Source organism: Bacteroides sp. AR20, assembly GCF_964250605.1.
GTDB classification, from domain to species: domain Bacteria; phylum Bacteroidota; class Bacteroidia; order Bacteroidales; family Bacteroidaceae; genus Bacteroides; species Bacteroides uniformis.
This window is the reverse complement of the sequence record NZ_CAXUGK010000033.1, coordinates 1-55,427: the sequence shown is the minus strand read 5'-3', so window position 1 is coordinate 55,427 and position 55,427 is coordinate 1. Positions and strand designations below refer to the sequence as shown.

At 47.1% G+C, this 55,427-nt stretch carries 42 protein-coding genes and 1 tRNA gene; 18 read left to right on the top strand and 25 right to left on the bottom strand.

The window, feature by feature from the left end; genetic code table 11:
* Nucleotides 1–75: 75 nt before the first annotated feature.
* Nucleotides 76–810: a class I SAM-dependent methyltransferase gene (locus tag ACESTD_RS15445; RefSeq protein ID WP_373158987.1), complete on the bottom strand. Its 735-nt coding sequence runs from the start codon at nucleotides 808–810 to the stop codon at nucleotides 76–78.
* A gap of 233 nt (nucleotides 811–1,043) precedes the next feature.
* Complete coding sequence (locus ACESTD_RS15440) at nucleotides 1,044–1,376, bottom strand: DUF3795 domain-containing protein (RefSeq protein ID WP_061412529.1); 333 nt, start codon at nucleotides 1,374–1,376, stop codon at nucleotides 1,044–1,046.
* 1,557 nt (nucleotides 1,377–2,933) lie between these two features.
* Between ACESTD_RS15440 and ACESTD_RS15435 the strand changes: the two genes are divergently transcribed.
* From ACESTD_RS15435 to ACESTD_RS15405, 7 genes are all read left to right on the top strand, one after another.
* Nucleotides 2,934–3,149: a hypothetical protein gene (locus tag ACESTD_RS15435; protein WP_016274224.1), complete on the top strand. Its 216-nt coding sequence runs from the start codon at nucleotides 2,934–2,936 to the stop codon at nucleotides 3,147–3,149.
* 13 nt (nucleotides 3,150–3,162) lie between these two features.
* A complete protein-coding gene (locus ACESTD_RS15430; protein WP_022402244.1) occupies nucleotides 3,163–6,741 on the top strand; it encodes a fimbrillin family protein in 3,579 nt (1,192 codons plus the stop codon).
* A 246-nt stretch (nucleotides 6,742–6,987) separates the two neighbouring features.
* On the top strand, nucleotides 6,988–7,914 hold the full coding sequence (locus ACESTD_RS15425) for a hypothetical protein (protein ID WP_022402243.1): 927 nt from the start codon (nucleotides 6,988–6,990) through the stop codon (nucleotides 7,912–7,914).
* Nucleotides 7,915–7,940: 26 nt separating this feature from the next.
* Nucleotides 7,941–8,381 carry a S24/S26 family peptidase gene (locus tag ACESTD_RS15420; protein ID WP_005834927.1) on the top strand — a complete coding sequence of 147 codons (441 nt, stop codon included), beginning with the start codon at nucleotides 7,941–7,943 and terminating at the stop codon, nucleotides 8,379–8,381.
* 12 nt (nucleotides 8,382–8,393) lie between these two features.
* Nucleotides 8,394–8,660: a PqqD family protein gene (locus tag ACESTD_RS15415; protein WP_005834925.1), complete on the top strand. Its 267-nt coding sequence runs from the start codon at nucleotides 8,394–8,396 to the stop codon at nucleotides 8,658–8,660.
* Nucleotides 8,661–8,668: 8 nt separating this feature from the next.
* Nucleotides 8,669–9,832, top strand: a complete 1,164-nt coding sequence (locus ACESTD_RS15410) for a nucleotidyltransferase family protein (protein WP_373158988.1) — start codon at nucleotides 8,669–8,671, stop codon at nucleotides 9,830–9,832.
* Between the two features lie 22 nt (nucleotides 9,833–9,854).
* Entirely contained in the window at nucleotides 9,855–11,525 is a 1,671-nt protein-coding gene (locus ACESTD_RS15405; RefSeq protein WP_005834921.1) for an ABC transporter ATP-binding protein, read from the top strand.
* A 44-nt stretch (nucleotides 11,526–11,569) separates the two neighbouring features.
* Here the strand turns inward: ACESTD_RS15405 and ACESTD_RS15400 are convergent, their stop codons facing one another.
* The 7 genes from ACESTD_RS15400 to ACESTD_RS15370 all read right to left on the bottom strand — a co-directional run bounded on the left by ACESTD_RS15400 (nucleotide 11,570) and on the right by ACESTD_RS15370 (nucleotide 25,376).
* Nucleotides 11,570–12,481 carry a nucleotidyltransferase gene (locus tag ACESTD_RS15400; protein ID WP_005834919.1) on the bottom strand — a complete coding sequence of 304 codons (912 nt, stop codon included), beginning with the start codon at nucleotides 12,479–12,481 and terminating at the stop codon, nucleotides 11,570–11,572.
* 126 nt (nucleotides 12,482–12,607) lie between these two features.
* A complete protein-coding gene (locus tag ACESTD_RS15395; protein ID WP_009037264.1) occupies nucleotides 12,608–14,962 on the bottom strand; it encodes a BamA/TamA family outer membrane protein in 2,355 nt (784 codons plus the stop codon).
* Between the two features lie 9 nt (nucleotides 14,963–14,971).
* On the bottom strand, nucleotides 14,972–19,522 hold the full coding sequence (locus tag ACESTD_RS15390; RefSeq protein WP_117588695.1) for a translocation/assembly module TamB domain-containing protein: 4,551 nt from the start codon (nucleotides 19,520–19,522) through the stop codon (nucleotides 14,972–14,974).
* Between the two features lie 107 nt (nucleotides 19,523–19,629).
* Nucleotides 19,630–21,924, bottom strand: coding sequence for a hybrid sensor histidine kinase/response regulator (locus ACESTD_RS15385; RefSeq protein ID WP_118264520.1), 2,295 nt, complete (start codon nucleotides 21,922–21,924; stop codon nucleotides 19,630–19,632).
* A 4-nt stretch (nucleotides 21,925–21,928) separates the two neighbouring features.
* Nucleotides 21,929–23,272 carry an MATE family efflux transporter gene (locus ACESTD_RS15380; RefSeq protein WP_373158989.1) on the bottom strand — a complete coding sequence of 448 codons (1,344 nt, stop codon included), beginning with the start codon at nucleotides 23,270–23,272 and terminating at the stop codon, nucleotides 21,929–21,931.
* Nucleotide 23,273: 1 nt separating this feature from the next.
* The gene (locus tag ACESTD_RS15375) at nucleotides 23,274–24,512 is read right to left on the bottom strand and encodes a pitrilysin family protein (protein ID WP_005834912.1); all 1,239 of its coding nucleotides are present in this window, start codon (nucleotides 24,510–24,512) and stop codon (nucleotides 23,274–23,276) included.
* 24 nt (nucleotides 24,513–24,536) lie between these two features.
* Complete coding sequence (locus ACESTD_RS15370) at nucleotides 24,537–25,376, bottom strand: peptidylprolyl isomerase (RefSeq protein WP_008665944.1); 840 nt, start codon at nucleotides 25,374–25,376, stop codon at nucleotides 24,537–24,539.
* A 93-nt stretch (nucleotides 25,377–25,469) separates the two neighbouring features.
* On the opposite strand from ACESTD_RS15370, the gene ACESTD_RS15365 reads away from it, so the two are divergent.
* The 9 genes from ACESTD_RS15365 to ACESTD_RS15325 all read left to right on the top strand — a co-directional run bounded on the left by ACESTD_RS15365 (nucleotide 25,470) and on the right by ACESTD_RS15325 (nucleotide 37,824).
* Entirely contained in the window at nucleotides 25,470–26,900 is a 1,431-nt protein-coding gene (locus ACESTD_RS15365) for a sigma-54 dependent transcriptional regulator (RefSeq protein WP_120139278.1), read from the top strand.
* A 30-nt stretch (nucleotides 26,901–26,930) separates the two neighbouring features.
* A complete protein-coding gene (locus ACESTD_RS15360) occupies nucleotides 26,931–27,479 on the top strand; it encodes an RNA polymerase sigma factor (RefSeq protein WP_009037270.1) in 549 nt (182 codons plus the stop codon).
* 9 nt (nucleotides 27,480–27,488) lie between these two features.
* On the top strand, nucleotides 27,489–28,583 hold the full coding sequence (locus ACESTD_RS15355) for a FecR family protein (RefSeq protein ID WP_009037271.1): 1,095 nt from the start codon (nucleotides 27,489–27,491) through the stop codon (nucleotides 28,581–28,583).
* A gap of 146 nt (nucleotides 28,584–28,729) precedes the next feature.
* Complete coding sequence (locus ACESTD_RS15350) at nucleotides 28,730–32,314, top strand: SusC/RagA family TonB-linked outer membrane protein (RefSeq protein WP_120139279.1); 3,585 nt, start codon at nucleotides 28,730–28,732, stop codon at nucleotides 32,312–32,314.
* A 33-nt stretch (nucleotides 32,315–32,347) separates the two neighbouring features.
* Entirely contained in the window at nucleotides 32,348–33,955 is a 1,608-nt protein-coding gene (locus tag ACESTD_RS15345; protein ID WP_373158990.1) for a RagB/SusD family nutrient uptake outer membrane protein, read from the top strand.
* A gap of 28 nt (nucleotides 33,956–33,983) precedes the next feature.
* Entirely contained in the window at nucleotides 33,984–34,880 is an 897-nt protein-coding gene (locus ACESTD_RS15340; protein WP_034528903.1) for a putative zinc-binding metallopeptidase, read from the top strand.
* A gap of 24 nt (nucleotides 34,881–34,904) precedes the next feature.
* Entirely contained in the window at nucleotides 34,905–36,200 is a 1,296-nt protein-coding gene (locus ACESTD_RS15335) for a DUF4302 domain-containing protein (RefSeq protein ID WP_229077950.1), read from the top strand.
* Between the two features lie 29 nt (nucleotides 36,201–36,229).
* Nucleotides 36,230–37,333: a BACON domain-containing protein gene (locus ACESTD_RS15330; RefSeq protein WP_373158991.1), complete on the top strand. Its 1,104-nt coding sequence runs from the start codon at nucleotides 36,230–36,232 to the stop codon at nucleotides 37,331–37,333.
* A gap of 308 nt (nucleotides 37,334–37,641) precedes the next feature.
* Entirely contained in the window at nucleotides 37,642–37,824 is a 183-nt protein-coding gene (locus ACESTD_RS15325; protein ID WP_005828596.1) for a hypothetical protein, read from the top strand.
* A gap of 88 nt (nucleotides 37,825–37,912) precedes the next feature.
* Here ACESTD_RS15325 and ACESTD_RS15320 read toward each other — a convergent pair whose 3' ends face one another.
* The 4 genes from ACESTD_RS15320 to ACESTD_RS15305 all read right to left on the bottom strand — a co-directional run bounded on the left by ACESTD_RS15320 (nucleotide 37,913) and on the right by ACESTD_RS15305 (nucleotide 42,593).
* Complete coding sequence (locus tag ACESTD_RS15320) at nucleotides 37,913–40,456, bottom strand: prolyl oligopeptidase family serine peptidase (RefSeq protein ID WP_373158992.1); 2,544 nt, start codon at nucleotides 40,454–40,456, stop codon at nucleotides 37,913–37,915.
* A gap of 10 nt (nucleotides 40,457–40,466) precedes the next feature.
* Nucleotides 40,467–41,138 (bottom strand): RluA family pseudouridine synthase, encoded by a 672-nt coding sequence (locus ACESTD_RS15315; protein WP_005828600.1) that lies wholly within the window; start codon nucleotides 41,136–41,138, stop codon nucleotides 40,467–40,469.
* 92 nt (nucleotides 41,139–41,230) lie between these two features.
* The gene (gene fabG / locus ACESTD_RS15310) at nucleotides 41,231–41,977 is read right to left on the bottom strand and encodes a 3-oxoacyl-[acyl-carrier-protein] reductase (protein WP_005828602.1); all 747 of its coding nucleotides are present in this window, start codon (nucleotides 41,975–41,977) and stop codon (nucleotides 41,231–41,233) included.
* Nucleotides 41,978–42,008: 31 nt separating this feature from the next.
* Entirely contained in the window at nucleotides 42,009–42,593 is a 585-nt protein-coding gene (locus ACESTD_RS15305; protein WP_272195864.1) for a TetR/AcrR family transcriptional regulator, read from the bottom strand.
* A gap of 238 nt (nucleotides 42,594–42,831) precedes the next feature.
* Here ACESTD_RS15305 and ACESTD_RS15300 point away from each other — a divergent pair.
* Nucleotides 42,832–42,904 (top strand) — tRNA-Met (locus ACESTD_RS15300).
* 552 nt (nucleotides 42,905–43,456) lie between these two features.
* Here the strand turns inward: ACESTD_RS15300 and ACESTD_RS15295 are convergent.
* From ACESTD_RS15295 to ACESTD_RS15275, 5 genes are read right to left on the bottom strand one after another with little or no spacing between them, the layout of a single operon-like run.
* Nucleotides 43,457–44,767, bottom strand: a complete 1,311-nt coding sequence (locus ACESTD_RS15295) for an anaerobic C4-dicarboxylate transporter family protein (protein ID WP_005828611.1) — start codon at nucleotides 44,765–44,767, stop codon at nucleotides 43,457–43,459.
* A gap of 52 nt (nucleotides 44,768–44,819) precedes the next feature.
* On the bottom strand, nucleotides 44,820–45,653 hold the full coding sequence (locus ACESTD_RS15290) for a hypothetical protein (protein WP_373158993.1): 834 nt from the start codon (nucleotides 45,651–45,653) through the stop codon (nucleotides 44,820–44,822).
* Nucleotides 45,654–45,665: 12 nt separating this feature from the next.
* Entirely contained in the window at nucleotides 45,666–46,034 is a 369-nt protein-coding gene (locus ACESTD_RS15285; RefSeq protein ID WP_005828614.1) for a GntR family transcriptional regulator, read from the bottom strand.
* A 2-nt stretch (nucleotides 46,035–46,036) separates the two neighbouring features.
* On the bottom strand, nucleotides 46,037–46,867 hold the full coding sequence (locus ACESTD_RS15280) for a hypothetical protein (RefSeq protein WP_061411361.1): 831 nt from the start codon (nucleotides 46,865–46,867) through the stop codon (nucleotides 46,037–46,039).
* Complete coding sequence (locus ACESTD_RS15275) at nucleotides 46,867–47,718, bottom strand: ATP-binding cassette domain-containing protein (protein ID WP_005828621.1); 852 nt, start codon at nucleotides 47,716–47,718, stop codon at nucleotides 46,867–46,869. The genes ACESTD_RS15280 and ACESTD_RS15275 overlap by 1 nt, the downstream gene beginning before the upstream one ends.
* A gap of 246 nt (nucleotides 47,719–47,964) precedes the next feature.
* On the opposite strand from ACESTD_RS15275, the gene ACESTD_RS15270 reads away from it, so the two are divergent.
* Nucleotides 47,965–48,888: an AraC family transcriptional regulator gene (locus ACESTD_RS15270; RefSeq protein WP_061411363.1), complete on the top strand. Its 924-nt coding sequence runs from the start codon at nucleotides 47,965–47,967 to the stop codon at nucleotides 48,886–48,888.
* 47 nt (nucleotides 48,889–48,935) lie between these two features.
* On the opposite strand, the gene ACESTD_RS15265 is transcribed toward ACESTD_RS15270, so the two are convergent.
* The 7 genes from ACESTD_RS15265 to ACESTD_RS15235 form a co-directional block, all read right to left on the bottom strand.
* Entirely contained in the window at nucleotides 48,936–50,381 is a 1,446-nt protein-coding gene (locus ACESTD_RS15265; RefSeq protein WP_009037282.1) for a lipopolysaccharide assembly protein LapB, read from the bottom strand.
* Nucleotides 50,382–50,386: 5 nt separating this feature from the next.
* Complete coding sequence (locus tag ACESTD_RS15260; RefSeq protein WP_005828635.1) at nucleotides 50,387–51,337, bottom strand: PstS family phosphate ABC transporter substrate-binding protein; 951 nt, start codon at nucleotides 51,335–51,337, stop codon at nucleotides 50,387–50,389.
* 11 nt (nucleotides 51,338–51,348) lie between these two features.
* On the bottom strand, nucleotides 51,349–52,164 hold the full coding sequence (locus ACESTD_RS15255) for an energy transducer TonB (RefSeq protein WP_005828639.1): 816 nt from the start codon (nucleotides 52,162–52,164) through the stop codon (nucleotides 51,349–51,351).
* Between the two features lie 28 nt (nucleotides 52,165–52,192).
* Nucleotides 52,193–52,843: a biopolymer transporter ExbD gene (locus tag ACESTD_RS15250; RefSeq protein WP_005828642.1), complete on the bottom strand. Its 651-nt coding sequence runs from the start codon at nucleotides 52,841–52,843 to the stop codon at nucleotides 52,193–52,195.
* Nucleotides 52,844–52,882: 39 nt separating this feature from the next.
* A complete protein-coding gene (locus ACESTD_RS15245) occupies nucleotides 52,883–53,488 on the bottom strand; it encodes a biopolymer transporter ExbD (RefSeq protein WP_005828648.1) in 606 nt (201 codons plus the stop codon).
* A gap of 93 nt (nucleotides 53,489–53,581) precedes the next feature.
* Nucleotides 53,582–54,394: a MotA/TolQ/ExbB proton channel family protein gene (locus ACESTD_RS15240; RefSeq protein ID WP_005828650.1), complete on the bottom strand. Its 813-nt coding sequence runs from the start codon at nucleotides 54,392–54,394 to the stop codon at nucleotides 53,582–53,584.
* A 199-nt stretch (nucleotides 54,395–54,593) separates the two neighbouring features.
* Entirely contained in the window at nucleotides 54,594–55,040 is a 447-nt protein-coding gene (locus ACESTD_RS15235; RefSeq protein ID WP_005828652.1) for a hypothetical protein, read from the bottom strand.
* Between the last annotated feature and the right edge of the window lie 387 nt (nucleotides 55,041–55,427).

The following is a 55,427-nucleotide window of genomic DNA, read 5'->3' as shown; positions in this document are numbered from 1 at the left end:
CTATGACCTCGTTTTTACCACAAAGATAGTCGCGGTCTTGACTTTCTTATTTACCGGGCGTAAAAAATCTGTTTTTTATATACCTTTGCCGTATAGTTCATCCTCAATCATTTGGAGTGAGCTGAACTCTTCGGCAATTTTATTACCGGCATATTTCTTACGGAAAATCTCCTGGGCCGCAACCTTTGAAGCAAAGTAATGCTCTGTCCAGCAATTCTCCGGCAGAATGAATGTAGCAACGGGGAGATAACCCGCCTTGTACAACTTGGCTACCAGATTGGGAAGTGTATCCATTTCAGAATAGGCGTCCATCCAGAAGTCATTGATTTCCGCAGGACGTTCGTCCGTAAACCATGAACTCTCGGATACGGCAATATACCCTCCCGGTTTCAGATATTTACGCCACTCCTTCAAGCCACGTTCAAAGCCGATGTTATAGATAGCACCTTCACACCAAATCATATCCAGCTCCTCCTCACCGAAAGGGAGGGCATCCATTGAACCGGCAATTCCTTTTACTCTGTCCTGCAAGCCCAACTGCCTTGCATTACGGTTGAAGATGTCAATAAAGCCGGGGAAAAGGTCAATTCCGGTAATCTGTCCCGGAACATGGCCAGCCAATACCATTGTCTGACCACCCGTTCCACAACCGATATCGGCAATAAGGGATTCATCGGTAAGACCGTCTACAAAGCTCAATGCCTTCAACGTCACTTCAGGACTGCCAGGGCCTTGCCGTTCCATATTGGAGAAAAAGTCACAGATTAAATTAAATTCGAAATCGTGGATAGTTTTATTTTCGTTACTCATTTTCTTACTATATTTTGCATATACGGAAAGTATCACAACACCTTCAGCATAATATGCGGATTAAACTTGAATTATAACAATAGAAAAACACTCTCGAAAGAAGTTATCCGAAAGTAAACGAAAGGGACAATCTGTGCATGGAACACAGATTGTTTACAAAACCAAATCCGATTTAAATGTCTTTGTCATACTGCAAAGATAAGCAATATTTTATTTAATCAAAGATTTTACGGTTAATAAAGATTTCCCCTTGCACCGGGCGCATGCTGAAGAACCGCACCTACCACCTGGCAAGTATCCAGTTCCTTACAGTCGCCACAAGTATTGAAACCTTTTTCGTACACACATTTGCGGATAGCACAATAATCGCTGCAATAGGCAAACTTCACCCCGTCTGCACGGCACCCCATACAATGGATGGTTTCCGGCGTAATTTCCGGCGTATTGTTCAGCACACTCCACTCTTTGGCGGTTTTCTCTCTCAGCTCATCGTCATTATTGACAGTGGCTATACGGGCGGCGCAATTTTCGCAATCCAACCCGCAACATGCAATTAATTGTTTCATCACTTGGTTATAACCATTTATGTGTTTCTCATAGCAAGCATTTGTCTACCTCCTCTTTATCTGAATTTAAGAGGAGGCAGACAGCCATGCTACAAATATACGGTTATTATTGTGTGAATGCCAAATTAATTTTCCATCACTTTGCTTCCACACTTCCACCCACCTCCTGCATCCCCCTGTCCATCGGCATTTGCCCTGCGGTGGAAGCAACCTGAAAAGGTGGAAGCAAAATTTGCTTCCACCTGCCTGAAACGCCTGAGTTTTGCAGTAAGCTGCTATCCCCTACCATAATACTGCATGCAGATTACATGAATCGGCAGGTTCGGTTTTCCTGCATTTTCGGGCTTGTCCTTACTGTGAAGTCAACGGATATGGAGTTGGACTGTAGGAGCATAGTAGGAGTTATCGGGAATCAAAGGCCGACTATGAATAATGCACTCTAATGTCTTTTACACCGTTGTATAATACATTTGCGCCTTGTGCGCAATAGGTTCGGGCTACGTACTTCATCTGTAATAGCTCTGGAGTTAGTGACGCCTAACGGCCATGAACAACTCTGCTTACGGTCGTCAAACGATTGCTTTATGGTCGAAAGCAGGGTTGTTCATGGCCGTTAGGCGTCATAAATTCCCTATGCCACAGCAGACAAACAAAGGGAGAAGAGTAAAGGAATACCTATGTTTTAGATAAAAATCCACAAGCTTTCACTCGTGCTCTCCATAGGTTATGAGAGCAGGCTTCGCGCTCTGTGCGATAAATTCCCATTTATCAGCAGGCATACTCACTTACGAAACTTCAATTACTTATATAAATTGTTTCAGCCAAAGGCAGTACGGACATTTGCTAAAATATGGAAAGTCTTATTATGAAAAATTGCTATGGCATCGACTTCCGTTCGTGGCGTAAGGAGCTACGTACACGCGAGAAAACCAAGCAGCCACCCTGCAAACTGCCGGACAGAGCAAGCCGGAGTTTGCAGGGTGTTCTGTTTAAAGTATATCAAATCTCTGTTTTAATTTTGCTTAAAAAGATTTTATTCAGCTTCTTTTCGGTCTGTCTTCCCCTCTTTATTCGCCACATAGCCGCTATGCTCCTCAGAAAAACATCCTCAAAGACAATGCAGACAGTTACTAAATATTTGAAGGAGTTATCGGGAGTTAGAAGTGATAACTCTCCTAACTCCTATAAATGAAAGAGACGTGAGCCTTTCCCAAAAAAAATAGAGAAACATAGATACACTTAAACAAAAAACAATTATCTTTGTCACAAATCCGCTATAGCGTAGTGGGTTTATTTACATATTAGTAAGAGCATTATTGAAATTATCTTCTTTATTCAAACTTCGCAACTTTGAAAATTTCCCTGAAGATAACAACAAGGATGCTCACGTCTATGTTTATATGGTTTTCTCCCATCAGGGGGGATGGTATATACACAAACGACGTGAGTGACTGTTGTATATCCAGGGAAAGGGCAATGCGAAGGCCTGAATAAAGGATATACAAACATAGTTACTCACGTTTTTTTTATTGTTTAACCTTTAAATAATTTGTGTATATGAAACAGAACACACCAGACGGTAGAGAAGCATACATCACTCCGTCTATCGAAGTTATCAAAATGGAGAATGAAGGAGTCATTGCAACAAGCGGCGAACCTTACCATCCCATTACGCGCTCCTATTCGGGCAGCACCTCTACCCATAGCTACAATTCGGCATCCAGCAGCGACTTGGAAGACCTAATCAATGACATCTTAACCGTAGAAAACTAAGGGGGACTTCATTATGATGAAATTAAGAAACCTTATGCAAGTTGCCTGCATGGCAACTGCTGCCTTGACCGCATTCAGTTGCAGCCAAGAGGAATTTGAAAACAGCGGGCGGAAAGGAAACATCACCGTTAACGCAACGTTTGAAGGCGCAGGTACCGACACCCGTACTACCGTAAACGATGAATACAAGATTCTATGGCAAGATACCGATGCCCTAGGGTTGTTCTGTAGTAATGCAGAAAGTAATTATAGCAATACAAAATTAGAATATGCAAGCGGTGCTGGTCAAACTTCCGCCACTTTCAACGGCAGCAAGCCAAGCGGAGAAACGGCTGTATTCTCCATCTATCCTTACCAACAAAACATGAGCGTAAGCGGCAATACATTGACCATGACTCTACCTGCCACGCTTACAAATTATAACGGCAGCAGCAATGGCCCGATGTATGCCAAGGTGACAAATCCCGACAATCTGAGCGCTCTGTCCTTCAAGCACATGGCAGCCATGATAAAACTGACCGTCAACAAGATTCCGGCAGAGGCCACTACTTTCAAGATTATTGCCTCCAATAACATTGCAGGTACTTGTACGGTAGACTTAACCGCAGCAGACCCGATACTGGCAGTAACGAGCGATGAAAGCAAGGAAATCACCGCCTCCTTCACAGCCTCAGCTGATATAAAGTCTCGCAACTTCTACATTCCTTTGCCCACAGGTACTTATAGTTCCATCACTGCCCAACTGACGAATGGAAGCGACAAGGTATATTTTACCAAGACGCTTAATGACAAAATCCTAGGCAGAAGAGACATATTGGTAGTACCTCCTTTGGATTGCGTTGTGGTAGAGGCTACAACCCCCAGTGCGCTTAGTACAGCTTTAGCTGATTCAAAAAATCTCCCACAAGAAGCACCGACAGCAGCAACCGTAACCGACATTGCAGTCAGCGGCAGCTTCAATACCACTTCTGGCAGCAACGACGGCATCGCCATCCCGGTTTTACAGAACTCGGACATCAACCTGGCGTTCAATACAGCCCCGACAACCAGCACTTCTGCCCCGTTAAAGCTGACCGACAAGACCAATACCAGCGTAAGTACTCCCGCCGCCACTGCCACCAACAGTGTATCCTTGGCTGTGCCGGAAACCACAGCAGAGCAAGAAGCTCCTTCTGTAGCCATCACCATGCCAAGCACCACCGTTACATTGGCAGCAGTAGGCAATAAAGCCACTTACAATGAAGTGACTGCCACTACCGCCCAGCAGACATTGATTATCAATGCAGGCGTCACCGTAAAGAAGCTGACCGTAAAAGGCGGTAACTTGAAGATATATGGAAAGGTAGAACAATTGGTACACGATGCCGGCAATACCACAATCTATATAATAAAAGGAACTGAAGCATCACTTCCGGCAACAATCGACAGCAAATTTGTAGTTCAATCCGACGTGGCAGTCCTAAAGACCGCTTTCGCCAACGGCGAAGATTTTAAATTGTCCGCCGATGCCGACATCACAGGGCAAAGCGTCAGTGTACCCGCCGGAAAGTCCGTGGTTCTTGACTTGAACGGATATACACTGACTGCCGACAACAGCGCAACAGGCAAAATCATCGTCTTGGGCAAGATGACACTGAAGGACAGCTCTACCGAGAAGAAAGGCAAGATAGTTGCCAGCCAGGATTATACAGCGGCTTCTTATAATGGCAGTCTGATTGAAATAGCCGGTGAAGATGCCTCCATGACCATGGAAAGCGGCAACATCAGTGCAGTCAGAAAGACTCCGAACAGTAACGGCCAATATGGCGTCGGAGTGACGGACGGTGGAGACTTCACCATGACAGGCGGCAAGATAGAAGCCGGATGGTTTGCAGTGGCAGGCAACGGCAATTACAAGACGCAGAACTCCATCATCAACATCACAGACGGAGAACTCATTTCTACTGCTGACTATGCAGTCTATCTGCCCCAATCCGGCACAACGACCATCAGTGGCGGCAAGGTTTATGGTGCCGCAGGAGGTGTATGCATCCAACGAGGCACTCTGAACGTGGAAGGCACAGCCTTGATTACCAGTAAAGGCACAGGCAGCACCGGCAACTGGGGCGACGGTACCGGAGGACTGGACTGCGCCGCCATCAACGTAAGTGGAGCATATGGCATTGCCACAGTAAACATCAAAGGCGGTACACTGATTGCCGAAGCAAAGTCACTCATCACAGAAGGCACCACTTATACACCGGTCATCAACGTTACCGGCGGTACATTCTCCGACCCAAGCGCGCTGAAGTACATGAAGACAAATGCAAATGTGAACATAAAGTTGACCGCCGACAAGACCTGCCCGGGATTCAAGACCACAAGCGGACAAACCTTGACGATGGACTTAGGCGGCAAGATCCTTACACTTGCTGACCCGACCGTAGGTTCCACCGGCACCGAAACGAACAGCTGTCAATTACTCGAAGGTTCAAACGTTACTTTCAAGAACGGAACGCTGAAGAGTGACAACAACAAAATCATGATTCAGAACTACTGCAACCTGACATTAGATAATATGACAGTAGAAGACACAAATGCCCAATACGTAGTAAGCAACAATTGTGGCAATATAAGCATCAACAATACCACTATCAACGCAGGAAGCAATGCGAATCAATTTGCATTCGACGTATGCGGCTATGCAAAGTACACTGCTGGAGTCACGGTTACGGTAAGCGGTACGAGCGTCATCAATGGAAAAGTGGAAATTTCCAAGAGTGCAGGAAATACCGAACCTATGAAGCTGAATATCACAGGCGGTACTTTCAACGGTGACTTAAAGGTAGATGCATCCGTGGGAACCGAAAATGCCAAAAGTATCATCTCTGTTTCCGGAGGTACATTCTCCGACCCAAGCGTACTGAAGTACATGGCAACCAACGCAACTGTGGATATAAAACTTCTCTCAAATATCAACATCGCCAAGACGGAGCTTGCCACAGGCTACATATTGAATGCTGCAAACGCAACGGCAAACTTAAACCTGAATGGCCACGACATCATCAATTCCTCAGAAACAGCTGATGCCACTCCTTTCACACAAATCTTTACTGTACAGAACGGAACACTAAACATTTCAGGCAACGGCAATGTGAAGTGCGATGCATCTGCTACAGCGAAAGACGATGGTTATCGCATGGTAATTGAAGCCCGAGGACACGGGACAGTAAATATTCATGGCGGTTCTTACTATAACACCCAGAAACTGAACACCCAGATAGACCTGATTTATGCAAGAGAGAATGGGAAAATCAATATCTATGGAGGAACATTTGAATCCGGCAAATATGGTACACCCAACAACGACACGGATGGCAGATACTGGGTACTGAACTTAAAGAATACAGACAAGAACACTGCCAGCATCCAGGTGTCCGGTGGAACGTTCATCAATTTCAACCCGGCAAATCCGAATATGGACGACAATGAATCCTATTTGGTAACAGGTTACGAGGTTACCCGTGACGGCAGTGTATATACAGCAGCCCACAAAGTCAACGATGGGAGGAAAGAATATATTGTTGGCCCAACAAGTCAGGAGAACCGATAAGCCAAATTCTAAGAAAGGAAGCAATATATCCTCGCAGACCAAACGAAGAGGTATCGGAATCGCCTTATTACTATCTTTTAGATGCGGCGGACAGCGGATTTTCTTTTATAAATCTGCGTCCTCCGCGTCTAAAAAATGACAACAAGACAGTTGAAAAATCTCTCAAATCTTCCTCATTCACACAAACATTCATTATTTTTCTGAGTAGCCCAAAGTATCATGAATAACAACTAACAATCAAAACATATGAGAATACAGATATTGGATTATCAAGTAGGACCGCACACCTTCCGCATGGTGAAACCTTCCGACTTCAATATATTCAAGGCGTTGCCTTCACTGATTCCGTTCATCACGACAATAGACACGACGCAAAAAGTAATCTTTGAAACAGAGATAGACGATGACGAAACAGCGACAAAACGAACCATAGCGAAAACTCCCGATGATATATGTTTCAACTGGGAAGATGCCGATTGCATCATTCGCCCTTTGCCCCACAGCTCACACCTTGTATCCATCACCCCACGGAAAAGCGGGAAAAACTATTGGATGGAGTGCAACGATAACTTCAGGCAATGCTTCATCCACCTACCGGCCTGCAGGACAGAAACACCGGCTCCGGAAAACGAAACGAACTTCGTACTGAACAACTTCTTGATGATGCTCTATGCCTTCAATGCCGCCCGCCACCATACACTGCTGATGCATGCCTCGGTTGTCGCTACTGAAACAGGCAAAGGCTACCTCTTCTTAGGGAAAAGCGGCACGGGCAAAAGTACGCACACCGGGCTCTGGCTGCAACAGTTCTCGGACTGCCATCTACTGAACGATGACAATCCGATAGTACATGTGGACAGCCTCGGCAAGCAAGCCACTGTTTTCGGTTCTCCGTGGAGCGGAAAGACACCATGCTATCGGAAAGAATCCATGACCGTAGGCGCCTTCGTCCGCTTGGAACAAGCACCGCAGAATGAAATAGAGCAAGAGAGAGCAGCACATGCTTTCGCCACCCTCCTCCCCTCCTGCTCTTGCCTGAAGCAGAACAAGGAAATCTATAACGCCATTGTCACCACTGTGACGGAACTTGCCACGCTGGCACCCGTCTATCATCTGAAATGCCTGCCCGACCGTGAAGCGACGGAGCTTTGCAGAAAGACGGTAGAAGGATAAGTTATGAATGATGAACTGAACAGCCGATGAAGAAAAGCATTCCCAACGAGATATTGCTTCCCGAAGTGGCGCGTCTCATCAAAGAGGGGCATACAGTAACCATCACCGTGCGGGGCAACAGCATGAATCCTTTCTTAGTGGACCGCCGTGACCGGGTGACACTGGGCGATTTCACCACAGAACAGCTGCAACCGGGCGTCGCCGTACTGGCACGCGACCTGACGGAACGCATCGTCTTTCACCGCATCATCCGTCGGAACGGAAATATACTCATCCTGCAAGGCGACGGCAACCTCGCCCAGACCGAAGAAACCGACATCGGACGGGTAATGGGCGTCATGACCGAAGCCATGCGAAAAGACAAACGGTACACCGCCGACGGCAAAGTCTGGAAGCTCTACTCCTACTGGTGGATGAAGCTAAACCCTGCTCGCCGCTGGCTGCTCGCCCTGTTCAGAAGAATATAAAACAAAATAACCATGAAAATCAAACAAGGATTTATCCTGCACCGGATAGGCGATGACTACATCATCATGCAAGACGGCTCGTCGAACGTGGACTTCAGCAAAGTCATCAGCCTGAACCAAACTTCCGCCATGCTTTGGCAAGAGATAGAAAACAAAGAGTTCGATACAGACAGCGTGACAGAAGCCCTGACCAGCCGCTATGATGTAGATAACGAATCGGCCCGTCGCGATGCGCAGAAGTTTATCGACTCCCTTGACCGCGAAGGAATCATAGAATAAGGACGGATATGCAACACGCTTTCTTTTCATTGGTACGCTCCGGCCTGTGGGGCACTCCGGCAGACCGACAACTCTTCCGGTCGGTCTCGCCGGACGACTGGGAAACCGTGTACCGCATGGCAAACTCACAAGCCCTGCTTGCACTGACTTTTGACGGCATAAGCAGTCTACCGGCCGAACTGCGCCCTCCACGCGCCCTCTATCTGAAATGGGCTGCCCGGACTGCACAGATAGAACAAGCCAACAAACGCCGCAACCAGCTTCTGCCCGAACTCAATACCCTTTACCGGGAAGCCGGGCTGCATCCCGTACTGCTGAAAGGGCAAGGCATCGGCACCAACTACCGCACTCCCTTGCACCGGCAATGCGGAGACATCGACATCTATTTAGGAAAACAAGGACAACCCATAGCCAACCGCCTCCTGCTGCAACAAGGCGCCATAGTCGAGGGAGAAGCGTCCGACAAGCATGCCAGCTACAGTTTGAAAGGAGTACACATCGAGAACCACCGCATCATCCTCCGGCTGAACAGTCCGCTTGCCAACCGGCACTTTCAGCAGATTATCAGAAAATGGTATCCGCAGGAAACAGACTATGCCCTATTCTCCGAAACCGGGAAAGAGGACTCGAAGGCCGTCAGTATCGCCATACCTCCGGCCACCTTCAATGCACTTTATATCTTCCTACATGCCTTTGTACATTTCCTGAACAGCGGAATCGGCCTGCGCCAGCTATGCGACTGGACTTGTCTGCTTGCCAATCGCCACAAAGAAATAGATGCCACCACCCTGCTTCGCCAGTTGCAGGACCTCGGACTATTGCATGCCGCACAAGCATTCGGCTACATTGCCGTCACCCGACTGGGATTGCCCGCCAACCGGCTTCCTTTCCCCTTGGAAGGCACCAAGCAGATAGGAGAACAATTATTGGAAGACATCCTGTCTACCGGTAACTTCGGGCAACATGATAACCGCATCAAGCCACGCCCCAAAGGATATTGGGCAGGAAAGTGGTACACCTTCTGCCGCGCCACCCGACGCTGCAACGAACTGCGTCAATTTGCACCGTACGAAGCACTCTGGTATCCCGTGACTCTGATAGGGGGAACGATAGCTATACAAATAAACCGATTAAAAGGAGTAAAAGACAAGAAAGCAAGGACAAAGAAATAAAAGAACCCGGAAAATAAAAGGAATGAAAAAGCAACAGAAGGACAAAAAAGTGAAAAAGGACAGACGTGAAAAACTTAGGTATATTCGAGAGGTATCTGCCGAACAACGCGGACGTATCCTGCTAAGTTGCCTCACCGGCATTCTGGGCGTGGCCTTTGCCCTAGCCTTTATCTATGCAACCAAACGGGTGATAGACACCGCTACCGGAATAACAGACGACAACCTGACGCATGTCGCCGTTCTCACCGTTGTCCTGCTGACTGCCCAATTACTGTGCGGAGCTGCTGACACTTGGATAAGTACCCGTATGCAGATAGAGACGGGCAACGCCCTTCGCCACCGCCTCTTCTCGCGCTTACTGCAAAGCCGCTGGAACGAATTGGAGCGTTTCCATACCGGAGACGTAGTGAACCGGGTAGAACAAGACACCGCCGCCATCGTCACATTGCTCACCTCTTCTGTCCCGGCATTCATCGTCACGAGTATACAACTGCTGGCAGCCTTTCTATTCTTCTACTTTTTAGACCCTTCACTGCCATGGCTGATTGTTGCCATCCTGCCCGTCTTTCTATTAGGCAGCCGTTTCTATATGCGACGAATGAAACGCTATACACATGATATTCGGAACAGTGACGGTCGCATCCAGTCCGTCATACAAGAGAGCCTGCAACATCGCATAGTGATTAAAACATTGGAACAAGGCGAACGGCATCTGGACAAACTCGATGACTTGCAAGACATGCTCCACAGCCAAGTCATGGGACGTACCCGTTTCTCGCTTTCCGCCCACATGTTAGTGGCCCTTGCCTTTTCCGGCGGATACCTCACGGCTTTTCTTTGGGGAGCCGTTCACCTCAGCGCAGGCTGTATCACCTTCGGAACGATGACCGCCTTTTTGCAATTGGTAGGAAAAGTCCAGCGTCCCGTGCTCGACCTCTCACGCCTGATACCTTCCGTAGTCAATGCCCTTACCGCCATAGACCGGCTATTGGAATTGGAAAGACTGCCGGCAGAAGCGGACGGTGACAGCATATTCCTCGCCTCTACCCCGGAACTGGAACTGAAAGACGTGACTTTTGGCTACACTCCCGATGACCGTCCGGTATTCAGCCGCTTCTCCTGCCGTTTCCCCGCCGGTAGCTGCATAGCTGTAGTCGGAGAAACAGGAAAAGGAAAGACAACGCTCATCCGGCTATTGTTGGCACTGGCAACGCCACAAGAGGGACAGATACTCTTGATACCCGCCAAACATCCACTTGAAACCAGTCATACCGTCTCTCCGCAAACCCGCAAGAACTTCGTATATGTCCCGCAAGGCAATACCCTTTTCAGCGGAACTATCCGTGACAACCTGCTGATGGGAAACCCACAAGCTTCTGAAGAAGCCATATATCAAGCCCTGCAAACCGCCACCGCCGACTTCGTCTTCCACCTTCCCGACGGCGTAGACTCCCCACTCAGCGAACGAGGTGGCGGACTCAGTGAAGGACAAGCCCAACGCATCGCCATTGCCCGCGCTCTGCTACGCCCCGGAAACATTCTTCTTTTAGATGAAGCCACTTCTGCCCTCGACCCCGACACGGAACGGCTGTTAATAAAAAACCTGCGCAGAGACTGCGCAGGCAAAACATGTATCTTCGTCACCCACCATCCGGCAGTAGCGGAGGCATGCGAATCTATTGTCCGATTATAATCAGAGAATGAGCCCCAACGGGTATCTGCCTTTGGTTAACAAACTCAGAACAGCTTTGCAGGATACTCGCCTGCATCCACCAAAGCCTGAATCTTGTCGACTACACTCTGACGGTCTTCGGGATAAGTCACACCGAACCACTTGCTGGTTGTGTCGAGCACTTCGCAGGTAGCAGTGCCATCGTTAATCAGCTTATCCACCATCAGCGGGATGAAGAATTCGCTCTTCAGGTTCTCCATGTTCTTCGGGTCGCTCAAGAAACTCTTGAAAAACTCTGCACTGTAAGCAAAGTAATCGGGAGTGAAACCCCAGAAGTTCATGCTGACCGGAGTCGTCTCGGGAGTGGCAGTCCATTCACCGTTATCATCGATGTATTTCACCTCACCGTCCATGCGCTGAATCTTGGTGCGTTCCACTACGGAAGTCAGCAGGTTGTTCGCATCCGTTCCGCACAATCCACGGGATACGGTACCGCTTTCGCTCAACGTGTTGCCGATGCGGAAGCCTACCATGGAATATACGTTTTTGGAGCCTTCGGGAAGGGCTGCAAGAAATTTACCCATTACCTGGAAGGAATCACGACCGTAGAAATCGTCGCAGTTGATAACAGCAAACGGTTCCTTTATTACATCGGCACCCATCATTACAGCATGGTTGGTTCCCCAAGGTTTGGTACGGCCTTCGGGGCAAGTGAAGCCTTCGGGAAGGTCATCAATGGACTGGAATACCAGTTCGCACGGAATATGGCCTTCGTATTTGGAAATAATCTTGTCGCGGAAATCCTGCTCAAAATCTTTACGGATAACAAACACAAGCTTGCCAAAGCCTGCATTGATGGCATCGTAAATAGAATAATCCATGATAGTTTCGCCATTCGGGCCCAGTCCGTCCAATTGTTTCAAGCCACCATAACGGCTGCCCATGCCGGCTGCCAATAAGAATAAAGTTGGTTTCATATTTAGTTATTATTTAAAAAGGTTAGTATATCACAGTTGATAACGGCTGCAAATGTACAAAAATTTATGGCTGACAGAAGGGAGTTTTAGTTCATTCTTTACCACTATCCGTTCAAAAAGGTACATTTAGAACGGATAACCGATGGCAAAATGCAACGCCATGCTGTCCTTGAACTTGGGAATATTATAATACCCCGACTTCCCGGTATCATACGGATCATGCAGCCCGATACCCAAGTCCAGACGAAAAACAAGAAAGTCCAAATCGTAACGCAAGCCAAATCCCGTGCCCAAAGCAATCTGTTTCGGGAAATTCTTCAACGTAAATTCACCATTCGGGCGGTTTTCATCTTTACGCATCAGCCATACATTGCCGGCATCCAGAAACACCGCTCCATGCAAGTCGGCAATCATACGGAAGCGATACTCGATATTGGCTTCTATGCGAATATCACCCACGTGGTTGATATAGGTATATTTCCTATCCGTCTCGGGAGGATAGCCGCCCGGACCTATACTGCGTGCAGAAAAGGCGCGCACACTGTTGGCACCGCCGATATAGAACTGTTCCGTATAAGGTGCGGTCGTAGCGTTGCCATACGACCATATCACCCCTCCGGCAATACGCGAGGCTATCATCTGGTTCTTGTCTATCCGGTAATGGTACCTGAATTCCGAGTTCAGCTTCAAGAACTGTGCAAAAGGTACCCCGAAAAGCTTCTTTCCTTCCTCACTGAACGGCTTGCCGAAAATACGGTAGACGGCAGAAGTCAGGTTACCGGCCGACGCAACGGTGGTCTGCCACCAGATGGGGTTACGCTTGCCGCGCACGGAAGCGTTGTCATAAGTATAGGTGTACTCCATGGCAGGAATGAACTGGTCGCGCAAACTAACGTAGAGTGCCGGATTCTCGGCACGCAACGTATCGAAAGCGGCAGTAGGATTGCGCAGTACATTGAATGTCAACCGGAAAGGAGTTATACTGTGCCTGGAAGTCGATTTGGGCTGGAAGTCATAAGTGACATTACCGCCAAAAGCCAACAGCTTATAATACTTGGCACGGTTCATCTGGTCGGCATATAAACGGAAAGTCGTTGTAGCCGGGAAGTCATACTCACGGTCGCCCATCCTAGGAAACACCACGCGCGGAAAGATAAGCGAAGTGGAGATACCCAGTTCATAACTGTTCATCAAGGAAGAACTTGCCTTGCCCGTCTGCCATTCGTACGAACCGTTCAACTTCACATTCCAGCTTTCACCGCCACCGAAGACATTGTTCTTCGTCACCGTAAAAGCGGCACCCGGTCCCGTCTGGTTATTGCTCTTCATGGTGACATTAAAATCCAACTCCGCATCGTAGGGTTTATCGAGCGCGGCAATGACCCTCACATCCAATGTATCAGACACAAACGCCGTATCACGCGGTATATACTGCATCTCCGCATAACGGAAAATACCGACGCTTGCCAGACGCTCCTGAATACGGGTCTGACGGTACAAACTATACAAACTCTGCATAGAACGCTGGCGGGCAATACCTGCGCTGTCCTGTATCTGACGTTTCCGCCGATAACCTTGATAGTTCAACCAACGGTAAAGCATGTTGGGACGTACCGGAGGTTTGTTGTAGTAATGTATGGTCAAGCCTTTGTAATCCATGCTGTCATTGGGTTCCTGCCCCTGCTTTCCAAGAAGATAGACGGATTTACGCCCCACACGGAACTGCTTCTCGGCTACCTTTGGCATACCGGGAACGGGAATCAAGCGCATCTGGACATGCCCATTGGGAACCATCATGGTATCGGCCTGATAGGTTAGGTAGTCGGGACGGAAATAATAACAGCCCACATTACGCAGCAGGGTACTGATACGGGTACGCTCCCCATCCAAATCAGCCACATTGAATTGTTCTCCCGAACTGATAAGGGAACGTCGGCGTCCCAGCTCCATAATGCGAGTGGTACGCTCGCTGAAACCACGATAATATACCGTATCTATAAAGTAGGGGTTACGCATGTTCACCGTATATTGCAACTTTGCCTTCAGCGAGTCCTTCGGGTCGATAAATGTCTTGTAGCTGACGCTTCCGTTGAAATAGCCATAATCGCGCAGCAAGTTAACCGCCGCCTTCTGGCGTATATCGGGATTCACCGTAGACATAAGCACCGGAGTGGCGGCAAATTTATTGAATATCCACTTTCCGAATCCCTTCTCATACTTCTGGAAACCATTGTAAATCCACAGTCCGAAAGGAAAGGGATAGCGGATAGTAGAGCTTCCCAGCAACGAATTGTTCGGTGCCGTAGCAAGGGCGGCTTCCACCTCTTCCATAGCAATCTCACCAACAGACGTTTCACTGCGGTTCAATACAATCATCGGCTTTTGGCCGGTATAGAGTATCTCCCCCTCGGGCAAGTGCTTCGTGGTGGAGCAACCTGCCAGAAATATCAATCCTGCAATATATAATATCAGTCGTTTCATATCACATTCCTACTTTTTCATATCGCTATTTTCAGCCTCCGGTTTTATCTTTTTCTTCCTGAAGATGAAGAGTTCACTCAATCGGTCCATCTTCCGGCGCAGCACAAGGCCGACACCCGTTTCGGTTATCTCACCGTCGAGTATGCTTTCGTAGTTTTTATTATGGAATACACGGACATATCGAGTACCCGACGCATCAAGACGGTATTCCAGCGATATATTGTCAATGAATGATTCCGCATCGTTCGTGGCATTGGCCCCGGTGGACACTTTTCCACCGATGACTATCTGTACGCGGTCGTTGAAGAAACGCTGGGAATAACGAAAACTGAAGTCTTTCTGCGTGTCACCCGTTTCAGCAGAGGTACGGTCTTCCACACCTACACTGATATTGGCCCCTTTTATACCTCCCGCCAAGGAGTTTATCTGGCTCTGAAGCACTGAGTTCAAGGCGGCTCCCATTGACAAACCTCCTCCTTTGGCACCACTGTTCAGGTAAATACCCGTGGCAAGCATGGCAATGGCCTGCTTGCTACGCTCTTCTGCACCCATTGCCTGCAGCTCATTCTCTACTGCGGCATCTTCGGGCGCCGAAATATCGAATATCAAATCGGGAGCGTCAAGCCTGTTCTTGATGGAAATGGAAACATCGAAGTTCACCATGCGCGAACCGTCCCCGTCACCGTCGGCCACAGAAGCACGCATACGTTCCGTAGCCTTTAGGCTTAGCGTAGGATTCATAATATTCCCTCGCCAATCCACATAACTGCCGGGATTGAACTGAAACTCCTTCAAGGGGATGATAGGCAGCGAATATTTCATGACGCCACCCGAAAGGGTATAGCGTCCGGTAAGGCTCATATCCCCTTGGGGAGTATACTGCATATTCAAATCACCGCCACCTTCCAGTTCGATGTATTTGCTGCGGTCGGGACTCAAGTCGGCACGAAGACGGACAGCATCGTCAATATGGACGGACATATACATTTCCAATCCTCCCAACGACATGGCAGGAACTTCATCCGCCTTTACCGACGTCGTATCGGTGAATGAGGTAAAGGTAACCAGCCCACTGAGACGGTCTTCCACCGTTAAAGGGGAATCGGTCAACACGTAGGTTACGTTGGTATTGCCCAGCAGATTCATGTTTCCACGCATCGTGAGCCCGTCAAGCGGTCCCTTCACCGTGGCATGCAAATCAACGAACACCTTTCCATATACCAGACTTTCGCGGGTACGCGGTGCATCCAGCAACGTATAGTTCTCTGCCAGCAGATTGAGGTTGGCAGTAGGACGCTCCATATTCCGGAAATCAACCTTACCGTCAATCGTAAACGGATTCTTGCTGGTGGTATAAATGGCAAACTTATCGAATATCAACTGATTGTCCTTTATCTGTACCGGACGGTTGTCGAACCAGTAACGTGCTCCCGCCTGGCGTGCATAGACAGACACACTGTCCAAAACAATATCACCATGCATTTGAGGCTTGTCCAGCGAACCATAAATATAAAGCCCTCCATCAATATCTCCGGTAAAGGCCACCATTTGGTCAGGGATGAATGCATTGGCCATCTTCAATGGGAAATGCTCGAAACGAGTGGACACTTCCAGAGTATCCTTTCCGTTTTTCTGCGTCAAGATACCGTCGGCGATCATCACTTCTTCGTTATCATGTGTAAAATAGGTATTCAAATAGTGCGTATTCTTGTCGCCCGGCAACCAGGTAGCCCCCAGACCTATATCTCCAACCGGTTGGCGTTCGTAGGTCAGTTTCTCTACATTGGCTTCGGCGGACACCTGCAGGGAAGTGGCAGTCTGTATATAATTTGCTTCGGCGGAGAACAATCCCGTAAGCCGAGGCATATAAGGAAGTACCTCCGTAAGTTCATCCAGGCGCAATCGGCTCAATTCTACGTTTATATTCTGCAAGGAAAGGGTATCATTCTTGTCGGATTGCATACGGAAACACAGACCATCGTCGCTGTCCATATCAATATTGGCATAGACGCGCATATTCTTATGCAGATAAATCCAGTTACTATTGTCCGCAAAGTGGAATTTACGGAAAGCGATAATCGGCTCGGCAGGAATAAGGTTCAGCAGCACACCATCACCGCGACCATGTCCTTCGGTCAACGGACGGGCGTTAATACCGAACAGCACACCAGTCTGCCCTTTTCCATCCACATAATCCACAGTCAGCTCCGCATCTTCATTACGGACTTCCCCCGTCAATGTGCTGCGAAACACAAACTGCGGGTTCTTGGGACCGTTTATGACACCACCTTGCAACTTCATCCGAGCAGTATCCTGCTTCACTGTAAAAAATATCGTATCGAGCTGCAAGGAGTCCATGCGCAATCCGTGAACAGCTGTACGCCCATTGATGCCGACTTGCGGAGTAAATCCGAAGCTCAGTTTGAAATCATTATAGGAAATACCCTTTGCAGCCAGGAAATAGCTGACGGGATTCTGGTTACCGGCTTCCAGATGCATGCCTGCTGAAGGAAGGACTTGGCGCAAAGCGGCATGGTCCAAACGCCGTTCATCAATCTGCTTTGTCAGGATAGAGACAAATTTATCCGACTGTTCCATCAACTTCTTCAACGTGCTGTGGGCGCGGAAACGCAGATTCAAGTCACCGGCGTCAAGCCTCAACTTGAGAGAATCATGACGTGCCTCCGCTCCCATTGTAAAGGCAAACGGGTGTTTCAACGGTCGGGGCACCAAACCCAGCTTATGCAGATTCACCTCTTCCACATTCAAATCCAAAGCGCCATCCAAATAGCTGCGGTCAAGACGCATATCCGCATTTCCCTGCATCTTGAGAAGAACATTATCGCTGGCAAGACGGACGGTAGCAACGGATGACTTGAGTCCGGCATGCGCCTCCACACCGGAAATGTCCCAATGCCCATACTGTAGTTTTTCCAAAGAGGCATTCAAAGCAGCCACAGTCTTTCGTGATGCCACATCCACCCCTTGTCCTTTAGCGGACATCTTTGCCGTAAGAGTATAGATAGAGTCCTTGGGCAGGAAGTGATGCACCTGCAAGTTGTTGATGGCAAGGTCGGCATGGTAGGCTTCCGTAGCAAGGTTATAGGCAGCGTCCAGATTCAAGACGCCTTCCTTCTCCAGCAGTTTCAAGGCGGCAGTGCACTGCGTCCCCTCCATACCGACACGTGCCGCAAGGTGCATACTGTCCGGCACGATGATGGAGCCATCGGGAGCAATGTCAGCTAGTCCGGTCAAGAAGTTCAAGTTCTGCGTATGCATCTCGAAGTCCATGTTTCCATTGCGTTTCACACTGTCGGTCAGGTTCCAGAATTCTCCTCCCCCATTCAACGAAAAGGCTCCGGGCAGCTCAGCCGTAAAACGGGAAATCTGCATCTGCTTCAGGTTTCCTTCCGTACCGGCATGAATCACCAACGGACGGAACGGATAGGCTTCCTTGAAAGTTTCCGGCAGGCCACCGGCAAAAAGCAGTACATCCTGTTTGCCGATACGGGCATTGAAACGGGCTGTCAGACGACCGGTGGTAGGTATATTTATCAGTTCCCAGTAAGTCTGTGCCGTAAAGTTCATCTCACTATGAGGTGTCAGCAACTTCAAAGAAGGGATACGGATAACGGTAGAGTCGGCAAATAACCGCCCGGTCAGGGAAGTCACACTTAAACCGGAACGCTCATACATGGAAAATTCCCGGATAACGGCATTCATATCTCTACCGTAGTACATCACAGAATCAATGCCCATACGAATGTCGCGAAGAGCAATGTGCGAGGGGTCGAAGCCTATCGCACTCCCCGGGCCGCCGGTATCATAATTGACAGAAGTTCCAGTCAGCAGGAATTTTCTCCAGCCATAGAACTGGTGTTTCAGGTCGGCAGCAGCGTCCGCAATCTCAGCATCTCCTATATGGGCTTTCAGCCCCATGGAGTCCAATGGCATCTGTAAATCGACCGAGACGTTCTTCAACTTCAGAGTATGGAGTGTGACTTTCCAGTTTAACGCAGTGTCAGTAGTGTCCTTGGGAGTCTCAGTGGTATCTGCAAGCATCACCTGCACATGGGTATCGCTCAATTCTATATTATTGAGGATGGCATCTTCTTTTGTAAGGTCTATGCCATGGCTTTCGAAAAAGAAATGCCCCAGTACTCCTTTGATGCACATACCTTCCATTAAATTGGAGGAGTTGACAGCAACTTGTTTCAAGGTAATGTCATCCACCTCCACTTTCCCTTTGAGTAAAGGCCATGCCTGTACCCGTACGTTCAAACTTCCAAGATTCAGCAAGGTATCGGGATGCTGCACATCAACAGCACTGTCGGCAGGCTGTACCACCAATACACCGCGGACCAACAAATTCAAAGGAAAGCGAAGGTCAATCCGCTCCACGGATATGTCCATACCCGTAGCATCTGATGCAATTGCTGTAGCCTGCTTCCGTATCAAATTCTGTACGGGAGGCACATAGAGCAGTATCATCAATATTATAAACAGTATAATAGGAGTAAGCAGCACCCACAGTGCTATTCTCAACCATTTTCTTCTCATCGGAACGTCAATCTTTCATCGTATTTAAAAGTCCTACAAAGTAAACAATTTCTTTCGACATTTGGTTCCCGATAGAGAAAAATCATGTATTCTTCTCTGTTCCCCCATTACGGAAAAGCTGTTGCCTGAGTAATGACATCCTCTATCAAAACGAGGGCGGCAAGGGCGTGTTCTTTCAACTCTCCGGTAAAAGGCACTCCATGAGAAGTTTCCAACAGTTTCAGCAATGCAACCAGTTCCGTAGCTCCAATCAACGTAAAGAGGGGAATCATTTTGTGGGAGACAGCAGCCATCTCGTCCACATCCTCATTCTCCACAGCCTTCTGCAAACGCTCCGCATTGAGACGGGTTTCAGCCACAAAACTTTCCAGAATGGACTTTGCAGCCTCGGGGTCATCGACCGAAAAAACGGTGAGCGAAGAGAATTTATACCCCGGGCAAGCCGAAGCTTCCGAAACTTCCGTAACCTCCTTCCCTTTGTCCTCCACATTCAATTCATGCAGCAATTCACTGACGGTAAACGGCTTATGCAGGCATCCGGCAAAGCCATGCGCCGTAAATTCCTCACGCTGCATGTCACTGCGAGCAGTGACAGCAATCACCGGAACAGACTGTGCCTGCGGTATGTTCGAAGCACGCAGCAGTTTCAGTAAATCAAAACCATTAATAGCAGGCATCTGCACATCAGTAAGCAGAACATCAAAGGTTGCAGTGCGCAAGGCATCCAGCAGTTCATCCAGTTGTAAACAAGAGACAGAATTTATACCACTCTGCTGAAGCATGGCGGCAGTAAGGGTAAGCTGAATACGGTCATCATCAATAAGGAGGACATTCTTCAGTGAAGAATGAGGAACGGGGAATGAAGAATTGCCATTCGGCGTGGTAACACATCCCGATTCTTCATCCTTCATTCTCCGTCCTTCACTCCTTACGGGATAGATAGGAATATATATGGTGAAAGTGCTTCCCTTGCCTGGCACACTGTCTACATCAATCGTGCCTTCAAGCAACTGTACCAGCATACGGACGATGGAAAGTCCGAGTCCGAACCCCTCTTTACCCTGAGCACCCGGTAAGCGGGTAAACTCCTGGAAGATACGCTCACGGTCGGCAGGTTCCATACCTCTACCCGTATCAGCAATGGCAACTACCAGTCGACGGTCCTCGTAACGGGCAGTCATGGTAATACTGCCTTGGTCCGTAAACTTCACGGCATTGGACAGCAAATTGTTGATAATCTGGCGCAGACGCAAAGGGTCGCAAATATAGGTACCGTCCAGCTCCGGGGCAGTGTCGCAATGAAGCGCCAGCCCTTTGGCAGCCGTAAGCGGTTCAAAACTGACGTGTATCTCTTCAAGCAGGCGGGAAGGATGAAAGGTGACCCGGTTGACTTCGGCCTTGTTCAAATCAAGACGATGGAAGTCGAGCAAATCAACGACCAACTTCAGCAGATGCTCCGATGAGGTTTTCATATTGTCCAGATAGAACCGCTGGCGCTCATCCACCGTCAGACGGGAAAGCAAGTCGGCATAGCCCATGATAGAACCGAGCGGAGCTTTGAAATCATGGGTAATGGCAAGCATCAGTTTTTCACGGACAGCAAGTAAATCTTCGGCACGACGGCGGGCCTCTTCCAACTCACGGCGGTACCGGTTGCTTCGGGTTATGTCGCGGCCGATGATAATAAGAAAAAAAGCGGAAAGCAACACCGCACCTACGGCAATACCACTGATAATCTTGGCCGAACGGCGTCGGACCGCCTGTTGATACTCGGCTTCCGTCCGTGCACGCAGCAGAGTTTCCGTCTCGTAATCTTTCAGCAAGCTGTCAATACGAGCGGTCAGCATATGGTCCAAGCGTTGCAGATAGCGTTTACGTCGTTGTATAACAGTGTTTACAGCTTTTTTCTGCTGGGCCACAGCACGCAGTTTCTCATGCAAAGAATCGGCCGGATTATAAGGTTCAATCACCGTATCCGTCGCAAATTCGAGGGAGGTCTTTACCTGGATAGCCGTATCTTTCTTTGGGGGGACAAACACTTCACCCAAACGACGGAAAAAACCCTTCTTTCGAGGGCGTGTCACGACGGTATCCCGATGTGTAATGATACGGTGCTGCACACGTTGCTGGGTCACTACCGAGTCCTGCTGGGCAATTATCTGCTCAATGTCACTGGTAGATACCATGCTGTCATTCGCCTCACTCAGCGTACGCAGCATTCTTATCGTATTGGTATCCTTCTCGCGTATCAAAGCTAGTACGCTGTCTGTCCATTGTACATCGCGGTCATCGGTAAGAATAAGGTTCTCCATCTCCCGGTGTACGAAGAACAAGGAAAAAAACAATACCGCCAGCAACAAAGTGTAGCCTACGGCAATCTTTACTTTGGAGACACTGTTCATATTATCAAATCCTTTCCCTGGTCTGTCTACGGAATCTCAGCCATAGCATCACCCCTGCACTGGTCAGTCCAAACGGGAAAGCCATCCAGACCCCCGTCAGTCCCCAGCCGAAGATGAAACCGCAGAGGTACCCTACGGGCAAAGATATAACAAAATAGGATATAAATGCAATAATCATCATCGGTTTCACATCCGAGATACCACGCAGGGCATTGGCAAAATTAATCTGCAATCCGTCACCGAACTGGTAAATCAGGAACGGAAAGAAGAGAGCGGCTACCATACCGGACACTTCCATATTATCTGTAAACCATCCTCCGACCTGACCGCGAAGTGCAAAGACAATACTCAACAGCACCACTTCCATGCATAAGATGACGTGAAGGCCAGCATACGCCGAACGGCGCACATTTTGCCCGTCGCCCTGCCCCTTAAAGTTACTGACACGCACAGCAACTGCAGCACCCATGCCATAATACATCATGAAGGTGAACTGAGAGATAGTGAGCATTATCTGATGTGATGCCAGAGCAAGTGTCCCCAGCCACCCCACCATGACAACACTGAGGCTGAAGGAAGCGGTCTCCATTCCCATCTGCATACCGACAGGCCAGCCCAAAGCATTGAGTTTCCTGAACATCGGTGTCGACCATCCCAGCCTCATAAATCCGAGTCTATAACGGATAAAACGGCGACTACTAAGCACAATCACCGCAAAGACCACGACCATCACAATGCGAGAGAACAAGGTACTTACACCCGCACCAAGCAATCCCATCTCCGGGAAACCCAATTTTCCATTGATCAGAATATAGTTTCCTACGATGTTAAGCGCATTCCCTCCAAGCAGAATCCACATGGCCGTCTTGGTGTCGGTGATGCCATCCGTAAACTGTTTAAAGCCGTTGAACAACATGACAAAGACCAGTGAAGCAAGCAACACCAGATAGTAAGGCTTGATTAGAGGCAACAATTCTCCGGGCTGTCCCAGCCGCTCCACATTGAAATAGAGAACAGCCATGACAAGAGTCAGCAACAAAGCCACCAGCACATTGGCAACCAGGCTACACCGCAACGCCTGCCCTGCCTCGGCAAAGCGGCGGTTACCGTAGAAGCCCCCTACAACCGGTGTCAGCCCGTAGCTGAAGCCCGTACTGAAAATAATGCAAAGAGTAAACAGATTGTTTACGAAAGAAGCGGCACCCAGTTCCTCCGTGCTGTGATGCCCAATCATCAGCGTATCGGCAAAACCAAGCACAATGACTCCCAACTGCCCCACCACAATGGGTAGCCCCAGGAGAAGCAATGCTTTATAGTGCTGCTTATACGTATCAAATAATTTTTTCATACTAAAGGTTTTCTTTTTGGTAATAAAGCACAATCCCGTTTTCATCGCGGAAGGTCTGTTGGGCGACCCTATGAAGCTGTTCTGCCGTCACAGAGCGGTAATTGTCCACTTCACGGTCTATGTCTTCCGCCTGCCCGGTCAGTTCAAACCAGGCAAGATTCGTGGCAACATTCAGATAATTGATGTTGCCGAATATCTGTGTAGACTCAAACTTGTTCTTTACTTTCTCCAATTCTTGTTCTCCAACAAACCCGGATTTCAACTCTTCCAACTCTTTCCGGACAGCAGCCTCGGCTTGCTCCAAAGATACGCCTGCAGATGGTTTTCCACTGATATGCAGCAGGCCGGCATCCCGTGTACCGGAGATATAGGCATCGAGACTGGAAAAGAACTTCTGCTCCTGCACCAGCCTGCGGGTCAAGCGACTGGAACGTCCATTGCTCAGAATATCCGACAGAATATCGAAGGCATAATAATCGGCATCCTCACGGCTGCACATGTGATAAGCCATGAACAAAGCATCCAGAGGAACATTCCGTTCCACCGTCTGCCGGCGTTCTGCCGTCTGTACAACTTCTTGCGGTAATTGCCTTACGGGCACATTCCTACGGGGAATGGGAGCAAACCATTTTTCTGTCAGCCTAACCGTTTCTTCCCACGAAATATTTCCGGTAACGGCCAGCACTGCATTATTAGGTGCATAAAAACGAAAAAAGAATTCCTTTACCTCGTCCAGCGTGGCATTGGCAATGTGAGAGAGGTCTTTCCCGATAGTAGGCCAGCGATAAGGATGCGTTTGATAAGCCAAAGGACGAAGCAGATGTCCCACATCACCATACGGCTGGTTCAAGCAACGTTGTTTAAATTCCTCCATCACTACCGCACGCTGCACTTCAAGACTTTGCTCACTGAATGCCAGTTCCAGCATGCGGTCGGACTCCAGCCAGAAGCCGATTTCCACATTCGATTTTGGAACCGTCAGGTAGTAATTGGTTATATCATTATTGGTCCATGCATTATTCTCTCCGCCTGCCAATTGCAAAGGAGCGTCATAATCAGGAATATGCACCGAACCTCCGAACATCAGATGCTCGAACAGATGGGCAAAGCCCGTATGCTCGGGATGTTCGTCACGGGCACCCACGTCATAAACAATATTCAAGGCAACCATCTGCGTGCTGGTGTCCTCATTGTGCACCAACCGCAGACCGTTGTCAAATATCTTTTTGTTTATTTTCATAAAATGGAATGACAGAATCTATCATCAATCTATCACTGTCACTTTTTTAATAACCACATCCTCTTCGGGACGGTCGTTACGGTCAGTCTTGACCTTCTGTATTTTATCAACAATATCCATACCTTCCAGCACTTCACCGAACACGGTATATGCACCGTCCAAATGTGGAGTACCGCCCACGGTAGTATAAGCCTTCACCTGCTTGGGGGTAAACTTGAACTCCGGTTCCTTGGCAACCTGAGCCTCTGCCTGCGCAATCAAGGAATCTTGCAAATCCATCAGACCGTCCTGGTCATTATTCTTGCGCATCTTGTAGATTTCCTTCATGTGTTTCTGCGCCAACGCGTTGAAAGCATTGTTCAAGCGCATCTGATTCATCTGCTGTTCCATCCCCAGCAAGGTAGAGTCATTATACACTTTTCCGGTCACAATGTAGAACTGGCAGCCGGATGATGCCTTGTCAGGGTTCACCTCATCACCCTGGCGTGCAGCCGACAAAGCACCTTTTTTGTGAAAATACTTCGGATAAACAAATTCGGCAGGAACGGTATAACCCACGTCGCCTGCCCCCAGCATCTTGCCTTTCGGAGCCTTCTTCGATTCCGGGTCACCTGCTTGTATCATAAAGTCCTTGATGACACGGTGGAACAGCGTACCTTCATACGTGCCGTCTTCCACCAGCTTGATAAAGTTATCACGATGTTTCGGGGTTTCATTATACAGTTTCACGGTGATGTCACCCGCACTTGTTTCAATCTTCAGCTTCGTTTCTTTTTCCATATCTTCCTCTTTCTTTTGTCCCGGCTTGCAAGCAGTCAGACTGCAAACCAGTATAGTTAATAATACAATAAGATTTCTTTTCATTTTGTTTTTTATTTAATTTAAGTTTGCAAATATACTAAAATCAGACAAAAGCACTTACCTTTGCCTACATAAAAGAGATAAAAGGCTAAAGCAATGACATCCATATTAATTGTAGAAGATGATATTACTTACGGCATGATGCTAAAAACATGGCTCGGCAAAAAAGGTTTCCAAGTAACCTCTGCCAGCAACATTGCCCGTGCTCAAAAACATATTGAGTCGGAAACCGTAGACTTGATATTGTCTGACCTGCGCCTGCCCGACAAGGATGGCATTGACTTATTGAAATGGCTGGGCGAACACGGCCTGCAAATACCGCTTATCATCATGACAGGATACGCTGACATACAGTCGGCCGTCCAAACCATGAAACTGGGAGCCTGCGATTACATTGCCAAGCCTGTGAACCCGGACGAATTACTGAAAAAAATAGGCGAAGCCTTGAATGCATCATCCTCCGCTTTGAAACAGATGATGCATTCGTCCCGAACAGATGATGCGTTTACCCCAAACAGACCATCCGTTTCACCCAAACAGACGATGCATTCCGACAAGATGAAAAATCAGCCTCTGAAGGGTGCAGAAGGCTCATTGTCCTCCTCCGACTTCCTTGAGGGAGAGAGCGACGCAGCCAAACAACTCTACAATTATGTGAAACTGGTTTCACCTACCAATATGTCTGTACTCATCAATGGTGCCAGCGGAACGGGCAAAGAATACGTAGCTCACCGCATCCACCAGCTCAGCAAGCGTGCCGACCAGCCGTTTGTAGCCATCGATTGCGGTTCTATTCCCAAAGAATTGGCCGCTTCGGAGTTCTTCGGGCACATAAAGGGCGCCTTTACCGGCGCACTGACCGACAAAACGGGCGCTTTCGTCGAAGCCAACGGCGGTACCATCTTCCTGGATGAGATAGGTAATCTGAGCTATGAAGTGCAAATACAGTTGCTGCGTGCTTTGCAAGAGCGCAAGATACGTCCGGTAGGTTCAAACAAAGAGATAAGCGTGGACATACGTCTGGTATCCGCCACCAACGAAAATTTGGAGCAAGCCATCGAAAAAGGGGCGTTCCGTGAAGATTTATATCACCGTATCAATGAATTCACCCTACGCATGCCGCAACTCAAAGACCGCCGTGAAGACATCCTGCTCTTTGCCAATTTCTTTCTGGACCAGGCCAACCGCGAAATGGACAAGCAACTGACCGGCTTTGATGACAAGGCATCCCGCGCCCTATTGGAATATCCCTGGCCCGGCAATCTACGCCAAATGAAGAATATGGTACGCCGTGCAACCTTGCTGGCACAAGGCAAATTCATTACTATCAACGAACTGAATGAACTGAAAGAACCCGCACCGGCCATCATCGGTATCCCTCTCCGCAATGAGGAGGCAGAGAAGCATCAAATCATCGAAGCCTTGCGGCAGACGGGAAACAACAAGAGCCGCGCTGCACAACTGTTGGGCATTGACCGCAAAACGCTGTACAACAAGTTGAAGCTTTATAACATATCCGACAGTTAATCTTTTTATTTCAATACAGAAAGCACAAGTATGCTAAAAAAACTACTATACGAAAACACCTTCAACCAGATTTTCACACAACACTATACACGCTTATATTTATACGCCTATCATCTGACCAACGATGCGGAAGCAAGCCGTGACATTGTAAGTGACGTATTTGCCAAATTGTGGGAAGACATCAAGCATATCAAGCAGGAAAATGTATCTGGTTATCTCACCACAACGGTACGTAACCGGTGCATAGACCATTTCCGTCATCAACAAGTAGAGATACAATACACCAAGGAATATTTTGCAGAAGTCGATACATTCTATACAGACTATACAGAAGCTATGAGGCAAGACATCCTGATAAGTAAAATGCTGGATAAACTACCTGCTATGACACGACATATTCTGGAGGAATGCTATTTAGCCAGAAAGACTTACCAGCAAGTGGCAGACGAGATGAATATCAGCCCCAACACGGTGAAGAAACACATCTCCAAGTCTTTAAAAATGCTAAAAGAGTTATTCGGCAGTGAAAAAGACTTGCCGAACGGACCGGATTTCACTACTGAAACGTATATAATATAAATATTCATCATGGAAGAGCATTCACTACATACCAACAATCAACCACTTCCGACGGAAAGTGAAAAGATGACAACAAAAGAGGAAGTTGCCCTACGACATCATTTCCTCTTGACGAACACGAAGCAACCGGATGTGGAGGCAGAATTGAAGCGTTTCAAACAAAAGCAGCAACGCCTATCAACCAGACAACTGATAATAGTCAGCAATGCAATAACAGCTGCCGTATTACTTGGATGCATATGGTTATTCCAAGTTCTTTCTGGCCCGAATAATTCAAAAGAGAAGGAATTACCAGAAACAATCTTTCTGGCCGATAACAGCTTGACAGAAATTACATTGCAGAACCAAGAAGGAAACCACATAGAACTCAATCAGCAGACATCTGCAGATGAATTGTCCGGCATATTCGGTGCACAAAATGACGAACAAGGCAGGCTGGACTACCGAAACAACATCCGGCAAGAGGTTTCTATGCAAACAGTCAGTACTCCACGCAAGAAGGAATTCAAACTGACCTTATCAGACGGGACTGAGGTCTGGCTCAATGCTGAAAGCCAGCTATCTTATCCTTCCCGTTTCAAAGGAAACGAAAGAATAGTCCATCTGCAAGGAGAAGCCTATTTCAAGGTAGCACACGACAAGCAACACCCTTTCATTGTCTACACAGAGAATCTGCACACACAGGTACTCGGTACAGAATTCAACATCCGCAATTATCCCTCAAGCGAGGCTCTAGTCACGCTCATCAATGGCCAAGTAAAGGTTAAAAATCGCCAGAATAACCTAAGTAAGCTACTTGCTCCGGGAGAGCAAGCTTGTCTGAACAAAGAAGGAGACTTCTCCATCAGCCATATTGATGCGGATGAATATGTGGAATGGAAAGATGGCTACTTCTATTTCGACAACAAGCCCTTGGTAGAAATTATGCGTGACCTAGGAAGATGGTACAATGTAGACATCATCTTTATCCACCCTTCAGACAAGAACATCCGCCTGCACTTCCTTGCCAAACGCCATGAAACATTAGAGCAAGCCATTACTTTGTTGAACAGCTTGAATAAGGTAAAAGCAAGTGTGAAAGAAAATAAAGTTATCATTGAATAATCGGCTCTGACACCCATTATTCCTTTTATTTTTTACTTTTTCTTAAAAAAGCATACCCGTTTTTTGATTTCAATCGTACTTTATATATAGCCGGGTCCCAAACAGCTAAATGAATCATAAAGTATAATTTTAAAATCAAAAGTGCAATGAGAAAAAGATTTTTGTTTCTATTTGTCTTGTTATTGTCGCTGGCAATTTCACAAGCGACCGCACAAGAGAGACAAAAAGAAACCATTCAGCTCACTTTCGACAACGAAGAATGGTCGGACGCATTGAAAAAGGTAGGCAAAGCCTTTGGGTACAAAATCCTATTTACCTACGACGATGTCAAAAACCGCAAGGCAACTTGCTCCATCAAGACTACCTCAGTAGGAGAAGCTATCAAAGCAATCATTGGCAATGAACCGTTCACGTATACACAAAACGGGAATTTTATCAGCATCATTTCCACTGATAACAAAAAAGACAAGCAAACGCGTACGGTCACGGGGCGGGTCACAGATGAGAACAGCCAACCATTACCCGGTGTGGCCGTAAGTACCCCCGACAACACAACAGGAGTCATCACAAACATAGACGGCTACTTCAAACTTCAGTTGCCAGCCGGAGCAACCTCTATCAACCTTACCTATGTAGGTATGCAGCCATTAATGGTTAAGGCCTCCGAGCAGTTCATGAATCTGGTGATGCACGAAGATGCCCAAGAACTGCAAGAAGTGGTTGTTACTGGCATGCAGAAAATGGACAAACGTCTATTTACCGGCGCTTCCACCCGTTTGAAAAGCGAAGAGATGAAATTAAGCGGCTTGCCTGACATCAGCCGTTCGCTTGAGGGCAGGGCAGCCGGTGTATCTGTACAGAATGTATCCGGCACATTCGGTACAGCTCCTAAAATCCGCGTACGCGGTGCCACCTCCATATATGGTAACAGCAAGCCACTCTGGGTAGTGGACGGTGTGATTATGGAAGATGTGACAGAAGTCAGCGCCGACGATCTCTCATCAGGAGATGCAGAAACACTAATCAGCTCAGCCATTGCAGGATTGAATTCCGATGATATTGAAAGCTTTCAGATTCTGAAAGACGGTTCAGCAACCTCCATTTACGGAGCACGAGCCATGGCCGGTGTGATTGTTGTCACTACCAAGAAAGGTATGGCCGGAAAGAGCAGAATCAGTTATACCGGTGAATTCTCCCTCCGCTTGATTCCAAGTTATTCCGAGTTCAACATCATGAATTCACAAGAACAGATGGGTGTCTACAAGGAAATGAGGCAAAAAGGCTGGCTGAATTTCGCCGAAACCTACCGTGCCTCCCAAAGCGGCGTCTATGGTAAAATGTACCAGCTCCAGAATAGCTACGACCCGATAACCGGTACCTTTGCATTGGCCAATACTCCCGCCGCAGAAAATGAATACCTACGCTCCGCAGAATACCGGAATACAAACTGGTTCGACGAGCTCTTTAACAGCAACATCACACAAAATCATTCGGTCAGCGTTTCAACCGGTACAGACAAGGTCTCGTTCTATGCTTCATTGAGCGTCATGAACGACCCGGGATGGTACCAACAAAGCAAAGTAAACCGTTATACCGCTAATGTAAACACAACTTACACTATTTCCCAACAACTGAGTTTGAATCTGATATCCTCAGCTTCCTACCGTAAGCAGAAAGCCCCTGGCACATTAAGTCAGAGTATAGACCCTGTGTCCGGTGAAGTAAGACGCGATTTTGACATCAACCCTTACTCCTATTCCATGAATACATCGCGTACACTGGATGCACACACCTTCTATACCCGTAACTATGCAGATTTCAACATCCGGCACGAATTGGATAATAATTACATGAACCTGGATGTGGTAGACCTTAAATTCCAAGGCGAACTGAAATGGAAACCCATAAAGGGACTGGAACTCGGAGTGTTAGGAGCCGCCAAATTTTCAGAAACCGGCAATGAACATATCATAAAGGATGACGCCAATCAAGCTATGGCTTACCGGGCTATGGACGATGCTACCATTCGTGACAACAATCCGTTCCTATACGACGACCCGGATTATGATTATGACTTACCTATCTCTGTTTTGCCACAAGGAGGTATATACCAAAAAACCACCTACAAAATGCTAAGTTATGACTTCCGGGCTACAGCGAACTACAATACCAACTTCGGTGAAGATCATATCATTAATTTATTTGCCGGTACTGAGGCCAATTCCATTGACCGCAACAAGACCTACTTTAATGGATGGGGTATGCAATATTCCATGGGAGAAATTCCTTTCTACGTCTACCAGTTCTTCAAAAAAAGCATTGAAGATGGTGCAGACTATTATTCACTTGCCAATACAGCCAGCCGTTCAACTGCTTTCTTCGGGAATGCCACTTACTCCTATAAAGGGAAATATACTGTAAATGGAACCATCCGATACGAGGGGACCAACCGTCTGGGAAAAAGCCGGACTGCCCGTTGGTTACCTACCTGGAATATATCCGGTGCCTATAATGTACACGAAGAGACCTTTTGGGAATCACTGCGCAACTCCATCTCCCACCTTTCCCTCAAAGCTTCCTATTCGTTGACCGGTGACCCGGGCCCATCATCAGTCAGCAATTCTCTGATTGAAATTAACAGTTACAAACCTTACCGACCAGGAACAAATATCCAGGAAAGCGGACTCCAGATACTGAACCTGGCCAACGACGAACTGACCTACGAAAAGAAGCATGAACTGAATATCGGTATGGAAGTCGGTTTTTTAGATAACCGAATCAACTTGGCTGCAGACTGGTATAAACGTAACAACTATGACTTAATAGGAATTATCCAAACAGAAGGTGTGGGTGGACAAATCAGCAAATTTGCCAATGTGGCCAGCATGAAATCACATGGTGTAGAATTCACCCTTTCTACCCGCAACATCAAGACGCGTGATTTCTCCTGGAACACAAATTTCATCTTCTCGCATGCCAAAAACGAAGTCACCAAACTCGATTCCGAAACAGAGGTCATGTCCGTAGTATCCGGCAGCGGATTTGCCTTGAAAGGATATCCGGTAAGAAGTCTGTTTTCCTACAATTTCCAAGGACTGAACCAAGATGGTCTACCTACATTTATCGACCAAGACGGTAATTTGACTTGTAACGGAGAAGATATTAATTTTCAAAGTCAAAATCTGGAACATCTGGTATACGAAGGACCTACAGACCCTACCATAACCGGAAGTTTCGGCAATATATTCAGCTACAAAGGTTTCAAGTTGAATGTCTTCATGACCTACTCCATGGGAAATGTTATCCGTCTTGATCCGGTATTCAGCAGCTCCTATTCCGACTTGGATGCCATGCCAAAAGAGTTCAAAAACCGCTGGATTGCCGCCGGAAACGAAACCGTGACCCAAGTTCCGGTTATTGTATCCAATGGCCAGAACACCAATGATCGCTATTTGAAAGTACTCTATAACGCCTACAACTATTCCACAGCGCGTGTAGCCAAAGGAGACTTTATCCGCATGAAAGAAATATCGTTCTCCTATGACTTTCCCAAAAGATGGACCAGTAAAATAGGAATAAGCGACCTTTCCATGAAATTGCAAGGAACCAACCTTTTCCTGATTTATGCAGATGACAAACTGAATGGACAAGACCCGGAATTCTTCCGCACTGGTGGTGTATCCGCTCCCGTACCCAAACAGTTTACACTGACACTGAAATTCGGTATTTAATTTTTAATGAAAAACTTTATCAGAATACTAGGCATGAAAAAGAAACATATCATACTTTATACAGCAGTAGCCATCTGTACCGCCCTATGTACTTCCTGCAGCGACTATCTGGACAAAATGCCGGACAACCGGGCAACCGTTGACACCGAAGAGAAAATTACCAGCCTATTGGTATCGGCATATCCCAACAGCCATTATGCACTGATAGCCGAAATGTCTTCGGACAACACAGATAAAAACGGACTTTCCTCCTATACCGCCATCAACAAATTACAAGAACAGGCAGCTCTATGGGAAGACATCACCGAAAAGGAGATGGATAGTCCATATGACCTATGGAATGACTGCTACAAGGCTATAGCGTCTGCCAACCTTGCACTGCAAGCCATTGAAGAAATGGGAACTCCCTCATCCTTACTCCCACAAAAAGGAGAAGCACTAATGTGCCGTGCCTATGCTCATTGGGTACTTACCAATATTTTTTGCCTGAATTATAACTCTCAAAGCAGCACTACCGATCTTGGCATTCCTTACATGACGGAATCAGAAAGTGCTGTATCTCCCCACTACAGCCGCGGCACAGTAGCGGAAGACTATCAAAGAATGGCAGATGATATAGAAGAGGCACTGCCCCTAATGAATGATGAACATCTCTCCGTTCCCAAATACCACTTCAACCGCAAAGCTGCTTATGCCTTTGCTGCACGCTTCTATTTGTTCTACGTTCAAAAAGACAAATCAAACTATGACAAAGTAATTCAATATACCGGTGAAGTTTTAGGCAATACCCCTGCAGAAGTATTGCGTGACTGGGCTACCATAGGCGCTAAAGAAAGTAACAACTCCGTACGTGCCAAAGCCTATGCAGACGTCAAGGATAGGGCCAACCTCCTGCTTTATTCCACCTTTTCGGTATGGGCGCGTACCTATGGGCCCTATAAAACCGGTTCACGCTACACGCACAATGTAACCATTGCCTCTTCTGAATCGTGCGCCGACACCCCCTGGGGAAACCGCGAAGAATTCTATTTCCGAATCCCGTCTTATCCGGCTATACCCAAAGTGATTATGGCTAAAATGGCCGAATACATGGAACTTACGGACATGACTAACGGAATCGGTTATCTTCATGTCATGTATCCGGCACTTACCACTGATGAAATCTTGCTGACACGTGCCGAAGCCTATGCCATGAAGGGAGAATATGACAAGGCACTGGCAGATCTCAACATTTGGGGAAAGGCTTTCTACGAATCCACCTCTGACGTTACAGTAGAAGACATCAATACCTTTTACGGTACTCCGGTATACGACTCCAAAGGTAAACTTATTTCGGGTATGGAATACTATACTTCGAAAGTTGCCACTCCCAAAAAACGACTTCATCCCGACTTTACTGTGGCAGCGGGTACGCAAGAGAATTTCATCCATGCCATTCTGCATGCACGCCGTATCCTACTGCTGCACGAAGGCAAACGTTGGTTTGACATCAAGCGCTACGGCATTGAAATCTACCGCCGTACCGTATTGGGCAGTCAAATCACTATTACCGATGAGCTGAAAACCGACGACCCACGCAGGGCCATCCAACTGCCGCAAAGTGTTATCAACGCTGGCATGGAACCCAATCCTCGCAATTAATAACCTTTACAACTAGATATTGAACATTATGAGAATCTACTTTTATATCATTGCCATGGCGTTCGCATTACTACAATTCACTTCCTGCCAGGAAGAAGAACTGGACCGTAACAGTATTTTCACCGACGAACCGACCACGGAAAAGAACAGCTTCGACCAATGGCTGAAAAAGAACTATACAGATACCTATAATATCAAGCTGATATATCGGCTGGAAGATATGGAAACCGACTTCAACTATACACTTGCACCTGCCGATTTCATTATGGCACAGAAATTGGCCAAAGTGGTGAAGTACACTTGGCTAGAAGCGTATGACGAAGTAGCAGGACTGGACTTCACTTGTACTTATGTTCCTAAAATCATTCATATGGTAGGCTCTCCTGCCTATGAAGAGACAGGGTCTGTCGTACTGGGTCAAGCAGAAGGAGGGTTGAAGATTACACTCTACATGGTGAACTACTTTACTCTCGATGCCGCTACCCTGAACTCACTCTATTTTGAGACCATGCACCACGAATTTGTCCACATCCTTCATCAGACAAAGAACTATGATACAGAGTTCCAGCGTATCTCCGAAGGCAATTACGTAGACAATGACTGGTACCTATCCGATGATGAAGAAGCACAAGCAAAAGGTTTTGTCAATGCATACGCCAGCAGCCAGCCTGACGAAGATTTTGCAGAAACAATTGCCATATACGTTTCCATAAAACCCACGGAGTGGAAAGAACTGTTATCCAAAGCAGGCGAAAACGGAGCAAGCCTCATCGTCCGCAAGCTTAACATGGCAAGACAGTATATGAGCGAAACATGGAATATCAACCTTGACGAGCTTCGCAACGTCACCCAGCGACGTCTGAGTGACGTTACCGATGGGACATTAGACCTAAGCCCCGTCGCTACACTTGATGAAACTGATTAATTACTATCAATCGTTATGAAGAATATGAAGAAGTTTATATATACATTCTATTTACTATGCAACTTGGCCTGCATCTGCTCATGCGTAAATGAAGAGGCAGACTTATTCGACTCTTCAGCTGCCCAACGACTCAACCAAGCAGTGACAGAGTATACCGACCTGCTTGAGAACAGTGAAAACGGCTGGATTATGGATTATTATCCTTCTGACGGTTCCCTGGGTGGCTATACCCTCACCGTCGTGTTCAAAAATGGGAAATCTGCCATTGCTTCCGAGATATCCTATGCCAACGACAGTGGAGAAAGTTGGCCGGCAGGCACTGAGGTCACCTCACTCTATCAAGTAAAAGCCGAGCAGGAAGTAATCCTTACTTTCGATTCCTACAACCCACTTCTGCACTATTGGTCGGAGCCGACTGACAGTGACAACCCAACCGGCTTTGAAGGCGACTATGAATTTTCCTTTAAGGAAGTAGGACAAGACATCATTCTACTGAAAGGGAAAAAACACGGCAATCGCATGATGCTGACCCGTCTCAGAGAGCCCGCCAGTACTTATATAAAGAAAGTGTTGGATATGAGCGACCGTCTGTCTGCCAGTCCACGTTTGAGACTTGAAGTAAATGGCAATACACATGCATGCCTGCTGAATGCCAAACAGTTCACCTATTACCCCGAACAAGACAATGTTACCCAACGCACCAACAGACCTTACCTCTTCACGGATAAGGGCATCCGTCTCTATGAGCCGGTGAGCATTGACGGCAGCACTTTCCAAGAATTTATACTGGAAGAGGATATGCAACTGAAAGCAGTGGATTCCAATGTCAGTTTTCCGCGTCCTAATCAAATGGAAGTGTTCTGCGCCGGTACTATGAAGTGGTCTTTCAGTTTCGACTTTGATGATGAAAAAGCCGAAATGAGTGACAATTTATGGACATTGCTTCAGGAGATCAACGAAAAAGATAGGGACGAAATGGGAGAAGACATTACAAGCATGTTCATAGGAAAGAATCCCAGCTACCCGGCAGGTGACACCTATCCTATCTGTATAGGATGGACAAGCAGCTGGTTCATGGATGACTACGATATTTCCTACGGTATTGACATGCGCCCCATTGACGGGACGGACAATCAAGTGAGCATCATTCTGCTGGGTCCCGGTTATGATTTCGAGTTATACAATTTCATGCAACCCCTCGCTACATTCATCGGAGAGCACAGCCCTTACAAAGTGGAATTTGACGACATAGACAACCCCACATCAGCAATCATGAGCAGTATATCCGACAGCAATACCTGGTTCAAGATTGCCCGATAAGAAGTATTAACCATAGAAATTGAACAATAATGAAAAAAATACATCTATTATGGTTGCTTGCTGGACTCCTCACACTAGCAACCGGCTGCAGTGAAGAGGATTATTCAGAACTGACAAGCTCCCAAAAACTGGAAATAGTAAAATCCGATGTGAACTTCTCTGCCGAAGCCTCCCAAGGCGTCATTGAAGTGAAAACCGACCGTATTCTGAATGCCACTTCAAGCGAGGAATGGTGTACCACCAGTATATCAGGAAATATAGTAACCGTTCATGTCGAGTCCTTGATTGCCCGTGAAGGCAGAAGTGCCCTTATCACCCTTAGCGATGGCGTAAAGAAAGCTCAAGTCACCGTCCACCAGGCAGGCATCATTTGGGGACTGCAAGGCGAGAAACTCTATTTTGTCCCTGCCGAAGCCAACGAGGTACAGATACCTGCCAAAATCAGTTGTGAATATGATACCGACTTCAGTGCCCCCTCCTGGATGAACGGAGAATTGAAGGATGATATCTACACCGTATCCATAGGGCAGAATACCGGTGAGCTACGCAGCGGGAGCATCACTTTCAAATCAGTACTGGGAGACAAAAAGTATACATTTGTACAATTAGGCCCTCACGGTTACACTGGAACCTATACAGCCAAATATGAACGGCCTATCGGTACAAATGCCAAAGAGCGTGAGGAATGTGTACAAAGCGGTGTACGACTAACCCGCGATGATGACAATCCTGCCCTCTATTACTTTGAGGATTTGAGCCGTATAAAAGGTGTAAAGGTTCCATTGGTATACGACGAGAACAAGCGTATCATGAAAATCGGGAATACAACCTTTGTCGACATGATAGTCGATGAAAGCGGGAACCTTCATGAGATGCGCGCTATCACTGTAGCCCAGGGCAAAAGCGGACTGATTGCCACAAGTTATCTGGCCAAATATGAAATAGTTTTCTCCATTGAGTGGAATGAAGCTACTTCCAATCTCTCTATGAACATGATAGACACCGGCGAATGGAAAAACTACACGCAAATAGCCTTCCAATTATCTCTCTTTAAGGAAGGTTCAACAATCAATGGAGCCAACAATGAAGGCTTCACTGATGCATTCTATTTCTTTACTATGAACAAAGACTGATTCTATTAAAAAGTCTCTGGAAGAGAGAGGAGGATATAAGTCGGTAATACCGCTATTCTCCTCTCTTTTCGGTTACAAGAATCAAAAGGGTGTAGAATTATTCCACACTCCCCTCCACACATTCCACACTTTTCCACACTATGCCACACTTTGCACAGAAACATATATCACTAACTATCAGAACATTATCCAACACACACTCTTTCTGGCACACCATTTGACCTATATTAGACGTAAGCAACAAGCGCTACAACAAGCAAGCACTTAGACTTAACAATAAGATATACCAACCTAAAAGCAAATGAATTATGAAAAAATTAGTATTAGTAGCAGCCCTGTTTATGTTTGTTTGTGGCGGAACGTTCTTGGCTCAAGCTAAGGCTCCGGTAGAACAGCCGAGTAAGACAACAACCTTGTCTAACGACACTGTGGTAACGGATACTTTGCAGAAAGCCGAGAACGTCCAAGACACAGCAAAAGTGGCCCAATAACAGTAAGCACACTACAACAAAAAAGCCGTTTCCTCCTTGTCTATTCTGGGAAACGGCTTTTTTTAATTATCAATTGTTAATTAAAACATCACCAATGTCTTTCCGGATAAAGGTCATTCCACCATGCCGGACTATCCTGCAGCCAACGGGCAAACCAAGCCATGATTGAATTGTGCCACAATTCACGTTTTGCATAATCAAGTACAAAATGGTTTTCACCATCTACGGTAATAAATTCCACCGGCTTACCCAATATCTTCAGCGCATTATACAACTGGATACTTTCACCGATAGGCACGTTTGTATCTACCGTGCCATGCAGCAACAACAGAGGGGTATTAATCTTGTCCGCATTGAACAATGCTCCATGCTTCGTAAACAAATCGGGATTATTCCAAGGATAGCTATCGGCTGCCGCAACAGAGTTATAGGAATATCCCCAATAACCCTCGCCCCAATAGCTCGTTACATTGCTGATGCCAGCATGCGAGGCAGCGGCAGCAAACATGTCCGTCTTAGTCTGCAGATACATCGTCATGAATCCTCCATAAGAGGCACCCAGGCATCCGATACGTTTATCGTTGACAAACGGATGGGCTGCACAGAATTTCTTCGTACCGTCAATGATCTCATCGGCCGTACGCTCACCCCATGCATTGACATGGCGTGCAGAGAACTCCTGGCCGTACCCGATGGCACCACTGGGCTGGATAACATAAACCACATAGTCACGTGACGCAAACAACTGTGCACAGTACGGGGAAGTTATACCGCGAGTCGTAGGAGTCGTTCCTCCATAATAGTACACGATAAGCGGATACTTCTTGCTCGGGTCGAAAGACGGCGGAAGGCAAATCATTCCCTTTATCTCCGTACCGTCCGAAGCTGTAAAGTTCCACTCTTCCATCTGTCCCAGCTCAATCTTGTCGAGGACGGGCTTCATGGGGTTGGCAAGCAGGGTAGAAACTTTTTTCTTCGTGTCGTACGTATAGGCTACGCCCGTACTGGTGTTTCCTCCACCCACATAGGCAGCCACAACCGGATTGTCATTGGCCAGCGTGAAGGAAGTAATCACATCTTCTTCAAGCGGAAGCATTTCAAAGCCGCCCGTCTTCGGAACATAACGGTAGATATGCCTGCAATCCCCATCAGTCGTATCGAAATAGATACATCCGTCCACACGGTTCCACTGCACGGGAGACACCGTAGGATTGAAATCGCGCGTGATAGCCTGCACTTTCTTTGTAGCCAAATCCATAATGAATGCTTGGGTATCAAAGTCATTGGCTATGGGATGTTCACCGCAATTCTTGCCAATGCCTCCGAAAGCAGACGGACTGCCCGTCACCAGAAGCTGCTTCCCGTCCGGAGAGTAAGAAGCACTTCCCAGATAAGCATCCCAGGCGACCAGCGTATCTGCCTGCAAGGTGGTCAAATCAATCTCGAAAAGAGAAGAGAGGGAGAAAGGGCATCGAGTGATGTCCGGCTTGGAAGTGCTGCACAACAGTTTCTTGCCATCCGGGGAAATATCATTCAGATAGACGTTGTGACTACCGTAGGTCAGGCGCTCGGAAAGTCCCGTCGCCACATCGTATTTCATGAGATAATAGCGGTCACGAGAATTGGGGATACGGTCGTCCGGATGCAAGAGACGTTTCAACGGGCCACTCACCTTTTCGCCCTCGTCCGTGAGCATATAGATAAGATAGTCTTCTGTAGGAGACCAGCTGAAATATCCTTCGGGAACATTCTTCAGCAGCACTTCCTCACGCATCGTGGCGGGATCGAACACAACCAGGTCATTCTGCTCCTCGCCCATAACCGTATAATAGAGCTTGTTGCTGTTGGGCATCCAGTTCATCTTTTCATTGGCATTGGGCAATATCACCCGGCCGGTCTTTACCTCGGTCAGCTCACAACGGGTCCTGGAACGCTTCACGTCGTAATTGTCCGAATAGCGGGTCAGCAGATACTTGCCGTTGGGCGAAAGAGAAACCCTGCTCGCTCGGGAGCCGAAATTGGTGTTGAACAAAGAGAAACGTCTCTTCATGTCCGGTGCCATCCGGCAGGCTACATCGGCAAAGTCCTTTTCCTTTTCCTTTTCAAATTCGCATTTCAGCATCGGCTGCATCTTGTCGTCCGCGCTTGAAAGCAACTTGATGACAATCTCATAATCCGCTTCGGGGTCCATACGCAAACTGACAGCCGTAGGACGGACCTGCGACAAGCTGTCCTCCGCTGTCTCCTTGACTTGCTTGGATTCACCGTTTACAAACACCTCAAAACGGGCAGGAGAATATACATTCAGCTTGCCCTTCATGAAACGCTCCGCACGCAGATTGGTAGCAAACAGATAGAACAGATTGTCCTTGTCCGCCTTTGCCACAGTTACATATCCAGCCGTATCAGCAACCATACGTTCGTACCGACCTCCGTCGAAGTCGAGACTGACCTTCGTCTTCAGAAGATTGCCGGTAGTAAACTTGTCTCCCTTGAAGTTGATACTATCGCCCTGGAGGGGAGTGCGCACCGTAACGGCCGGACGCACGTTATACTCAGCAACTCTTTCCTGAGCTTGGGCAGCCAATCCCGCAAGGAGCAGCAAACCCGACAAAACTGTGATTTTCTTCATTACTGTAAGATTAAATCGTTTCAAAACCATTCCATAAATTTCCGGGAGGAACGGGCGCCTCCACTTCTATCAGTTCTTTGGACACCGGATGCACAAAACGGATATACCGCGCATGCAGACAGATGCTGCCGTCGGGATTGGAGCGGGGCGAACCATACTTCAAATCTCCCTTGATGGGACAGCCCATCTTTGCCAACTGACAACGTATCTGGTGATGGCGTCCGGTTTTCAAATCTATTTCCAACAGATAATAGTTCTGCGACCGCCCGATGAGCCGGTAATGCAAAATCGCTTTCTTGCTGCCCGGCACCTCCTTGTCGTATGCATAACTCTTGTTCTGTTTCTCATTTCGCACCAGATAGTTCACCAATTCCCCCTCTTCCTCGCGGGGTAAGTTCTTCACTACTGCCCAGTAAGTCTTCTTCACCTCGCTATTCTTGAACATCTCGTTCAGACGCGACAGTGCCTTACTGGTCTTGGCAAAAACAACAAGACCGCTCACGGGGCGGTCCAGCCGGTGGGCGACACCGATAAAGACATTTCCAGGCTTGCTGTACTTCTCTTTCAGGTACTGCTTTACAGTTTCCGAAAGCGGTGTATCACCCGTTTTGTCTCCCTGAACTATCTCGGAAGCGGTCTTGTTGACTATAATGATATGATTGTCTTCGTATACGACAGTCATCGGTTGTTAATGTTTAATGATTAGTGATTAATGATTAATGACTAACACCCAACTTCTCATTAAACATTAATCACTAATCATTAATCATTAAATTACATATTCATCCCACCATCTACCTGAATAACCTGACCGGATACATAAGAAGACATATCAGAAGCCAGGAAAGTAGCGATATTTGCCACGTCTTCGGGTGTGCCGCCACGACGCAAAGGAATCTTCTTGCACCATTCAGCCTTCACCTCTTCAGACAAGGCGTCGGTCATGGCTGTCATGATGAAGCCCGGAGCAATGGCATTGGCACGGATTCCACGAGAACCCAGCTCCTGAGCGATAGACTTGGCCAAAGCAATCATACCGGCTTTGGAAGCAGAATAGTTGGCCTGGCCGGCATTGCCGTGAACACCTACCACAGATGCCATATTGATAATGCTACCCGCCTTCTGGCGCATCATGATGGGTGTGCAGGCATGGATAAAGTTAAATGCCGATTTCAGGTTGACATTGATAACCATATCCCATTGCTGTTCGCTCATACGCATCATCAGACCGTCACGTGTGATACCGGCATTGTTTACCAGAATATCAATACGTCCAAAGTCCTTATGGATTTCTGCCACTACATTGGCAGTGTCTTCAAAGTTTGCTGCATTGGAGGCATAAGCTTTTGCCTTTACTCCCAAAGCTTCCAATTCTTTTGCCGTAGCCTCGGCATTTTCATCAATCACCAAGTCAGTGAATGCAATATTTGCTCCTTCTTGAGCGAACTTCAAAGCGATAGCCTTGCCGATGCCGCGTGCAGCACCTGTCACAATGGCTGTTTTTCCATCTAATAATCCCATATTATTTTAAAATTATTTATAAAATGTATTCTTACTTCTTTCCCAATGCACCAAGTACCAGACGGGTCACGTAAGTATCGCGTACCGCATCGTCCAGATTGGCCCCTATATGGCCGCGGATATAAGGTGTTTCAATACCTTTGACACTGTAATGCACAATCTCGGCAGTCATATCCAAGTCATCTATCTGGAAAACACCCTTTTCCATACCTTCACGCAGAACCTCCTTGAAAAGTTGGATCTCTGTAGCATCGAAACGTTTGCGCACTTTCTCCACTCTCCAAATATCCCGAAAGAAATTGGCACGAAGAGTACCATTCCGAAAGACAACCTCTTTTACCGCATCCAGATGAGTGTAAATCATTTCCATCAGTTTCTCGTCCGGCTGAATATCTTTCTCTACCACGTGCTTCATCATATCCGAAAGAATATCCAGCTCCGACTCGACAACAGCCAAGTAGATATCTTCCTTGCTCTTAAAATAGGTATAGAGCGTTCTCCTACCTTTCTTCGAAGCGAGGGCAATATCATTCATCGTGGTATTCTCAACGCCCATCTTTGCAAACAGCTGACGGGCAACGTCCACTAATTTAGCTTTTGTCTTCGATACGGTCATAGATTAATTGCACATTGCTTTATTATTTGAGCAAAAGTAAGACATTTCCGCATATCTTACAAGAAAACATTCATTTTATTAATGAACAGCCCTAAAAAGGAAGAAAAAAAGTAGGCTTATTATCGTTCTATTTATCAACATATTACTCATTAAAATCCACTTAACCTCAAAAATATCATGCATTTTATTTGCATATTAAATAAAAAGCCGTACCTTTGCACCCACAAAACAATAACATCGCGGAGTGGAGCAGTTGGTAGCTCGTTGGGCTCATAACCCAAAGGTCATTCGTTCGAGTCGGATCTCCGCAACTACAATGAGGATAAAAGGTTTTATAAACCGTTTTATCCTCATTTTTTTAATTCCCATCAAGGACAGAAAAAAATGTTTGCGCAAATAATGTTTGTGCAAATTGCTTCCACACCGTTTCACAAACAGAAATACTGACACCACAAGAAGATAACATGGAGTAACACAAGTTATTAATTTCTTGCATCACATCTTATTTATATCGTACCTGACGAAATCAATATCCTGCAAACACGGTATTAATTCCATCTCCTCCCCCTTCAAATGCAATCAGAACAAATGCGTACAGCCACACAAAGCCAAGACTTCAATACTGTTTTCCTCTGTGCTTTATTCAGAGAATGAAGGTATTTATTACGTCGGACATAAGGAATCAACAGTATGCAACGGCCATGATGCAATCGCCTAACGGCCATCAACAACCCGCTTAACAGCCGTCAGCAGATCGCCGCACGACCATTAGGCGCTGATAAGGCAATGAGTAAAAGGGAACACTCCCCTATACACAAGTAAACAAAGCCCTATATACAACGGATTGAAAGCAGCGGTTTCCCTTAGAATATCCTGATGAAAAGCAACCCCAGCCCGATGGCAACGCCAGTCGAAACAAGTCCGGGAAGCATGAACGAGTGGTTCAGCACATACTTGCCGATACGGGTAGTTCCGGTACGGTCGAAATTAATGGCTGCTACTACGGTGGGATAGTTGGGAATAAAGAAGTAACCGTTTACGGCCGGGAACAGAGCAACCAGTATCATAGGCGAAATGCCCAAAGCGATGCCCAAAGGCATCAGTGCGCGCACAGTGGCGGCCTGGCTATAAAGCAGAATCGACATGGCAAACAAGGCTATCCCGAACAGCCACGGCATTTGCCTCACCACTCCCTCGACGGACTGGGTCAACTGAAGCATGTTTCCCTGAAGAAAAGTATCTCCCATCCAGGCAATGCCGAATATGGCAATCACCGCCTGCATGCCTGCCGGGAAGACGGAGCCTTGCGTTGCCTTCATGCCGTCGGTGCGAGTCAGCAGCAAGATGAGGGCGGCGGCAGAGAGCATCACGATTTCGATAATGGCGGACATGCCGAGTCTCACCGTCTCGCCGTCTATCACGAAGGCAGGACGCAAACTGTCGAACGAACCAAAGAACACGATAAAAACAGTGGCAAGGATAAAGATAAGCACAGACAAGACGGCATGCCGTTTATTGTGTATATCCTTTATCTCCACCTTCTTGACATCAAGATAGCCTTCGGTCAACCTCTTTCTGTACTCCGGGTCGTCTGCCAGCTCCTTGCCCACCTTCATGGAGAACAAGGCGCCCACAAGTACCCCGATAATGGTAGCAGGAATCGTTATTTTCAGAATATCGAACAGGGTGACATCAAATCCCGCCAGCAACCCAAGCAGTGCGACGGTGGCAGCCGAAATGGGACTTGCCGTAATAGCCTGCTGCGAAGCAATCACCGCAATGCCCAGTGGCCTCTCGGGACGAATCTTGGTCTCCGTGGCAACCTCGGCAATCACGGGAAGCACCGAATATGCCACATGTCCCGTGCCGGCAACAAAAGTAAACAAATAGGTCACAATAGGGCTCAAGATGGTGACCTGCGAAGGATTCTTCCGCAACAACCGTTCTGCCAGCTTTACCATATAATCCAGTCCGCCAGCCGCCTGCATGCAGGATGCGGCGGAAATGACGGCGGCTATCATCAACATAACGTCAATGGGAGGTGATGTAGGCTGCAATCCGAAACCAAACGTCAGAATTGCCAGACCTATCCCTCCCATTACACCTAGTCCAATGCCGCCCAAGCGGGCGCCTATAATGATAGCTACCAATACGAATGCCAATTGCAAGGCCATATACTCTACACTTTTTGATTCATGTGCAAAGATAAGTCATTTCGTATTATGGCTACTCACCTACTTCTATTTTAACTGCTTGTTTTAACTCCATACTCAAAGAGGTATCATCCTTTAACGGTGTCCAGAACACCCGGCGGCATTCATTCTTCTGCAAAAGACAACGATGATAGCGACTGCCGGACAGATGCTCCGTATCGATATGGAAGGAACCGGTATTGACATCCCAGTCGGCTATCTCGTCCAGATTCAGATAAAGGTTGCGCACTGTGCCGCTGTTGAGATGCAAGCTCTGCGCCTGCGCCGCAAGCGCAGTGACATGGCAATCTTCCAGCCGGGCAAGGTATCGCGTGCGGAAAGAGAGCGTATCGCAACGGAGTCCGTAGAAATTGGCTTCCATATCTTCCACATCTACCACAACCGCTTGTACCTCCGCAGGCAACCGCAATTCCATCCCTTCCGAACGAACCCTTATCCAAATGTCATTCTGAAGATGCTGTTCCAGCTTATCCTCCGGAAAGTCAAAGGTGACGAGCAGGGTATCGCCAACGGAAGTCATCGACATAAAAGCCTCCATATCCCCTGCATAGGAGAAACTGCCCTGCTGCAAAGAGTCTCCGGCAGTTACCTCCAACGGCACTTCCCCGAACGAGAACATACGCTCCGCCTCCACAATACCTTCTTTTTTCTGTTTCCACACCACCGGAGGCTGTGTCAGCTTCAACACCCTGCACGAGGGCAGCTGCACCGTTTTCCGTTCTCCACCGATTTCCATAAAATTATCTTTCTGAGTGACATTGCGGTCCACCACATAGAACATGAGTCCGCATACCATTGCCACACCGGTAACCAGCATTCCTATCATTATATAAGTCGTTCGTTTCATAACTGTCTTCTTTTATTTTTGTTTCTTGATAAACTCCTGATACATCCCGGACAACTCCTCGGCAGAGATGCCCAACGTGAAAATCTGCTTGAAGAAATAATCCACTTCCTCCTTCAGAAAATACTCTTTCCTCAACGAAAGAATCAGCTTACGTGCACCTACCGACACAAAATAGCCGATACCCCGCTTGTTGTAAATCACTCCTTGCGTCTGCAAGTAGTCGTACGAACGCATCACCGTATTGGCGTTGACCTCTACCACAGCCGCATATTCCCGTACCGAAGGAATACGTTCTTCCTCCTGATATTGCCCGAGAAGTACCTCGTCGCAAATGCGGTCTGCTATTTGCAGGTAGATGGCTTTACTTTCCTTAAAGTTCATAGTTACCAGCGATTAATGATTTCGGACTCCTTGAAACGGAAATAGGCAAGCACCCAGTTGAAAAGGGCGAAAAACGAAGTTATAAAAATCAGCCAGTCACTCGATGCTTCCCTGTTGATATAAGGCTCGGTCATAAAAAAATTATTGGGTAGAATGGTTTCCAGACACAATACAGCTATCAGGATATATGAAACGAAGATGCAGACACCGGCCGCAAAAGTCTTGATAAGTGCATTTTTGGGCCAGACCGTACTGCCCAGCAGGAAGAAAGACTGTAGGAAAAAGTAGCAGCTCAGGAATATACCCACCACAGCCGGTCCGCTTCCTATCGTCTCATAGAAACGGTTCGTGTTACAGCAGAATTCCCACAACGGAAAGGAGTGAACGACATGCAGCTCCGGGTAGGCCAGAAGATAGAAGACGACTCTTGTCAAGTCCGCCAGCTTGAAAGCTATCAGAAAGACCAAGATAAAGCCGCAGGTAGCCACCAGCCAGCGGGCAAAGAATTTCTCGAACATGGTGGCAGGTGTCATGAGCACAACGGTACGACTCGTCTTGCTTTTCATCCTTTCCATGGCAAACGAGGCGCTAATGCATCCCCAAATGACAAGTCCCCAAAGAAAGAATCTGGACTCAAACTCCCAGATAGGGTCCATGCCCACAGCTCCCGCTTCCAGATTGTGATACTGATAGTATCCATTCCAGACAAAGACTATGACCAACATTCCGTAGACCATCACCGAGCGGAGTATATAGGTCTTCCAATTCTCCACCATCTCTTTGCGGCATACGTTCACAAAGCGATGCAAACTAAAAAAGGTATCGCGTATCATTATTCATTTGTTTTAGTGTGAAACATTTCCGCTATCTTCCCAGGCTCTGCAAGTACGGCGCCAAACAGCAGTTCAAGATTAATCTCCGATTCCTCACCTTCCGTATTGGGCAGCATCAAGAAATTGCCTTGTACGGAGGGAAGCGTGTACAAGGCAGTCGCAGCCAACTCCCGGTCGTCACTCTCCAAGAAGAACAGCTTACTGCAAATGCTGGCAGTGGATTCGTCCAGCAATACGCGGCTGTTGTCCATAATCAGCACATGGTCCAGTACTTTGTCAATGTCACGCACCTGATGGGTGGAAATGACAATCGTCTTGTCGTCCGACATACCCGAAGCCAGAAATTTGCGGAACTGGCTCTTTCCCGGAATATCCAGTCCATTGGTAGGCTCATCCATCAGCAGCAGGGAAGTATTGGTGGCCAGCGCAAAACTCATGAAGATTTTCTTTTTCTGCCCCATGGACAAGGCTCCCAAATCAGCATCCATATCCATCTCGAAGAAATGTAGGTACTTCACCATGTCTTCCTTGCTGAAACGGGGATAGAACTTACTGTTCAGTTCAATATAGCTGACCAAGGAAATAGGAGGCAGCTCGAACTCCTCGGGTACCAGAAACATGTCCTGCAACGTGACGGGCAACCGGCGGCGCATGTCGGTATCATGATACATCACTCTCCCACGTTTGGGAGCCAACAAACCGCTCATCAGATAGAGCAACGTAGACTTGCCGGCTCCGTTCTTACCCAACAGACCGTAAACCCGGCCGGCTTCCAGCGAAAGTGAAAAATCGCTCAGGACTTCTTTCCGCCCCTTGCGATAACTAAATGAAATGTTTTCTACTTGTAACATACGCTTGGATGAATTAAATATCTTATTGTTTATGTGTATTAGCATAATAGTACACCACAAAAGTAGACATTCTTTTCAATACGACAAGCGTTTCAAGAAAAAAAATGCTCAGAAAAAGGGACAATTCTATTCTTTGGTTCGAAATTAGCCTCACACGCAAGAAGATTAGGACACTTCTGTATCCATTTAGGACTCTATATTTCCTGCCACTTGCTTTACATTTGCAAAGGAGCTAAAGACATGAATATGAAAAACGAAGAAAAGATTTACCAACTTAACACATACAATATAGCAGAATATACAAGTACGGACTATACCGACAACGATATTGCTATACTTGGAGATTTCAAGAACTTGCTTTTCAACAAGTATTTCAAGTTGAATGCAAACATCTATGTGGTCTGTGTAAAAGGAAGACTGCAGATAAACATCAATACCCCAAAATATGCTATCTACCCCGGTGAGATGCTGATTTGTATGCCCAATATGATTCTGAGCAATTGCACAACCAGTTCCGACTTCAAGGGCGCCATGTTCTGTCTGTCGACCCAGATTACACAGAAGTACCTTCATAAAAGTAGTGACATATGGAACAAGGCTTTCTATATCAGCCAGAATCCGGTAGTACGCATTGACAAGGACAGAGTGCAACTGTTCGATTTATACTATAAGGTGATACGTGCCCGAATGAAACAAGCGGAGCAGCCCTACTACAAAGAAGTCATCAGGTCGCTGATACGCACCATGCTGTATGAGCTGCTGGCAGATTTAAACCAGTTGAGCACCCCTCCCGAAAGCCAAATGGTGAAGCGGAGCAACATTCTATTCAAGAGATTCCTCGACCTGCTGGCCTGCACCGAGGTGAAAAAACGTTCTATTTCCTATTATGCGGGTAAGCTGTGTGTTACTCCCAAATATCTTTCCACCGTCTGCAAAAAGGTCAGCGGAAAGACAGCCTTCGAGTGGATAAACGATTATGTGGTCGAAGACATCAAATATTTTCTGAAGTATTCCAATAAGTCTATCAAGGAGATTTCCGAGCATCAGGATTTCCCCAACATCTCCTTTTTCGGGAAGTATGTGAAGACACACTTAGGCACTTCACCCACGGACTACCGCAAGCAATCACTGCCTCCAAGGGGGACCCTGCAACAAAAAAGGAGGAGCTAAGAATCACTCTCCACTCCTCCCGACACGACAAACAACTAAAATTATTGCTATTTGATGCCGTCCAATGCCTTGTTTGCTGTGGCATTGGTGGGGTCGATAGCCAGAATTTTATTCCAGTACTCTTTCGAAGTAGCATAGTCACTCTTCAACAGATAGTAGTAGCCCAGATAACTGTAACACTCTATCAATGCAGAGTTGTACCTCGGTTCGTTTTTGGCAAGCAGTACGTCCACCACCTTCTCGTAATAAGGTTTCGCCAATCCCTCTGTAGTTTCGGGGTCCATGGCAGAGTGTGTACGGGCGCGCCACATATCTCCCAAATAACTGTCGGGAGCTTGTTCGGCAACAAGTGCGAACACAGAGTCGGCAGCCTGCAATGCCGCCATGCGGTCGGCAGACTGAACGGAGAGAGTGTCCGAGGACGTACCCTCTCCGTAGTACAGACGCCCTAACTGGAATAAGTTTTCGGACGTCTTTTTATCTTGTGCCAGCGAGTCATAGTACTTTTTATAAGCAGCAATGGCTTGGGTATAGTCGTTTTTCAATTCATAAGCATCGGCAATCTCACGCCACAAATCCACCTGACTCTCATCCTTCTCCAATGCCTTACCATATTCCTCAATGGCCTGGTCATATTTCTTCAGAGCACTCAACAGAGCACCGTGATAGCGGTAATCCAAGCATGAATAATCGGCATTATCCGAAGCATTGAAGAAAGCATCGGCAGCCTTCTCTGCCTCGTCATAACGCTTGAGGTCGACATTGTTGTACATCACAAGCCGGTTGAATGCGGCATGGCGGGCATTCTTCTGCAAACCTTTCTGCGCCACCGCCAAGGATTTCTCGAAGTCGTGGTTCAGGAATAGTGCAAAAGCATATTTCAGGATGTCATCTTCCGTAGCCACGGGAGTATCGATGAACTTGGCATAGGTGTCGGCAGCCTTGCCAAAACGGTTGGTGGCATAATACACTTCCGCCAGCTCCTTGTCTGCTTCCAGGCAATCCGGAGCTATGGCCTTCAGCTGGTTCAGCTTCTCTATGGCCTGCGAAGGACTGGCAGACTTGTATGCCTGCGCATATTTCAGATACGCATCCTTATAATTCGAATCAAAATAGATGGCTTGCTCATAAAGCTGGCATGCCTTTCCGATATCTTTCCGGGCAAAAGCGATGTCACCCTCGAGTACAGAAACTGCCGGAGCCTTGTTGTCGGCCTTTCTTGCCATCTCCAGATAGGTTTCCGCCTCTTTCAGCTGTCCTACATCCAGATAGGCACGGGCCACGGAAGTCACAAGCTCCACATTTTTCTTGTTCTTGCCCTTCAGCAGTTCTCCGGCTGCGTCGGAAGCCTGCTCCGGATTCGTCTTTATCAGACTTTTTACTTTATCCACCCCCGCCTGCCATTCGGGCACCGGCGTTTGTGCGGCGAGCGTACCTGCAAACAGCATCGCTCCCAAACAAAATACAAATCTACGTTTCATGTTAGCATTCATTTTAGTTATTCATCCTTGACGTTCACCACGCGCACCGGTTGGGTGGCGGGGACCAATCCCGACTTCAATATAATCCGCTGTCCCCGGTCGGAAGCGAGGAAAGAGGCAAATCCCCACGGAAGTGCGCTCCGCGGATCATTCAACAAGGCATAGATGCTGCGTGCCAACGGATAATCACCGTAATACAAATACGCCTGATAGGGTTTGTAACTGTTGTCCGGCATGGCCTTGTCAGCAGCACTGACGGACATCAGCCGCACCTCTTTACTGAAAGAGAGCCCCGTACTGTCATTCCGGTCGCTCAGCCAGTTCACGCCGATAATACCGATGGCATCAGGCGTGCGGGCCACGTAGTCAATCACCTCCCTATTGGTTTTCAACGCTTTCAACTGACTGGAAAGCGGTACACCCTTACAGATGGAATCGACAGCAAAACGTACGGTACTGGAGTTCTTGTTGTCAAACACAAGACTGATATCCCCCAGACGGGAAGCCGGATAGATATCTTTCCACTGCTTCGCATCACCCGTCAGGATGCGGCGGATGTCCTTCACACTAATCAATGAATCTGGATTGCCAAGATGGGTTATCAATGCCAGCCCGTCCGTAGCAATCTTTATCTCCTGCGGAAAAAACTTCCGGCTATTGAAGGAATTCATCTCTTCGGGAGTCAGTCTGCGACTGGTTATTGCCAACCGCAGACTGTCCTTGAGCAAGAGGTTGACGGCATCGACTTCCGTCACATAACGGGGCACAATTCCTGCCAAGGGGAACAGTCCTTCGAACACGTCAATTTCTTCCTGCACAATAGGCTGGAAACTTTCGTCCGCAGCAATTGCAATCACACCGGAGGTATACGTATCCGTTTGTCCGTCCTTGGGCTTGCTTTGGCAGGCAGACAGCAGAGTCAGCAGCACCAGCAAGCCTGAAAGCTGAAGTTGTTTCACCGTTTTCATAACACACACACTTATTGTAATCTAAACATCACCGGTATCGTATATTTCACCGATACGGCCTTACCATTCTGCTTGCCGGGAATCCATTTGGGCATGGACATAATCACACGGACAGCTTCTTTATCCAGATAGGGGTCTACACCTCTCAGCACTTTCACATCACGCACCTTGCCGTCGGCACCTACCACAAACTGGCAGGTTACACGCCCTTGCGTACCGTTTTCCTGGGCAATGGTCGGATACTTCATATTCTTGCTGATGAACTGCATCATCTCGGCCTGACCACCGGGGAACTGGGGCATCTGCTCTACCATATCGAAAACCTTTTCAGGTTCCGGTTCGGCCTGCGTCACCACTTGTTTCAAGTCGGCGATGTCCTTGCCGTGTTCCTCGTCATTACCTTTCACGTCGGCAATGGAGATGGCAACTTTCGTTTCCGTCAGTTCTGTCTGGCTTTTTATTTCATCCTCGTCCCTCACTTCCTCATCCTTTTTGATGACGGGAGCGGTAAACTTAATGGAGCTTTTCAATGCAGGCGGCGGTGGGGCCACGGGCTCTATCCGCTTCATCTCTTCCTGCTTCACTTCCGGTTCTTCCAGCTGCGAAAGGGTAGTCACTTCGGTCATCACCTCTTTCTGTTTGGGGGTAGCCATCTTTATCAGCGTAGGGATACTGAAACCTATCAATGCAATTACAATTACCAGTATCACGGCAATGTTGTGCCGTCTGGGAGAGGTCTCACGCATCTTATAGGCTCCATATGCTTTGTTCTTACCACTGAACACGAGGTCACACCATGCTTGGGAGCTTAAATCTACTTTAGCCATATTCTTTCCTTTCTTTGGGTGTTACACATCATTCAGCAATGTTCTGGGACAATTCGCCCTTGCTTTCGTAGTTCTTCATCAAGAACTCGTCGGCTTCGGCAATATCCGTTATCACATACTTACCTATATTACATATCTGCATTTCATCGAGAGCATCAATCAGATTCTTGTACGAAGACTTATCGGTAGCCTTGATGATGACTGTCGGCGTATCCTTTCCGCTTTTTATCTCGGAAAGCTGTTTCCGGTAGTCATCCTCTGATATCTTAAGATCCAGTTTCTGCTGCTTCAGTCTGTTCACCTCGTTCACAGCAACTCTATTACGTTGCAGAAGCATTGCCCGCAGACCATCCGCCTGATAGGTAGTTTCCTTCAGTGAAGTATAGTCCTTGTAGTTAGGTTCCCCTTCGTAATAATACAACTTGTTGTCATCCCCCAGCAACAGCGTGATGGCTTGGGAAGCCTTGACTTTGGTCTGCTGCTCCTCGGTGATGGTCTTGTCATTGCTCGGCATGCTTATCTCCATGGTCTGAGGTTTGCTCAGTGAGGTACAAAGCATAAAGAAGGTAATCAGCAACATGTTCATGTCCACCATAGGTGTAAAGTCCACCCTGACAGTCATTTTCTTCTGCTTGCTTTTTCCACCTTTCTTGTTGCCGCTTTCTTGTATTTCAGCCATAATGTTTCCTTTCTTGTTCTACTTGTAACTCGTAGCTTGTCACTCCTCACTTGTGGTCTTCAGAGAAGTAATCAGGTTGTACCGGTTCTCTCTGAGGTCCTGAAGTGAGTTCATCACATTTTTTATTACGGAATAAGGAGTATTGGCATCTGCCTTGATGGCAATGCGCAAATCACTGTTCACTGCACGGGCGTTGCGTACCCAGGCCTTGAACTGATTGTCAATACTGTCTGTCGGTATCCCCTCATTCTTCAATACAGCATCTTGCTGGTCTTGCGGCAAGTCGAGGTATTTCTTCATACTCTTCATCGGCACACCAAAGGTAGACGCCAGCATGAATTTTTTAGTTTCCTCCGGAGTGAAAGTCACTCCATACTCCTGCCCCATAGCTTCCAGCACTTCGCGCAAGTCGGACTGCTTGTCCAGACTCATAAATACTTTTCCGCTCGGATCGACCAATATCTGGAGTACATTTGTCTCCGGAATCTTAATCTCGGATACAGAGGCGGGAGTCGTTACTTGTACCGGCTCTTTCTTCACGAACGTAGAAGTCAGCATGAAGAAGGTCAGCAGCAGTACAGTTACGTCACTCATCGCCGTCATATCGATGAACGTACTTTTCTTTTTTATTTTCGCTCTGCCCATAATCGTTTCATTGAAAATTAAAATTGAGAATTCATTCGTTGAATAGATAATAGAAGCCTACGTCACAGCGCAGCTCCAACTATCAGCAGTCAACTATTTATGGGTAGCTGCAAAAGTCTGCACGATGGAGAAACCAACCTCATCGAGGCTGTAAGTCAACTTGTCAATCTTGTTTGTATAATAGTTGTAGGAGATAACGGCCAATGCACCGGTCAAGATACCGAAGGCAGTATTAATCAAAGCCTCAGAAATACCTTGCGACAGAGCCATGGAGTCGGCTGAACCTCCGGCTGCAAGGGCGGCAAATGAACGGATCATACCGATAACTGTACCGAGCAATCCCATCAATGTACCTAAAGTCGTGATGGTACCAATAATAGGAAGATTCTGCTCCATCATCGGCAGTTCCAGCGCAGTGGCTTCTTCCAATTCCTTCTGGATGGCAAGCAGTTTCTGGTCTTTGGACAGCTCTGTGTCATTCTCCATCTCGGCATACTTCTTCAAAGTGGCATTTACCACATTGGCTACAGAACCACGTTGTGAATCGCAGATTTGTTGTGCCTTCTTCATATCACCTTCAGCCAAGGCTGCTTTGATGTTAGCTACGAATTTCACCAATGACCCCTTACCAAAGGCAGCGCCAATGGCAATATAACGTTCAATACTCAGTGCGATGACAGTCAGCAAAAGCGTTTGAATTACAGGAACAATGAATCCACCTTTATAGATGGTACCGAGGAAGTTACCCGGCAACGGATGGTTGTTCGGGTCGTTGTTCATAAAGTTGGAGGGATTTCCCAACACAAAGTGAAAAATAAGCACGGCGATGATAAAACAGATTACGATTACCCAACCGGCGGATCTGATGCCTTTAAAAGAGGCTGCTTTTTTTTGAGTAGTTTCCATGATGAAAAGTTTAATTGTTGGTATTTAAATAGAGTTTTGAAAATAAAGCATAGGGATACGACTTCCCGCTTACGAACCGACAGGGCGTAATCATCCTTGCAACCTTAACTAACATATATGTACACTAAAGGTCACCTGCCTTCAGTCTCTTCAAGACAATAAGGAGAAAAAGGGGGAAATCAATAAGAAGAAAAGTTGGCTAAATCAAAATCCGCCGAAGCGTATAAATATAGTAATCACTGCCCGTCAATGCATAGTACGGGTCTTTATCTGAGTAGTATAATTTAGAGCGGCCTTGCACGAGTAGATTCTCGTGGTTGGATAACATCAAAAGAATGTTTCTGAGGAAAAGATTGTCTTCAATCACCCTGCGCAAACGCTGTTGATGAGAAGAGTAAGTTTCGGAAACCGGTTTGTTTCCCAGTTCGACATCCGTAGTCCATGCGAACTTGGTATTCGTGAACAATGAATTCTTCTTGTCAATACTATTGTCGGAAGTAGAAGAACATGAAGATAAAGAAGCGGAAACTTCAGCAGTTCCGGCCATTCTGTCATCCACCTGCACCAGGTCAATGGCTTTACCGCTAATGCTGCAAGTCAACATCAGTAGCATGCATATCCAGAATGTCTTTACAGTTGTTTTCATGTCGTCTAATGATTCTACAATAAATAACAGATGTCTCTCTTATTTGTTTTACAGCTATGTTACTTTCTTTTGTAAAAAGATTAAATTGTTCACTGATTAAAGGATTTACTATACCTTTTAATACACTGTAAAGGTACGAAGAATATATGAAATACGAAAGTGGAAATAGGATATAAAATACTGATTTAAAAGTTTTTAATCATTCATTTAGCACCTTAATTCGGGAATTAATCTGATGAATATACGATGAATAATTATATATAATAAGGTATAGTGATTAGCGGTAGAAACGGAATGTTAGAGGAGAGGTATATAAAACGAACAAAGCCTCCGTATCCTTATCAGACACGGAGGCTTCTTCTGAAAACGGCGACTACCTACTCTCCC

What these genes read in the sequence shown, in the direction of transcription:
- ACESTD_RS15255 (WP_005828639.1), bottom strand. Translation starts at nt 52,164, where the DNA reads ATGGCTAAAGTAGATTTAAGCTCCCAAGCATGGTGTGACCTCGTGTTC.
- ACESTD_RS15445 (WP_373158987.1), bottom strand. Translation starts at nt 810, where the DNA reads ATGAGTAACGAAAATAAAACTATCCACGATTTCGAATTTAATTTAATC.
- ACESTD_RS15405 (WP_005834921.1), top strand. Translation starts at nt 9,855, where the DNA reads ATGAAAAAGCAACAGAAGGACAAAAAAGTGAAAAAGGACAGACGTGAA.
- ACESTD_RS15395 (WP_009037264.1), bottom strand. Translation starts at nt 14,962, where the DNA reads ATGAAACGACTGATATTATATATTGCAGGATTGATATTTCTGGCAGGT.
- ACESTD_RS15400 (WP_005834919.1), bottom strand. Translation starts at nt 12,481, where the DNA reads ATGAAACCAACTTTATTCTTATTGGCAGCCGGCATGGGCAGCCGTTAT.
- ACESTD_RS15410 (WP_373158988.1), top strand. Translation starts at nt 8,669, where the DNA reads ATGCAACACGCTTTCTTTTCATTGGTACGCTCCGGCCTGTGGGGCACT.
- fabG (WP_005828602.1), bottom strand. Translation starts at nt 41,977, where the DNA reads ATGGGATTATTAGATGGAAAAACAGCCATTGTGACAGGTGCTGCACGC.
- ACESTD_RS15315 (WP_005828600.1), bottom strand. Translation starts at nt 41,138, where the DNA reads ATGACTGTCGTATACGAAGACAATCATATCATTATAGTCAACAAGACC.
- ACESTD_RS15380 (WP_373158989.1), bottom strand. Translation starts at nt 23,272, where the DNA reads ATGAAAAAATTATTTGATACGTATAAGCAGCACTATAAAGCATTGCTT.
- ACESTD_RS15280 (WP_061411361.1), bottom strand. Translation starts at nt 46,867, where the DNA reads ATGATACGCGATACCTTTTTTAGTTTGCATCGCTTTGTGAACGTATGC.
- ACESTD_RS15320 (WP_373158992.1), bottom strand. Translation starts at nt 40,456, where the DNA reads ATGAAGAAAATCACAGTTTTGTCGGGTTTGCTGCTCCTTGCGGGATTG.
- ACESTD_RS15370 (WP_008665944.1), bottom strand. Translation starts at nt 25,376, where the DNA reads ATGAAAAGAAATCTTATTGTATTATTAACTATACTGGTTTGCAGTCTG.
- ACESTD_RS15345 (WP_373158990.1), top strand. Translation starts at nt 32,348, where the DNA reads ATGAAAAAGAAACATATCATACTTTATACAGCAGTAGCCATCTGTACC.
- ACESTD_RS15245 (WP_005828648.1), bottom strand. Translation starts at nt 53,488, where the DNA reads ATGGGCAGAGCGAAAATAAAAAAGAAAAGTACGTTCATCGATATGACG.
- ACESTD_RS15325 (WP_005828596.1), top strand. Translation starts at nt 37,642, where the DNA reads ATGAAAAAATTAGTATTAGTAGCAGCCCTGTTTATGTTTGTTTGTGGC.
- ACESTD_RS15250 (WP_005828642.1), bottom strand. Translation starts at nt 52,843, where the DNA reads ATGGCTGAAATACAAGAAAGCGGCAACAAGAAAGGTGGAAAAAGCAAG.
- ACESTD_RS15390 (WP_117588695.1), bottom strand. Translation starts at nt 19,522, where the DNA reads ATGAGAAGAAAATGGTTGAGAATAGCACTGTGGGTGCTGCTTACTCCT.
- ACESTD_RS15440 (WP_061412529.1), bottom strand. Translation starts at nt 1,376, where the DNA reads ATGAAACAATTAATTGCATGTTGCGGGTTGGATTGCGAAAATTGCGCC.
- ACESTD_RS15375 (WP_005834912.1), bottom strand. Translation starts at nt 24,512, where the DNA reads ATGAAAATAAACAAAAAGATATTTGACAACGGTCTGCGGTTGGTGCAC.
- ACESTD_RS15235 (WP_005828652.1), bottom strand. Translation starts at nt 55,040, where the DNA reads ATGAAAACAACTGTAAAGACATTCTGGATATGCATGCTACTGATGTTG.
- ACESTD_RS15430 (WP_022402244.1), top strand. Translation starts at nt 3,163, where the DNA reads ATGATGAAATTAAGAAACCTTATGCAAGTTGCCTGCATGGCAACTGCT.
- ACESTD_RS15340 (WP_034528903.1), top strand. Translation starts at nt 33,984, where the DNA reads ATGAGAATCTACTTTTATATCATTGCCATGGCGTTCGCATTACTACAA.
- ACESTD_RS15290 (WP_373158993.1), bottom strand. Translation starts at nt 45,653, where the DNA reads ATGAAACGAACGACTTATATAATGATAGGAATGCTGGTTACCGGTGTG.
- ACESTD_RS15350 (WP_120139279.1), top strand. Translation starts at nt 28,730, where the DNA reads ATGAGAAAAAGATTTTTGTTTCTATTTGTCTTGTTATTGTCGCTGGCA.
- ACESTD_RS15240 (WP_005828650.1), bottom strand. Translation starts at nt 54,394, where the DNA reads ATGGAAACTACTCAAAAAAAAGCAGCCTCTTTTAAAGGCATCAGATCC.
- ACESTD_RS15330 (WP_373158991.1), top strand. Translation starts at nt 36,230, where the DNA reads ATGAAAAAAATACATCTATTATGGTTGCTTGCTGGACTCCTCACACTA.
- ACESTD_RS15355 (WP_009037271.1), top strand. Translation starts at nt 27,489, where the DNA reads ATGGAAGAGCATTCACTACATACCAACAATCAACCACTTCCGACGGAA.
- ACESTD_RS15260 (WP_005828635.1), bottom strand. Translation starts at nt 51,337, where the DNA reads ATGAAAACGGTGAAACAACTTCAGCTTTCAGGCTTGCTGGTGCTGCTG.
- ACESTD_RS15415 (WP_005834925.1), top strand. Translation starts at nt 8,394, where the DNA reads ATGAAAATCAAACAAGGATTTATCCTGCACCGGATAGGCGATGACTAC.
- ACESTD_RS15265 (WP_009037282.1), bottom strand. Translation starts at nt 50,381, where the DNA reads ATGAATGCTAACATGAAACGTAGATTTGTATTTTGTTTGGGAGCGATG.
- ACESTD_RS15365 (WP_120139278.1), top strand. Translation starts at nt 25,470, where the DNA reads ATGACATCCATATTAATTGTAGAAGATGATATTACTTACGGCATGATG.
- ACESTD_RS15335 (WP_229077950.1), top strand. Translation starts at nt 34,905, where the DNA reads ATGAAGAAGTTTATATATACATTCTATTTACTATGCAACTTGGCCTGC.
- ACESTD_RS15385 (WP_118264520.1), bottom strand. Translation starts at nt 21,924, where the DNA reads ATGAACAGTGTCTCCAAAGTAAAGATTGCCGTAGGCTACACTTTGTTG.
- ACESTD_RS15420 (WP_005834927.1), top strand. Translation starts at nt 7,941, where the DNA reads ATGAAGAAAAGCATTCCCAACGAGATATTGCTTCCCGAAGTGGCGCGT.
- ACESTD_RS15285 (WP_005828614.1), bottom strand. Translation starts at nt 46,034, where the DNA reads ATGAACTTTAAGGAAAGTAAAGCCATCTACCTGCAAATAGCAGACCGC.
- ACESTD_RS15360 (WP_009037270.1), top strand. Translation starts at nt 26,931, where the DNA reads ATGCTAAAAAAACTACTATACGAAAACACCTTCAACCAGATTTTCACA.
- ACESTD_RS15270 (WP_061411363.1), top strand. Translation starts at nt 47,965, where the DNA reads ATGAAAAACGAAGAAAAGATTTACCAACTTAACACATACAATATAGCA.
- ACESTD_RS15435 (WP_016274224.1), top strand. Translation starts at nt 2,934, where the DNA reads ATGAAACAGAACACACCAGACGGTAGAGAAGCATACATCACTCCGTCT.
- ACESTD_RS15425 (WP_022402243.1), top strand. Translation starts at nt 6,988, where the DNA reads ATGAGAATACAGATATTGGATTATCAAGTAGGACCGCACACCTTCCGC.
- ACESTD_RS15295 (WP_005828611.1), bottom strand. Translation starts at nt 44,767, where the DNA reads ATGGCCTTGCAATTGGCATTCGTATTGGTAGCTATCATTATAGGCGCC.
- ACESTD_RS15305 (WP_272195864.1), bottom strand. Translation starts at nt 42,593, where the DNA reads ATGACCGTATCGAAGACAAAAGCTAAATTAGTGGACGTTGCCCGTCAG.
- ACESTD_RS15275 (WP_005828621.1), bottom strand. Translation starts at nt 47,718, where the DNA reads ATGTTACAAGTAGAAAACATTTCATTTAGTTATCGCAAGGGGCGGAAA.